General features: G+C 33.0%; 34 protein-coding genes. 21 read left to right on the top strand and 13 right to left on the bottom strand.

Annotated features, from left to right (window positions below; genetic code table 11):
* Nucleotides 1–125: 125 nt before the first annotated feature.
* The gene (locus Z053_RS0124415; RefSeq protein ID WP_025667586.1) at nucleotides 126–641 is read left to right on the top strand and encodes a C40 family peptidase; all 516 of its coding nucleotides are present in this window, start codon (nucleotides 126–128) and stop codon (nucleotides 639–641) included.
* Between the two features lie 192 nt (nucleotides 642–833).
* Nucleotides 834–2,879, top strand: coding sequence for a ComEC/Rec2 family competence protein (locus Z053_RS0124410; RefSeq protein ID WP_035096716.1), 2,046 nt, complete (start codon nucleotides 834–836; stop codon nucleotides 2,877–2,879).
* A gap of 13 nt (nucleotides 2,880–2,892) precedes the next feature.
* Here Z053_RS0124410 and Z053_RS0124405 read toward each other — a convergent pair whose 3' ends face one another.
* The 5 genes from Z053_RS0124405 to Z053_RS0124385 all read right to left on the bottom strand — a co-directional run bounded on the left by Z053_RS0124405 (nucleotide 2,893) and on the right by Z053_RS0124385 (nucleotide 10,434).
* Nucleotides 2,893–4,164: a serine hydrolase domain-containing protein gene (locus tag Z053_RS0124405; protein WP_025667584.1), complete on the bottom strand. Its 1,272-nt coding sequence runs from the start codon at nucleotides 4,162–4,164 to the stop codon at nucleotides 2,893–2,895.
* Nucleotides 4,165–4,653: 489 nt separating this feature from the next.
* The gene (locus Z053_RS0124400) at nucleotides 4,654–5,193 is read right to left on the bottom strand and encodes a thioredoxin family protein (protein WP_025667583.1); all 540 of its coding nucleotides are present in this window, start codon (nucleotides 5,191–5,193) and stop codon (nucleotides 4,654–4,656) included.
* 101 nt (nucleotides 5,194–5,294) lie between these two features.
* Entirely contained in the window at nucleotides 5,295–6,845 is a 1,551-nt protein-coding gene (locus Z053_RS0124395) for a peptide MFS transporter (RefSeq protein WP_025667582.1), read from the bottom strand.
* 8 nt (nucleotides 6,846–6,853) lie between these two features.
* Nucleotides 6,854–8,245 carry a peptide MFS transporter gene (locus Z053_RS0124390; protein ID WP_025667581.1) on the bottom strand — a complete coding sequence of 464 codons (1,392 nt, stop codon included), beginning with the start codon at nucleotides 8,243–8,245 and terminating at the stop codon, nucleotides 6,854–6,856.
* 17 nt (nucleotides 8,246–8,262) lie between these two features.
* A complete protein-coding gene (locus Z053_RS0124385; protein WP_025667580.1) occupies nucleotides 8,263–10,434 on the bottom strand; it encodes a S9 family peptidase in 2,172 nt (723 codons plus the stop codon).
* Between the two features lie 382 nt (nucleotides 10,435–10,816).
* On the opposite strand from Z053_RS0124385, the gene Z053_RS0124380 reads away from it, so the two are divergent.
* The 6 genes from Z053_RS0124380 (at nucleotide 10,817) to Z053_RS0124355 (ending at nucleotide 17,479) form a co-directional block, all read left to right on the top strand.
* Nucleotides 10,817–12,133: a hydroxymethylglutaryl-CoA reductase, degradative gene (locus tag Z053_RS0124380; protein WP_025667579.1), complete on the top strand. Its 1,317-nt coding sequence runs from the start codon at nucleotides 10,817–10,819 to the stop codon at nucleotides 12,131–12,133.
* A 1-nt stretch (nucleotide 12,134) separates the two neighbouring features.
* Nucleotides 12,135–13,058 (top strand): GYDIA family GHMP kinase, encoded by a 924-nt coding sequence (locus Z053_RS0124375; RefSeq protein ID WP_025667578.1) that lies wholly within the window; start codon nucleotides 12,135–12,137, stop codon nucleotides 13,056–13,058.
* 251 nt (nucleotides 13,059–13,309) lie between these two features.
* Nucleotides 13,310–13,969, top strand: coding sequence for an ArsR/SmtB family transcription factor (locus tag Z053_RS0124370; RefSeq protein WP_025667577.1), 660 nt, complete (start codon nucleotides 13,310–13,312; stop codon nucleotides 13,967–13,969).
* 13 nt (nucleotides 13,970–13,982) lie between these two features.
* Nucleotides 13,983–15,098 (top strand): MBL fold metallo-hydrolase, encoded by a 1,116-nt coding sequence (locus Z053_RS0124365; RefSeq protein ID WP_051476138.1) that lies wholly within the window; start codon nucleotides 13,983–13,985, stop codon nucleotides 15,096–15,098.
* Between the two features lie 31 nt (nucleotides 15,099–15,129).
* Entirely contained in the window at nucleotides 15,130–16,332 is a 1,203-nt protein-coding gene (locus tag Z053_RS29260; protein ID WP_035096713.1) for an MFS transporter, read from the top strand.
* Between the two features lies 1 nt (nucleotide 16,333).
* Nucleotides 16,334–17,479 carry a cysteine desulfurase family protein gene (locus Z053_RS0124355; protein ID WP_025667575.1) on the top strand — a complete coding sequence of 382 codons (1,146 nt, stop codon included), beginning with the start codon at nucleotides 16,334–16,336 and terminating at the stop codon, nucleotides 17,477–17,479.
* 136 nt (nucleotides 17,480–17,615) lie between these two features.
* Here the strand turns inward: Z053_RS0124355 and odhB are convergent, their stop codons facing one another.
* Both odhB and Z053_RS0124345 read right to left on the bottom strand, forming a co-directional pair.
* Nucleotides 17,616–18,836, bottom strand: a complete 1,221-nt coding sequence (odhB, locus tag Z053_RS0124350; RefSeq protein ID WP_025667574.1) for a 2-oxoglutarate dehydrogenase complex dihydrolipoyllysine-residue succinyltransferase — start codon at nucleotides 18,834–18,836, stop codon at nucleotides 17,616–17,618.
* A gap of 66 nt (nucleotides 18,837–18,902) precedes the next feature.
* Nucleotides 18,903–21,677, bottom strand: coding sequence for a 2-oxoglutarate dehydrogenase E1 component (locus Z053_RS0124345; protein ID WP_025667573.1), 2,775 nt, complete (start codon nucleotides 21,675–21,677; stop codon nucleotides 18,903–18,905).
* Between the two features lie 114 nt (nucleotides 21,678–21,791).
* Here Z053_RS0124345 and Z053_RS0124340 point away from each other — a divergent pair, with 114 nt between their 5' ends.
* Nucleotides 21,792–22,316 (top strand): hypothetical protein, encoded by a 525-nt coding sequence (locus Z053_RS0124340; RefSeq protein WP_025667572.1) that lies wholly within the window; start codon nucleotides 21,792–21,794, stop codon nucleotides 22,314–22,316.
* A 9-nt stretch (nucleotides 22,317–22,325) separates the two neighbouring features.
* Here Z053_RS0124340 and Z053_RS0124335 read toward each other — a convergent pair whose 3' ends face one another.
* The 3 genes from Z053_RS0124335 to Z053_RS0124325 form a co-directional block, all read right to left on the bottom strand.
* Nucleotides 22,326–22,952: a hypothetical protein gene (locus Z053_RS0124335; RefSeq protein WP_025667571.1), complete on the bottom strand. Its 627-nt coding sequence runs from the start codon at nucleotides 22,950–22,952 to the stop codon at nucleotides 22,326–22,328.
* Between the two features lie 68 nt (nucleotides 22,953–23,020).
* Complete coding sequence (locus Z053_RS0124330; protein ID WP_025667570.1) at nucleotides 23,021–23,374, bottom strand: hypothetical protein; 354 nt, start codon at nucleotides 23,372–23,374, stop codon at nucleotides 23,021–23,023.
* A complete protein-coding gene (locus Z053_RS0124325; protein WP_025667569.1) occupies nucleotides 23,367–24,341 on the bottom strand; it encodes a polyprenyl synthetase family protein in 975 nt (324 codons plus the stop codon). The genes Z053_RS0124330 and Z053_RS0124325 overlap by 8 nt, the downstream gene beginning before the upstream one ends.
* Before the next feature lie 184 nt (nucleotides 24,342–24,525).
* Between Z053_RS0124325 and Z053_RS0124315 the strand changes: the two genes are divergently transcribed.
* The 4 genes from Z053_RS0124315 to Z053_RS0124300 are packed head-to-tail and all read left to right on the top strand — an operon-like array spanning nucleotide 24,526 to nucleotide 31,170.
* Nucleotides 24,526–25,125, top strand: coding sequence for a TetR/AcrR family transcriptional regulator (locus Z053_RS0124315; protein ID WP_025667568.1), 600 nt, complete (start codon nucleotides 24,526–24,528; stop codon nucleotides 25,123–25,125).
* A 5-nt stretch (nucleotides 25,126–25,130) separates the two neighbouring features.
* On the top strand, nucleotides 25,131–26,492 hold the full coding sequence (locus tag Z053_RS0124310; RefSeq protein ID WP_025667567.1) for a TolC family protein: 1,362 nt from the start codon (nucleotides 25,131–25,133) through the stop codon (nucleotides 26,490–26,492).
* 7 nt (nucleotides 26,493–26,499) lie between these two features.
* Entirely contained in the window at nucleotides 26,500–27,666 is a 1,167-nt protein-coding gene (locus Z053_RS0124305) for an efflux RND transporter periplasmic adaptor subunit (protein WP_025667566.1), read from the top strand.
* A 6-nt stretch (nucleotides 27,667–27,672) separates the two neighbouring features.
* Nucleotides 27,673–31,170: an efflux RND transporter permease subunit gene (locus Z053_RS0124300; protein WP_025667565.1), complete on the top strand. Its 3,498-nt coding sequence runs from the start codon at nucleotides 27,673–27,675 to the stop codon at nucleotides 31,168–31,170.
* Between the two features lie 85 nt (nucleotides 31,171–31,255).
* Here the strand turns inward: Z053_RS0124300 and Z053_RS0124295 are convergent, their stop codons facing one another.
* The 3 genes from Z053_RS0124295 to Z053_RS0124285 all read right to left on the bottom strand — a co-directional run bounded on the left by Z053_RS0124295 (nucleotide 31,256) and on the right by Z053_RS0124285 (nucleotide 35,212).
* Nucleotides 31,256–32,413 (bottom strand): hypothetical protein, encoded by a 1,158-nt coding sequence (locus tag Z053_RS0124295; protein WP_035096709.1) that lies wholly within the window; start codon nucleotides 32,411–32,413, stop codon nucleotides 31,256–31,258.
* A gap of 130 nt (nucleotides 32,414–32,543) precedes the next feature.
* Nucleotides 32,544–34,379, bottom strand: a complete 1,836-nt coding sequence (locus tag Z053_RS0124290; protein WP_206539224.1) for a tetratricopeptide repeat-containing sensor histidine kinase — start codon at nucleotides 34,377–34,379, stop codon at nucleotides 32,544–32,546.
* A 104-nt stretch (nucleotides 34,380–34,483) separates the two neighbouring features.
* Nucleotides 34,484–35,212, bottom strand: coding sequence for a LytR/AlgR family response regulator transcription factor (locus Z053_RS0124285; protein WP_025667562.1), 729 nt, complete (start codon nucleotides 35,210–35,212; stop codon nucleotides 34,484–34,486).
* A 908-nt stretch (nucleotides 35,213–36,120) separates the two neighbouring features.
* Between Z053_RS0124285 and Z053_RS0124280 the strand changes: the two genes are divergently transcribed.
* The 8 genes from Z053_RS0124280 to Z053_RS29255 form a co-directional block, all read left to right on the top strand.
* Nucleotides 36,121–38,547, top strand: coding sequence for a TonB-dependent receptor (locus Z053_RS0124280; protein ID WP_025667561.1), 2,427 nt, complete (start codon nucleotides 36,121–36,123; stop codon nucleotides 38,545–38,547).
* 14 nt (nucleotides 38,548–38,561) lie between these two features.
* Entirely contained in the window at nucleotides 38,562–44,012 is a 5,451-nt protein-coding gene (locus tag Z053_RS0124275; RefSeq protein ID WP_035096706.1) for a fibronectin type III domain-containing protein, read from the top strand.
* 14 nt (nucleotides 44,013–44,026) lie between these two features.
* Nucleotides 44,027–45,529, top strand: coding sequence for a hypothetical protein (locus Z053_RS0124270; protein ID WP_025667559.1), 1,503 nt, complete (start codon nucleotides 44,027–44,029; stop codon nucleotides 45,527–45,529).
* An 11-nt stretch (nucleotides 45,530–45,540) separates the two neighbouring features.
* Entirely contained in the window at nucleotides 45,541–46,335 is a 795-nt protein-coding gene (locus Z053_RS0124265; RefSeq protein WP_025667558.1) for a hypothetical protein, read from the top strand.
* A gap of 65 nt (nucleotides 46,336–46,400) precedes the next feature.
* Complete coding sequence (locus Z053_RS0124260) at nucleotides 46,401–51,269, top strand: hypothetical protein (RefSeq protein ID WP_025667557.1); 4,869 nt, start codon at nucleotides 46,401–46,403, stop codon at nucleotides 51,267–51,269.
* A gap of 80 nt (nucleotides 51,270–51,349) precedes the next feature.
* The gene (locus tag Z053_RS0124255; RefSeq protein ID WP_025667556.1) at nucleotides 51,350–53,440 is read left to right on the top strand and encodes a fibronectin type III domain-containing protein; all 2,091 of its coding nucleotides are present in this window, start codon (nucleotides 51,350–51,352) and stop codon (nucleotides 53,438–53,440) included.
* A gap of 11 nt (nucleotides 53,441–53,451) precedes the next feature.
* Entirely contained in the window at nucleotides 53,452–56,292 is a 2,841-nt protein-coding gene (locus Z053_RS0124250) for a T9SS type A sorting domain-containing protein (protein WP_160170144.1), read from the top strand.
* Nucleotides 56,293–56,325: 33 nt separating this feature from the next.
* Nucleotides 56,326–57,671: SprB repeat-containing protein (locus tag Z053_RS29255; RefSeq protein ID WP_174412106.1), on the top strand; the 1,346-nt coding region annotated here is incomplete at its 3' end.

Genomic DNA, 57,671 nt, shown 5'->3' with positions numbered 1-57,671 from the left:
AATAATTTATACTAGGACAAAACGCTTATTTATGACAATAATAAAAATTGCAAGCTTCTTAAACAATTTTAAACTCTTGAAGATTTTGACTAAAAACATGTATTTTTGTTATAAACCCAAGTCTAATGAAAAGAGTAATCTTTTATCTTTTAATTATTATAGCTTTAACTTCTTGTGGGAGTTCTTCTAAAAACAAAGCGGTTATATCTTCAAAAAATAGAACTACTGCTAAAGTCAAAACAACTAGAAGTCCCAACTCCAAAAAAATTAAAAGTATTGTGAGTTATGCTAAAACCTTTGGTGGCACCCGATACAAGTTTGGAGGTACTACAAGGAAAGGAATGGATTGCTCTGGCTTAGTATATACTTCATTTAAGAAAGAGAATATTATTCTTCCCAGAACTTCTAAAACTATGGCCACACAAGGGAAGGCTATATCATTAAAAAAAGTAAACGTTGGTGATTTGCTTTTTTTTAAAACCAATAAAAGAAAAAATGTTATTTCTCATGTAGGACTGGTAGTTGAGACTAAAGGAGTCATTAAGTTTATTCATGCATCTACATCAAGAGGAGTTATCATATCAAGTCTTGATGAGAAATACTGGAACAAATGCTTTGCCGGTGCCAGAAGAGTTTTATAGCTAACAGTATTTGCTTAGTAAATCATAAATCATCCTCTTAACAAATTCTCCCTTCTTTCTGAACAGCATTGTTTCTACTTCTGTTATTAATCCCAGTTCCGAAAAATGAAACTAGGGTCTCTTATCATTGTACTATAAACATTTTTGAGTAATTAATAATTACTCAACATAACCCTTTATTAAGTCTATAATGTGAAACTCATTAATATTCCTTTTATAGTCATCACTATTTCGACCTTACTTGGCATACTCATGGGGTGTCGTTTGACTATTGTTCCCGAAATTGTAGTATTAAGTTTCTCAATCTCTATATGTATACTTGGCGTTTCATGGAAACGATCAAAAAGGATGTTTAGCAAAGGGCATTCTTTTGTTATTATAACGGTGATTGTTTTTATCATTTTCGGAATCGCTTTAGTCAAAATCCACAACCCAAAGAACTATCCCAACCACTACAGCAATCACATAAATCTAAAAGAGCAACCCTATGATATAGGAATTCAATTTTATATTAAAGAACGATTAAAACCTTCATCCTACTATAATAAATACGTTGCCTCTATCAAACTTGTAGATGGTAAAGCTGTACATGGTAAAATATTACTTCAGGTCACAAAAGATAGCACACAAAATGTTTTGGACATAGGCAATACATATACCACATTTACCGCATTAAAACCTATCCCTCGTGCTTTAAACCCATACCAATTTGATTATTCAAAATATTTACATACTCAATACATATCTCATAAGATCGTTGTATTACCTCATCAACTCATTGATAACCATAAAATCGAATATTCTCTGGGTTATCTAGCAAATCAAATCAGAAAAACCAGTAATTTAAAACTATCGAAATACAATTTTAACTCCACACAGTTATCCATTATTAATGCTTTGCTTTTGGGACAAAGACAAGATATAAGTCAAGATGTTTTTGACAATTATAGAGATGCTGGAGCTATTCATATTTTGGCAGTGTCGGGACTTCATGTCGGAATCATTTTACTCCTATTAAATTTAATCTTAAAACCTCTTAATAGGTATCATAAAAACGGAAAAATAATCAAATTAATTCTCACTATTTTATCACTTTGGTGTTTTGCAATTATTGCGGGATTATCCCCTTCGGTACTTAGGGCAGTCACTATGTTTTCTTTTCTTGCTATAGGAATAAAAATTAGATCCAAAACAAGTATTTACAATTCATTGTTTATTTCTCTATTTATACTCATTTGTTTTAATCCTTTACTATTGTTCTCGGTAGGATTTCAATTAAGTTATTTAGCAGTCTTTGCGATAGCCTGGATACAACCACTATTATTCAAAATATATAAGCCTCGGTTTTATCTTTCTAAAAAACTTTGGGAAACATTTACAGTTACTATGGCTGCTCAACTTGGATTATTACCACTCACATTATTATATTTTCATCAGTTTCCTCTTTTGTTTTTTATGTCTAATCTTATTATTCTTCCTTTTTTGGGAGGTATTCTTGGGTTTGGTATTTTGGTCATTCTACTCGCTTATTTAAATATTCTCCCTGGATCTATAGCAACTTTATTTGGTGATTGCATTAACATCATGAACATTATTATTGAATGGATAGCTAATCAAGAAAGCTTTGTTATTAAAAATATTCCTTTCTCGACCAGTATGTGTATCGTCTCATACTTGACTATTATTCTTTTGGTCATGATGTTCAAAAAATATGAAAGGAAAAAATTGTATGGGTTAGGAGTATCAATAATTACACTGTTCTCTGTTTTAATATATGAAAAGTATGTTATTTCGAATCTAGAAGAACTAATTGTATTTCATAACCAACGTAATACTACTCTAGGAATCTTAGAAAACCAGCAATTTAGAATATACAGTAAAGATTCTATTGCAGTAAAAACTCAGCACTTTTTATTTGGCAATTATCTTACTAAGAATCAGGCTACTTTAGATACAGTTATGCAATTAAAAAACATTTATCAATATAAAAAACAAACGATTATGGTTATTGATAGTACTTCAATCTATGCTATCAAAAGTTTTTATCCTGATATTATTATTTTGTCTAATTCACCAAAAATTCATCTGGATAGAGTAATAGATAGTTTGCATCCAAAACAAATCGTTGTAGATGCGAGCAATTATAAAAGTTATATCGATCAGTGGGAAATCAGTTGTAAAAAACAAAAAATCCCTTTTCATCGTACAGATAAAAAGGGAGCATTTATATTAAAATAATCTTCTCAAAATCTTATAATAACACTAAAGATTCTTTTAGTAGTTGATCCTTCTGAGTCGTCATTATCTCTTGTATCATTTTATAGATTGTCGGTATACAATCTTTGGCCAATTTATTTTGACTGTTAAAGAGCACACAGATTCCTAAATCTTCGTTAGGGTAAATTGCAATCTCACTTCTATAGTTATTAACACTTCCTCCATGATGTACGATAGTACTTGGTTCTTTAGTATCAGCATCTACAAAAGAATGTACACGCCATCCTAAACCATAGGAAGATTTTGAATACCCTGGCCACTTTTGATAATACTGCCTTCTTCCTCCTACTTGTATTTTTGGGCTAAACACAGTACGCATTGTATTAGGCATCATTACTTCTGGATTATTCCCGAGCAAAAATTTCATCCACTTCCCCATATCTGTTATACTTGCATTAATTCCTCCTGCAGCAATAGCATTGTTATAATATTTTTTATTAATACGTGTAGGTCGCCACCCACGTCTAATACGCTGATGTGGTTGTGCCACATTATCAGACTTCTTAAGAGCTTCATAACTTGCCGAAGCAGAAGTCATTTGTAGAGGTTCAAAAATTCTATTTTGAATAACCTCTCTTAAAGACTGACCAGTAACTTGCTCTATCACCTTACCACTTAATGCAAAAACAGCATTTTGATAACTGTATATATTACCTGGTTGATCAATAGGAAGTACTTTTTTAAAATAGCTTGCAATTGTTGTTATCGGTAATCCATCTTCTACAAGGTTGGTAAAACTATGGTATGGTAAACCTGCAGTATGCGACAACACATGAGATAAAGTTACTTTTTTAGTTTGTTCTTTATTAGCCATTTGAAATTCTGGAACATAATCTACAATTTTATCTTCCCAATTTATTAAGCCTTCTTCTACATGAATTCCTGTAAGAATACCTGCAAAACCTTTAGAAACCGAACCAATTCTAAAGATGGTTTCTTTATTAATCTTGTCTTTTAAAGCGATATTCCTTTTACCATAACCATCTACATAAATAATAGAATCACATTTTACAATAGCAACAGCCGCTCCTACAATTTGATGTTGATCTATTGCCTTTTTAAAATACGCCTGGATAGAATCTGCCAATCGTTCTTTATCTGAATTCGGAAAATAAATTTCTGCTGGTTGGGATATTTGAATAGCTTGAGATTCTTGAGGTAATTCTGGTTGTTCTGCTGAAACAAAAGAAAAAAGTAGCGCAATAAACAACATAGATGGGACAGCTATGACTAGTATTCTTTTCATAAGTAGGTTTACAATTCAAAAAAGTATGAATAAAATCAAAAAAGCAATTACAATTTATAGAGTAGGTATTAAAATTGAATTAAGCTAGATTAGTTTTATTTTCATTTCTTGAATCAGATTTGGGTATTATTTTAGGTTTATTATTAACTAACGAATGGATCTTCAATTAATTGTACTATCCTTATTTAGAATCAGGACTAATGTATTCTGAATTGACTTAATTCTATAAATACAAAAGCTGGTTACATACAAGCTTAATATCAAAATCATTCTCAATTTTTGAATTTGAAAGAAAAATCTTCCGTAAAAACAAAAAACATTCTATTTGAATGTTATCATGGCCAATTTACGATAAAAAGACAAAAAAACAAGACAAAATACACAAATCTACAGGTAAATATATTTTTTGTAGCTAATTGTATTCATAAAAAAGCCTCCATTTTGATCATATGATCAAAATGGAGGCTTTTAAAAATATAGTAATCTGTATTAATTCTCGAAAGTACTTACAAAAGACCGTTCATATTTCTGCCAAGCATCTGTACTGGTTAACTTTTTATAATCGTTATTATGGATCATCTTAAGATATATCTCTAACTGTTGTGGTGTTTTATAACCTACTACAGGAGCTATAAGGTTTCCTTTTTCATCAAAAAATACCATACTAGGATATCCAGTTATTTTGAGCGCATTTGCAAAAAAATGTTGACTGTTTCTTCCTTTCCTATCCGGATTATAATTTGGATTAGTATAGGTGAAATCATTGTATTTTATTTCTTCTGTTCCTTCTGCATTAAACTTTACTGCATAGTAGTTTTTATTTACATAAGAAACTACATCCTTATTATGAAACGTTTTTTTATCCAGAAGCTTACAAGGCCCACACCAATCTGTATATACATCCATAAAGATCTTTTTAGGTTCTTTTTTCTGAGCCTCTAAAGCATCATTCATAGACATCCATTTGATTTCCTGTGCTTGAGTGTAAAAGCTTAGCAGAAATCCGAAAATAAAAAGTAGGTTTTTCATAAATCTTAAATTTTTATAACTAGTCGGAAACAAAAATTATTCCTTATTAAAAAATTCATTTGCCTTTGGGAAGCAAGTAAAGTTATATATTTTATTACATATTAATGCACTCCATGCATCATTTTCTTCATTTTTGAAGTAATTAAAATTAATATTACTCCAACAGTTACCGGAACTATAGTAAAGATCAAAAAGAAAGCAGACATTGAATATTCATTAACAATCACATCAATATAACTCCCTACAAAACCTGCTAATTTGTTACCAATAGCAATAGCCAGATACCATAGACCAAACATTAATCCTATTTTTTTTGCTGGTACTAATTTTGAAACATAGGATAATCCTACCGGAGATAGACATAATTCTCCCATAGTATGCAATAAATAAGCTAAAACCAACCACACTAAACTAACAGATGCCGTTTTTGCTCCCTGAGGAATCGATGCAGAACCCCATGCTAGCATTCCGAACCCTATACCCAATAATATCATTCCCAATCCAAATTTTACAGTGGCAGAAGGATTATACTTACTTTCCCATACTTTAGAAAACAAAGGTGCAAGAGTAATAATAAATAAAGAGTTCAAAATTAAAAACCAGGATGCCGGAATTTCAGTTGTCTCCTGAGGAAGAATTACAGATAGTTTCCATAATGCAATTGCCCATACACTTAAAAAACTTATTCCCAAAACAATATTAGATAATGAGATTTTTTTAAACGTTTGTGCAAATAATTTTAATAAAACCCAGGTAATAACTCCTAAAGGTATAATTGTTATTAATGTGTCTACTATTTTAAATAGTAATGCAGATCCCCCACTTAATACACGTTGCGTAAAGTTATTTGCAAAAATAGTCATAGATCCACTAGCCTGTTCGAATGAAGCCCAGAAGAATATTACAAAAAATGCTAGAATACCTACAACAATATAACGATCTCTTTGTACATGAGCAGGTACTTTTTCTTCGACCTTATCTATTTTATTTTCAATAGCGTCTGATAAATCTATTTTTTTGGATGGCTCTACTCCTACTCCTTCAAAAATACTTCTACCAAACCAAAATTGAAACATCCCAAGCATCATAAAAATACCGGCTAAACCAAATCCCCATGCCCAGCTTAAATTCTCACCCAAGAAGCCACAAAGTAAAACACCAATAAATCCACCAGAGTTTACACCCATATAAAAAATGGTAAACGCCCCATCTTTCCTTTCAGGAAACTTATCATACAAGCCACTAACCATTGATGTAATATTTGGCTTAAACAAACCACTACCAATGATCAAAAGTCCTACACCTATATATAGTGTTGTCTCTGTTTCTAATGCCATTGCACCATGTCCCAGAGTCATTACCAAAGCACCTAGTGTAACTGCTTTTTGATATCCTGTAAATTTATCGGCAATCCACCCTCCTATAACCGGAGTTACATAGACTAAAGAAGTATATGTTCCTAAAAGCGCTAATGCCCTTTCATTAGACCATTCCCAACCTCCATCTGCAAAAGTAGAAGTTAAAAATAGCACAAAAATTGCGCGCATTCCGTAATACGAAAATCGTTCCCACATTTCTGTGAAGAATAACACATATAATGCGGGTTTATGACCTAATAAACTAAAGTCATTTGAATCGTCTTGAACCGTCATAATATTATTTATGAGTTATCTGCTAATTCAAAACCTTCGGCTTCTTCATGTAAAGTTCCTTCTTTATCTTCAACACCATGCGTTAGAATTTCTAATTTTTTTCTAAAAATCATAACGAGTAATCCAAAGATTACACAAAAAACGGCGATCCCTGTAAAGATGGTAAATTCACCAAGGTCTTCTGCAGATTCTCCTAATAAACCAGCCAGTTTATTTCCGAAGCCTGTCATTGCAAAATATACTCCCATCATTAATGCTCCATATTTAACCGGAGCCAATTTTGTAATAAACGACAATGCCACAGGCGATATACATAGCTCACCAATAGTATGAAACAAATATGCTAATACTAACCAATACATTGCAGAAGATCCATTAGAGTTAAACTCCATAGACGCAGCTGTCATGAAAAAGAATCCGGTTCCCATAATAATAAGTCCGATGATCATCTTAAACAAAGAACTCGAAACTTTTCCTTTTAGTTTTCTATTTGCCCAGTACCAAGCGATTGTGGTTCCTAAGAAAATTATAAACATCGCATTTAGAGATTGAAACCATGAAGCAGGAACTTCCCATCCCATTAGCATTCTATTTGTTTTTTCTTTGGCATAGATATTCATTAATCCTCCTGCCTGCTCAAAAGCTCCCCAAAAAACGATCACTAAAAGAAATGAAATAAATAAGACCACAATTCTATCTTTTTCGATCTTAGTTAATGGTTTTTTCATAGCTTCTTTATCTTCTTCTTTTTCAGAAGCTCCTAAAAAGTTACCAACTCCCGCAAGGTATTTTTGTCCCAATAAGTATTGTAATAATCCCAATGCCATTCCTATTCCTGCAAGACCAAAACCGTAGTGCCATCCATGCACTTCTCCTACATATCCTACGATTAAACTTGACAAAAATGCACCAATATTAATTCCTATATAGAAAATAGTAAATCCTTTATCTCTTCGTATATCTCCTTGTTTATACAAACCACCAACCATGGTTGAAATATTAGGTTTTAGCATTCCTACTCCTGCTATAATTAATCCAAGGCCAGAATACCAGGCCCACATTTCTTCAACAGCCAAAATACTATGTCCTGCAACCAGTAAAATTCCTCCGACTAAGACTGATTTTTTTTGCCCCAAAAATTTATCTGCAATCCATCCACCAGGAATTGATGCTACATAAACCAACATCGTATACCATCCATACAGTGCCAAAGCTTCTCCAGATGACCAGCCTAAACCTGCATTTTCATCCACGGTTTTAGCTGTTAGATATAACACAAAAATTGCTCTCATACCATAGTATGAAAAGCGTTCCCACATTTCTGTAAAAAATAAAATGTATAATCCCACCGGATGCCCAAAAAGCTCTTTCTGATGAGCTGCTTTAACTGTATTTGCCATTACGTTTGTTTAATTAATTATAAGTTGTTTTTAATGAAGTTAGTCATCTTATTGAATAAATGTAATCTAGTATTACCACCGTAAATTCCATGGTTTTTATCGGGATAAATTGCCCAATCAAAATCTTTATTTGCTTGTATCAATGCTTCAACCAATTGCATTGTATTTTGAACATGCACATTATCATCTGCACTACCATGTACTAATAAGAATTTTCCTTTTAATCCATTCACAAAATTAATAGGCGAATTATCGTCATATCCTTTCGCATTCTCCTGAGGAGTCATCAAATATCGTTCCGTATAAATGGTATCATAAAATCTCCAACTTGTAACTGGTGCTACAGCAATTGCCATTTTAAAGGTGTCGGGAGCTTTAAATAAACAATTACTAGACATAAAACCTCCGTAACTCCATCCCCAAATCCCAATTCGGGAAGCATCAACATATTCTAATCCCCCAAAATACTTAGCAGCAGCAATCTGATCCTGAACCTCTAGATTTCCTAAATCATTTTGAGTAGCTTTTTTAAATTTGGCGCCTTTTAGTCCAGTTCCTTTACCATCTACACAAACAACTATATACCCTTGTTGCGCTAACATCATATACCAATAATCATTTGCTCTGTTCCAAGAATTCTTTACCGATTGAGATCCTGGTCCAGAATATTGATACATAAACAATGGATATTTCTTCTTTGGATCAAAATCTTTGGGCTTGATCATCCAGGTGTTTAATTGTTCTCCATTAATTTCTATTGCAGAAAACTCCTTTGGTCGCACATCATATTTTGCTAGTTTTTCTAGTAACCCTTTATTGTTCTTGATTTCACGAACAACTTTTCCTGTCTTGCCATCATTTAGGGTATATTCGTAAGGAGTAGTTGCATTAGAAAAATAATTAATATACAAACTAAAATCTGCACTAAAGTCTGCATCATTGGTTCCTTCTTTTTGACTTAATCGCTTTTTGTCTTTTCCATCCAAGGTCACACTATAAATATCTCTATTGATACTCCCGTTCTCTACACTTTGATAATATATAGTTTTATTCTTTTTATTATAACCATAATAACTTGTTACTTCCCAGGGACCTTTGGTTACCTGATTTACCAACTCACCAGTTGCTGCATGATGATATATATGGTTATATCCATCTTTTTCGCTGGTCCATATAAAACTATTATCTTCTAAGAATGTAAGATTGTCTGTAATATCTATATAAGCAGCATCTTTTTCATTAAGTACAACTTTTGCTGCTTTGGTCTTGGCGTCTACAAAAATTAAATCCAGATTATTTTGATGTCTGTTCATTACCTGTACACTCAAAATATCTGGATTTGCTGTCCATTTTATTCTAGGGATATAAAAATCTTTATAATCGCCTAGTTTAATCTGATCTAATGCCATTGCACTAATATCGGCTACAAACAAGGAGACTTTTGCATTCTTCTCTCCTGCTTTAGGGTATTTAAAAACCTCTTGTTTTTGATATAAATCTTTACCGTAGACATCCATAGAAAACTCAGGCACTTCTCTTTCATCAAATCGTAAAAAAGCAATCTTGTTACTATCGGCACTCCAATCAAAGGCTCTAACAAAAGAGAATTCTTCTTCATACACCCAATCTGTAATCCCATTGATAATTTCATTTTTCTTACCATCATCGGTTAATTGTACCTCCTTACCGGTTACAAAATTTAGCATATAAATATTATTATCCAGAACGTATGCTATCTTATTTCCATCTGGTGATAACATAGGGGATTGTATTTTTTTATCACTAACTTTAAAAATACCTTTAGAAGGAACATCATAAATATGATAAATCCCTTTTGAAGAACGGCGATATATCTGTTCTAGCTCACTCGAAAGTAAAACTCTATTTTCATCTTTACTAAAAGAATACCCTTGAAACGTAGATAGATCATCTATAGAAGCAGTACTTATTAAGGTTCTTACTTTCTCACCAGTTTCATATGAATAGACTTCAATATTAATTGCTCCAGAAGCTGCATCCTTTTCTATGACCGAATATTCAGTTCCATTTTTCATAGAATGTAATGATTGCAAGCCTTGAGTCCTAAAAGTTCCTCCCCAGATTTCTTGTAGAGTAAAAGCTTTGTCTTGTGCTGATGCTACAAGACCTATAAAAATCGTAATTGTAAAAAACAATTTTGTAATTTTCATATGATAATAATTTTTAAAAATTGTTGACGCCAAGAATACTAAAAAATCCGTGAAAAATACAACAATTGCTGTTAAATACAATAAAATCATAAAATCATAGGTGTTTTTTTTAGCATATTATCAATAACACCTAGAGTTTTGTCAGCTTATTTCACTATTCACAAATCATATATTCGCACTTTTATTAATCAACTCAAAACTCATAAAACAATCATTTATACCTGTTTATTGCCTAAAATAGCAATCTTAAAAAATTCTATTTCTCAATTCATACCTCAATCGACATATCAAGAATAATGTTTTTGATATATCTAAAATCATTTAGCTATGTGTATGATAAAACAGAATAGTATATTTGAAGCCACTAATAATAACAAACATAATGGCACCTGTAGTTTCTGGGTTTTCTAAACTCTCTAAAACTGATAAAATCAAATGGTTAGCAAAGCACCATTTTAATGATGATCAAAATGCAGTAGACACTTTAGTAACCTATTGGAATTCTGATGACGGGCTTCAACAGCTTCATGATGAATTCACCGAAAACACTATTTCTAATTATTACCTACCTTTTTCGGTAGCACCAAATTTTCTTATTAATGATAAGCGTTATACGCTGCCTATGACCATCGAAGAAAGTTCTGTGGTTGCTGCAGCAAGTAAAGCTGCTAAATTTTGGCAAACACGTGGTGGTTTTAAAGCCAAAGTACTATCAACTATAAAAGTTGGACAGGTGCATTTTACGTATACTGGAAAATCTGAAAAACTACAACATTTTTTTTCTATAATTAAACCTAAGTTATTAGCATCTGTATCCCATATGACTAAAAATATGGAAAAACGAGGTGGTGGAGTAATTGACATAGAGCTTAGAGATAAAACCACAGAAATTGATAACTACTATCAATTGCATTGCACTTTTGAAACTGTAGATGCTATGGGAGCTAATTTTATTAACTCCTGCCTGGAGCAGTTTGCAAAAACAATGACTACAGAGGCAAAAGAATACCATAGTTTTTCTGCTACAGAAAAAGATATTGAGATTATTATGAGTATTCTCTCTAATTATGTCCCACAGTGTTTGGTAAAAGCTTCTGTATCTTGTGATATCAATGATTTACCCAGCACACCATCACTTTCTTCTTTGCAATATGCCAACAAATTTGTGAGAGCAGTGCGCATTGCCGAGGTTGAACCCTACCGCGCAGTAACACATAACAAAGGGATTATGAATGGTATAGATGCAGTAGTATTAGCTACAGGGAATGATTTTAGAGCAATAGAAGCAGGAGCACATGCTTATGCATCAAGAAATGGTAAATATACAAGCCTTACTCATGCCGAAATACAAAATAACATTTTAACTTTCTCTATTACACTACCTCTTGCGTTAGGTACTGTTGGCGGCTTAACTTCTCTTCATCCTTTAGTAAAATTAGCATTGCAGCTTCTCGAAAAACCTAATGCCAAAAAACTTATGGAAATAACAGCTGTAGCAGGGCTCGCCCAAAATTTTGCAGCCATAAATTCACTGATCACTACAGGAATTCAACAAGGGCATATGAAAATGCATTTGATGAATATTCTAAATCAATTTAAAGCCACAGAAGACGAAAAAAAACAACTTATAAAATATTTTGAAACAAATGCTGTTACCCATAGTGAAGTAGTAACACAGATTGAAAAACTAAGGGCTTAAAATGAAAAAATCCTTTTATAGTCATGGTAAATTATTGCTTACAGCCGAATACTTAGTATTAGATGGTGCATGCGCTCTAGCAATACCTACCAAAAAAGGGCAATGGCTACTAATTGAAGAAAATGATTCTTCTCAAATGCTATGGAAAAGCTTTGATGAAGAAGGAAATTGTTGGTTTGAAACTATTTTAACCATAGAAGACAACGCTTTTAAACAAACTCAGGATACTACTGAAGAAAGTAACATCGCTACTACTCTCATTGATATTCTTAACGTTGCAAAAGAATTAAATCCTAATTTTCTTTCTTCTGGGAAAGGATATCGTATAGAAAGCAGATTAGAGTTTCATAAGGAATGGGGGCTTGGATCCTCTTCTACTTTAATTAATAACATTGCACAATGGGCAAAAGTAAATGCATTTACTTTACTCGAAAAAAGCTTTGGAGGTAGTGGGTATGATATCGCATGTGCACAGCATGATTCTCCTATTTTATACAAACGTAATGAAGGGAATCCCACTGTAAAAGCTGCTAATTTTGACCCTTCTTTTAAAGAGAATATTTTTTTTATTTATTTAAATCAAAAGCAGGATAGTAAAGCTTCTATTAAACATTATCAGGCATTACCATTAAAAGATTTTGATAATGCTGAAGTAGCAATAAACGAAATTACGTCTAAAATATTGGATTGTTCTACTATAGATGAGTTTAATACGCTACTAGATTTACACGAAGAAATTATTTCTAAAATTATTAAAACTCCTACGGTAAAGTCTACCTTATTCTCTAATTACCCAGGTAGTATTAAAAGCCTTGGCGGTTGGGGAGGAGATTTTATTTTGGTTACCGGAAATTCTTCAGAAATGGAGTATTTTAAGAAAAAAGGATACCACACTATACTTCCTTATGCTGAAATGATTTTATAATTGTAGTTAAAATATAGGATCATAGAGTACCTAAAATACATTAATATGTTCTCTTGATGAAATCATTTTATTAAGTCAATTACTCCTTAGTGATTGACTCTAATTATCTCCTTACAGGGTCAGACATCTTCAAAAACTCACATTAACCTCTCTTTTTTAATTAGTTACATTCTTATGGACATCAAAAAAATGTGTTAAAAATTTATTTTAATTCAATTATTCAATATATTTGTTGAATAATTGAATCAATAATGAACAAACAAGAATTTAAAAACAGTATTTACCAGGAGATTGCTAACGTGGCAAAAGCCTTAGCAAATCCTTACAGACTTCGAATCCTTAATCTTATATCTCAAGACAATTATTCTGTAGAGCAAATTGCAAACGAGATAGGAGTATCAATTGCCAATGCTTCACAGCATCTACAAGTACTTAAAAAGGTGAAACTTCTTAAAACAACAAAGAATGGGCATTATGTGATTTATTCCTTATCTAATAAAAATGTATATACACTTTGGAACTCTCTACAAAGTTTTAGCTTACAAAACAGTCTAGAAATACAGGCAACTCTACAAAACTTTAAACAAGAGAAATTTGCATCGGTATCTTCGATCAACATCGATGAAATAATGGCAAACACCAATCTTGATGATTTATATTTTTTAGATGTTCGACCTGAAAAAGAATTTAAAAAAGAAGCAATTGCAAATGCAAAATCCATACCGATAGAATCTCTCAAAGACAATATAACTCAACTTCCAAAAAATAAGCAAATAATAGTGTATTGCAGAGGCCCTTTATGTGTTTTTGCAGATGAAGCAGTTCAATATCTTCAAGAAAAGGGTTATGATGCAATTCGCCTTCAGGAGGAAGTTTTAGAATGGAAACAAAGAGGATTACCAGTTAATTAAAATAAAGAGTACTATGAATTTGAAAAATACAAAAACGATCAAAGTAACAGATCTCAGAACCTTATTAGAAAACAAGGTTCCTATTCAAATTTTAGATGTAAGACCTAAAGAAGAACGCGAAGAATGGAAAATTCCTGAGAGTGATTTTGTAGATGTCTATACTCAACTAAAAGCAGGAGAAAAAAACCTATTTTCAGAAATTAATTTTTCAAAAGACATACCCGTTGTAACCGTTTGTGGTGCAGGAAAAACCAGTTTAATAGCTGCAGAACAACTTCAAGAAAGAGGTATAAAAGCATATTCTTTAGAAGGTGGGATGCGCGAATGGACAACCGCATGGAATACAGCACAAATCAAGGATAACCAAGAAACAACAATCATTCAAATTCGTAGAACAGGAAAAGGCTGTCTATCCTATATCCTAGAAAATAATGGAGAAGCAATTATCATTGATGCCTCTATAAACGATAAGGTTTATACCAATATCGCTCAACAAAATAATTGGAAAATAAAATATGTTATAGATACTCATATCCATGCAGATCATTTCTCGAGAGGAAAACAGCTAGCAAAGAAATCCAATGCCATTTTATTACTTCCCGATCAAAATATAATAACATATGATTTTGAGCCAATTACAGATGGCACTATTCTTAACTTCGGCAATGCTAAGCTTGAAGCAATTCATACACCTGGACATACACATGAAAGTTATTCTTACTTGGTAAATAATGAATCTTTATTCTCTGGAGATACCTTATTTACAACAGGTGTTGGAAGACCCGATTTAAAAGCCACAAAAGAAATCGCAAAGAAGAAGGCCAGTTTACTATATCAATCATTACAAAAATTAGTTACACTTCAAAACTCTCTTATCGTTTACCCTGGTCATATTAGCCACCCTGTTTCATTTGATAATAATATGGTATGTAGTAGTCTCGGAGATATAAATAAGAATGTGAATGTATTACAACTTAATGAAGAAGATTTTATTGATAGTATACTTCAAAAAATTCCTGAAACTCCACCAAATTATGAAGAAATCGTAAAGCTAAATATAAAAGGAAATGCAAAAGGAGCAGATTTAATTGAACTGGAAGCAGGTGCAAATCGTTGTGCCATATCTTAATCTGCTTTTTAAACAAGTTAATTATAACCAAATGGAAGAAAAAAACATACGACTAGGGTTGAAAGAAAACTGGAGGCAATTTACACTTTTGTTGATTGTAAATGCTTTTGTTGGAGGAATGGTAGGATTAGAACGTACTATACTTCCAAAATTAGCAGAAGAAGAATTCTCAATTATTGCCACCTCTACAGTATTATCATTTATAATTGTTTTTGGAGTCGTAAAAGCCATTACCAATTATTTTACAGGAGTATTAGCAAATAGTATAGGACGTAAGAATCTATTGATTATCGGATGGGTAATAGCCGTTCCTATTCCGTTTATCTTAATCCATGCTCAACATTGGAACTGGATTATTTTTGCCAACGTATTGTTAGGAATCAATCAAGGGTTAACCTGGTCAAGTACCGTAGTAATGAAAATCGACTTAGTAGGAGAAAAACACCGTGGATTAGCCATGGGGCTTAATGAATCTTTCGGATATTTTTCTATTGCTCTTGTTGCATTTACTACAGGATGGATCGCTTCTGAATACGGTTTACGCCCGTATCCATTTTATCAAGGTATTGGTTTTGTTGTATTGGGCTTATTGATTAGTATTTTTTTCATAAAAGATACCGCAAAACACGTTGCAGCAGAAACCAAAATAAATGGCATAAAACCTCTTAAAAACATTTTTTGGGACACTACATGGAGAGACAATAATTTGGGATCTATCTCACAAGCAGGATTTATTAACAACCTAAACGATGGAATGATCTGGGGAATACTCCCAATTATCCTGGCCAATAGAGGTTTTGATTTAAAAAATATCGCAATCATTGTTGCTGTATATCCTGCTATATGGGGAATCGGACAATTAGTAACCGGAAAACTATCTGATCACTACAATAAAAAAATGATGCTATTTATAGGAATGGCATTACAAGGCATAGCATTAATTTTAATGTTTTGGGCAACTTCTTTAATCCAATTCCTTACACTCTCATCGATCTTGGGGGCAGGAACAGCCATTGTATATCCAACTTTTTTATCTGCTATTGCAAGTTTTACCCACCCTAGACAAAGAGCTCAAAGTATTGGAGTTTTTAGGTTATGGAGAGATTTAGGGTATGCCTTTGGTGCATTATTAACAATAAGTATGGCTCAATTTTTTGAAGTAGATATTACAATAATTACAATAGGAGTTTTAACCATAATATCATCAATCATTATTAAAATAAGGATGACTTAATATGAACACGCCATTTATTTATTTGGATTACAACGCTTCTACACCAATAGATCCCAGAGTGACAGATGTAATGTTTCCTTTTTTAACTAATTATTATGGAAACCCTTCTAGTATTAATACCCAGGGAATAAAAGCCAAAGAAGCTATCGAAAAAGCTCGTAAACAAGTAGCAAATCTTGTAGGAGCTACTCCCGAAGAAATTATATTCACCAGTGGTGGAACAGAATCAAATAACTATGCAATTATCGGTGCAGCATTGGCCCATAAAACAAAAGGAAATCATATTATCACATCATCAATAGAACATCCTGCTGTACTAGAAGTATGCAAACACCTAGAAAACCAAGGATTCAAAATCACTTATGTAAATGTTGATAAAAACGGAATTGTTGACATTAATCAAATTGAAAAAGCAATATCACCAGAAACTATTTTAATTTCTATTATGCATGCTAATAATGAAATTGGTAGTATACAACCAATACAGGAAATAGGTAAAATCGCAAAGAAACACAATGTTATTTTTCATACAGATGCTGCACAATCTATAGGCAAAGTGATAACTAATGTTGCCGATCTAAGTGTTGATTTATTAACAATTGCTGGGCATAAATTTTATGCTCCAAAAGGTATTGGTGCATTATATATCAAAAACGGAACCTCTTTACATAAATTAATGCATGGCGCAAGTCATGAATTTAACAAACGGCCAGGGACCGAAAATACGATGTATATAGCAGGTTTAGGAAAAGCTTCTGAAATTGCTTATCAAGAATTTGAAATAAACACAACACAAATGCAAATAATGAGAGATTATTTGCTAGAACAATTAAACAACCTAAACCTGGATACCATTATAAATGGAGATTTACAAAAAACTTTGCCTAATACTCTTAATATTAGTTTTAGAAATATTGATGCGAATGCAGTTATATTCAGCTTAAGAAATGAAATAGCTGTATCTGCGGGTTCAGCCTGTCATTCTGGTGCAACTAATGTATCCAACATACTCAAATCAACTTTATCTGATTATGAATACGCCAAAGGGACATTCCGGTTTTCGGTAGGCAAAAACACTACCAAACAAGAAATTGATCGTGCAATATCGATTCTTTCTAAAGCTTTTACAAAGCATCAAACTACATAGAAATAAAAGCAACACTATAAAAATCATATTACAGACGCTACAAATTAAGTTATAGATTCTTATTTTAAATTTTTCAAAACAAAAGCGCTTCAGTTGTACAACTGAAGCGCTTTTGTTTTATACTAAAAAACTTTACTTATAACTCTAAAGCCTTAGTTACATTATTATCCATTAGCAATTCTTCTGGATTCTCTAATGCTTCTTTTACCGCTACAAGGAATCCTACAGATTCTTTACCATCGATAATTCTATGATCATAAGATAATGCCACATACATAATAGGTGCTACTACAATTTGTCCGTCTCTTACAATTGGGCGCTCTACAATATTATGCATCCCTAAGATAGCACTCTGTGGCGGGTTAATAATTGGTGTAGATAACATACTACCAAAAACACCACCATTAGTTATAGTAAAAGTTCCTCCAGTCATTTCATCAACAGTGATTTGACCGTCACGTGCTCGAATTGCCAATCGTTTTACTTCAGATTCTACTCCTCTGAAACTTAAATTTTCTGCATTACGAATCACAGGCACCATTAATCCTTTAGGACCAGAAACTGCAATACTAATATCCTGAAAATCATAAGAAATCATTTCTTTACCATCAATCATCGAATTTACCGCCGGGAATAATTGCAATGCTCGCACACAAGCTAGAGTAAAGAAAGACATAAATCCTAAGCTTACTCCATGTTTACTTTTAAATGTTTCTTTGTATTGACTACGAAGGTTAAAAATAGGTTGCATATCCACTTCATTAAACGTGGTTAGCATTGCCGTTTCATTTTTAACTGAAACCAAACGTTCTGCCACTTTACGACGAAGCATTGATAATTTTTTACGCGACTCTCCTCTGCTTCCTAATCCCGGGGTTCCCATAGCTGGTTTTGCATCTAATGCATCAGCTTTAGTAATGCGTCCATCTCTACCCGTTCCCTTTACCTGGCTAGCATCTATACCTTTTTCGGCAAGTACTTTTTTAGCTGCTGGAGAAGCAGTTCCTGTTGCATAAGTTTCTGTTTTAGCAGGAGTTGCTGGAGTTTTTTCCTTTTCCTCCTCTACTTTTGGAGCTTCTTCAGCAGGAGTTGATTTTGCTGCGCCACCTTCGGGTTTAGCCGCCTCTGTATCAATAAGACACACGACTTGACCAACTGCCACTGCATCACCCTCTTCTGCCTTAAGTGTTATAATTCCACTTGCTTCAGCGGGTAATTCTAAGGTTGCTTTATCACTGTCTACTTCGGCAATTGCCTGATCTTTTTCGACATAATCACCAGTCTCAACAAGCCATTGAGCTATTTCTACTTCTGTAATAGATTCTCCCGGTGATGGGACTTTCATTTCTAAAGCCATAATTCTGAATTTATCCTTTGTACAATTTCCTTTGGAAACTTTTAACTATACTTATTTACTAAATTTTTATCTTCTTTGATTATTTTTTGTTTTATCAAACACGTAATCAATTACTTGTTGATGTCTTCTCTTAGATCTTGTTGCACTACCTGCTGCAGGAGCTCCATATGATCTTCTACTTGCAAATCTAAATGTTTTTGCTTCATCATAATTCATTAACATATGACTTAACGCACCCATATTACGTGGTTCTTCTTGTGCCCAAACCACCTCATCTGCTTTATATTTTTTGATTATAGCATCCATCTCTGCCACTGGCAAAGGAAATAATTGCTCTATCCGTACCAAAGCAACATCCTTTCTTCCTAGTTTTTCTTTTTCTTCTAATAAGTCATAATAGAATTTACCTGTACAAAAAACTAGTGTTTTTACAGCTGTAGCTTTTGCATCCGGGTCATCTAATAGTGTTTGAAACTTACCATTGACAAATTCATCTACAGAAGAATGTACTTTAGGATGACGTAATAAACTCTTTGGCGTAAATACAATTAAAGGTTTACGGTATTTTGCTTTCATTTGTCTACGTAGCAAATGAAACAAATTAGCAGGTGTTGTTACATCGGCAACAAACATATTGTCTTTTGCACAAAGTTGAAGATATCGTTCCATACGAGCCGAAGAGTGTTCTGCCCCCTGCCCTTCGTAACCATGTGGTAACAACATCACCAAACCGTTTTGTAATTTCCACTTATCCTCTGCAGAAGAAATATATTGATCCAGCATAATCTGTGCACCATTACTGAAATCTCCAAATTGCGCTTCCCAGATTGTTAGAGTCTTTGGACTTGCCATGGCATATCCATAATCGAATCCTACAACTCCATATTCTGACAACAATGAATTATAGATATAAAAATCTGATTGATCACCTTTTAGATTATTTAATAGCACTACCTCTTCTTCACTATCCTCTACTTTGATAACTGCGTGTCTATGCGAGAATGTTCCTCTTTCTACATCTTGCCCACTCATTCTTACATCGTACCCTTCTTTTAACAAAGAACCATAAGCTAATAGTTCTCCCATTGCCCAGTCTAATTGGTCTGTTTCAAAGAATCTTTTATGTCTGTCATTTACTATTTTCTCTATTTTACGAAGAAACTTTTTATCCGAAGGAAGCTTAGTAATAACTTCTGCTATTTCAGTAAGTTTATCTTTTGGATACGTAGTATCAACTACTTCCATCATTTTATCTTCTTGTATTCTTTCAAAACCAGCCCATTCATCTTGCATAAATGGAGTTATCACAGTTTTTTCTTGCTTACGAGAATCTTCTAATTCTTCTTCGAGAGATGCTTTATATTCTTTTTCAAGTTTAGCAACATAATCTTTATCAATAATACCTTCAGAAATCAATTTTTCTGCATAAATATCTCTCGGATTTTTGTGCTTAGCAATAGCTTTATATAGCTTAGGCTGAGTAAAGCGTGGTTCATCTCCTTCATTATGACCATATTTACGATATCCTAGTAAATCTATAAATACGTCACGACCAAAATTCATTCTGAAATCTAATGCAAAATTAGTTGCATGAACTACTGCTTCTGCATCATCTGCATTTACATGTAAAACAGGTGATAGAGTAACTTTACCAACATCGGTACAATACGTTGATGAACGTGCATCCAAATAGTTAGTTGTAAACCCAATCTGATTATTCACTATTATATGTATAGTTCCTCCGGTTTTATATCCATCTAGCTGAGCCATTTGAACAATCTCATAGACGAGTCCTTGTCCAGCTACAGCTGCGTCTCCATGAACCACTATTGGTAACACCTGAGAAATATTTTCTTTATAATGTGTATCTTGTTTTGCTCTGGTTATTCCTTCTACTACAGCACCTACTGTTTCTAGATGCGATGGATTAGGAGCAATATTCATATTAATTGCTTTTCCAGAATCTGATTCTCGTTTAGAGGTCCAACCCAAATGATATTTTACATCCCCATCAAATATTGCTTCCTCGTAGTCTTTTCCATCAAATTCACTAAAGATATCTTTTGGACTTTTTCCAAAAATATTTGTAAGTGTACTTAAACGACCACGGTGAGCCATACCCATTACAAATTCTTTTACTCCTAGATTAGCTGCCTTTTCTACCAGTGCATCTAAAGCAGGAATAAGAGATTCTCCTCCTTCGAGAGAGAATCGTTTTTGGCCAACATATTTAGTATGTAAAAAGCTTTCGAATGAAACTGCCTGATTTAATTTTCTAAGAATATGTTTCTTTTGTTCTGCAGAAAACTTAGTTCTATTGGTATTAAAATTAACCCGGGCCTGTATCCACTCTCGTTCTTCCGGATCACGAATATACATATACTCGATACCAACAGAATCACAATATATTTGTTCTAGGTGAACAATAATATTACTTAATGTATTGGGACCAATCCCAATAATTTCTCCTGCATTAAAAACTGTATTAAGATCGGCCTGACTTAATCCAAAATTTTCTAACGCCAATGTTGGGATATATTTTCTTCGCTCTCTTACAGGATTTGTTTTGGTAAACAAATGCCCTCGAGTTCTATATCCGTCTATTAATCGAACTACCTGAAATTCTTTTTGAACATTTTGGGGAATAGCAACAGTTTCTCCTGGTGCTTGATCAACATACATAGTTTCTTCTGAACCATTAGCATTTTCTACTCCAAAATCAAATCCTTGAAAAAATGCTCTCCAACTAGGTTCTACACTATCAGGATTCTGTATATATTGATCATATAAATCTGCAAAAAATGCGGTATTAGCCGCATTTAAAAATGAATATTTATCCATATGTAAGTATTCAACTGTCTTTTAAATAATAAAACGCCACAAAAATACAATAATTACGGTATATTAGGTATCGAATTATTTATATTTATATTATAATTTTTCATAAAATTAACAATGAAAGTAAATGTTCATCAAAATATTAAAATCCTTGTCTTAGTTCTTTCAATTTTATTTTCCTTACAAAAAAGTTATTCTCAAAACGATGATTTTTGGTCCAATGTTAGTTTTGGAGGCAATCTGGGAATTGGTTTTGGCAATGATACTTTTAGTGGAGTAATCGAACCATCAGTACTATATAATTTTAATGAACAATTTGCTGCCGGAATGGGAGTTAGTTTTGGATATATCGAATCTAACAATTTTACAGCGACCAATTATGGAGGAAGTATACTTGCTTTTTATAGCCCAATACGAGAAATCAGACTCTCACTTGAGTTTCAGGAGATGGGAGTTTCGAGAACTCTTGAAATTGAAAACGCACAGGACCTGAAAGAAAATTATTGGTATCCGTCGCTATTTATTGGTGGTGGTTATCGTATAGGTAATGTAAGTGTTGGTATTCGTTATGACCTCCTTTATGATAGCAATAAAAGTATCTACGGAAGCGCCTACACACCCTTTGTTAGTGTGTTTTTCTAAAGAATTGTCTTACCACAAATAAAAAATACAATTATGTGGTTTTCCTCCATATTTCACGAGTTTTTTTTCAGCTTTGCGAAGTGTCCTATATTTATATCGTAGATCTTCAGCATCTGTAGTACAATCTACTTTTTTAAAACTAAGCGTATTAAAAAAATCCTGATCCCATTCTGATTGTTTTTTCATATCCTTCCTTTCATGGCACATTACAATACGATTTTGCCGTAAAAATGTTCGATTCTCGGTAACATCTAACACTTTCTCCATTGAAAAAGACGTTTCTCTTTCGCTCTTGGTATAACGAGTATTAGATCGAATAATCTCGGTAAACGTTGTAAATAACTGTAGCGTATCATTTTCGATATAGTAATATTCTAAACTATTATCCCAGTTTTGCTTATAGATATGCTTTATCAATTTTAATTGATCATTTTTATAATAATAGTAAATGTTCCCTGAGAAATATTCTGAACAATGATATCTTTTGGATAATTGTTTAATCAAAGTGTCTCTTTCTTTTTTACCAACTTCTCTCAAAAACTCTTCATAAGAAATGTTTATTTTATCTTGAGAAAGATCCTGACCATAATTAATGGTTAATACGAAAAATAAGAAAATGCTACTATAGAACTTCATACGTTTAAGATTTCTAGTTATTCTACATTTTATTTTACATCTAAGATAAATTTTTGATCAATAGAATCTCATCCTTTGTTTCTGTACCAAACTTTTTGCCACTCTCTCTTTAGAATCAAATACGCAGCATATTCTGCAATATCAGCACTATCTTCAGAATCCAGGCTTCTTATCTTGGTTTCAGAGACATCTACAGCATACAACAAATTAAGGTACTCATTAAAAGCGTTCTGTAATTTTTCAACAAGCAAGTACGCCACTTCAGAAAACAGATCCTGAGGTGTTTTACTTTTGATATCATAATCAATCCCTGCACGATTCAGATCTTTTTGTAATTGCGCCAGAAACTGAGGATACAAATCAGAATTAGAAACCTCATCAATTAATTGCTTTGCAGTAATAAGACTATATCTGTTAGACACTTCGATTCATTAATTTTTCTCCAAATGATTTCAATATCGCTTTTTTATCTTCTGTAATAGAGAGAGTTTCTAAAACGGAAAATGCTTTATTCGTATATTTTTCAATCTCTAATCGTGTTTTATCTTTTGCCCCGGTGGTCTCAAAAAGATGTTTTATAATATCTATTTTTTGAGATGGGTCATTAGGAGTAAGAGAAAATAATTCTTTTAATTGCTTACGTTCCTCTTCACTTGCAAATTCCAAAGCTTTTAGATATAAAATAGTTTTTTTATTCTCAATTATATCTCCTCCTACTTGTTTACCAAAAGTCTTAGGGTCACCAAAAGCATCCAAATAATCATCCTGAAGTTGAAATGCTAATCCTAATAATCTTCCAAAATCATAAATCGAAGACCTACAATCTTCTGAAGCATTAGCAACGGTAGCTCCCATTCTCATCGCTGCGCCAACTAAAACCGCCGTCTTATATTCTATCATTTGGATATATTCGGGAATAGTTACATCATCTCTGGTTTCAAAATCAATATCATATTGTTGCCCCTCACATACTTCTATTGCTGTCTTGGTAAATAGTTTAGCCAGTTCTCTAAAAGTATTTCCTTCATAATTTTCAAACAATTGATAAGCATTAATCAACATCGCATCTCCTGAAAGAATTCCTGTATTTATATCCCATTTTTCATGAACAGTTTCTTTTCCTCTCCTAAGAGGAGCATCATCCATTATATCATCATGTATTAAGGAAAAATTATGAAAAATCTCTATAGCCAATGCTGCATCTAAAGCTTTTTTGTAATCTCCTCCAAAAATTTCAGAAGACATTAATACCAAAATCGGCCGCAATCGTTTACCACCAAGATTAAGAATATAGGATATTGGTTCATAAAGATTCTTGGGCTCTTTAGTTATTGTTTTTTTAGACAGATATTCTAAAAAATACCTCTGATAATCAGAAATTGTGTGCACAGTATTTTTTTATGCTAAAGTAATTGAAACTTTTTAAAAAACTAATGCTAATCATAATCTCATATCTAAAACATTTTATTGATCAAAATCTGGGCGTAATGTTAAAAATTTGCAAAACTCAGGAAACTTTTATTGTTTTTAAAGTTTCCGTGTGTACATTTGGCAAAAAAAATGAATCCCTTTAATGAAAGACAAAATAATAGAAAAAGCTAATGATATGTTTTTGAATTTGGGTTTTAAGAGTGTCACTATGGACGATCTCGCTACCGAAATGGGAATTTCTAAAAAGACAATTTACACACATTTTCAAAATAAAACAGCACTGGTAAAGGCAACTACAGATCATCTTTTTTGTACTATTTCTGATGGAATAGACGCTATTGTAGATCAAAAAAATGGGCCAATAGAAGAGCTATACGAGATTAAAGCTTTTGTATTAAGACATCTTAAAAATGAAAAGACCGCCCCACAATACCAGCTTCAAAAATATTATCCTAAGATATATAAAGCTCTTAAAGCTCGACAATTTGATATGATGCAAGAATGTGTTATTGAAAATCTTGAACGAGGAATTAATGAAGATGTTTTTAGAAAAAACATAGACATCCAATTTATTTCAAGAATATATTTTATTGGAGCAATTGGAATAAAGGATCAAGAAATGTTTCCGATGCAAAAATTCCCTATAACTCAACTTATGGCAGATTATCTGGAATATCATGTTAGGGGCATTGCCACAAAAAAAGGATTAGAAATTTTAAACAATCTACTAATAAAAGAGTAATATCTATGAGAAACAACCTTTGGTTAATTTGTTTGGGTTGGTTATTTACAACCACAATATTAGCTCAACAACCACCAGCAAATTCTTCATATTCCTTTACACTAGATGAGGCGATAGAATTCGCATTAAAAAACAGTTATCAATCTATTAATGCAAGACGTGATGTAGCAAAAGCACTTAAAAGAAAATGGGAAACCACAGCAGATGGTCTTCCTCAAATTAGCGCATTGGTCGATTATCAAAATCAATTAAAGCAACCTGTTTCGCTATTACCAGGAGAAGTTACCGGCGGAGAGCCTGGAACTTTTGTTCCTGTTGTTTTTGGAACAAAACAACAAGCATCGGCAACAGCAACGCTAAGTCAACTTATTTTTGACGGTTCTTATTTAGTTGGTTTACAAGCAGCAAAGAGTTTTTTACAATATAACAATGATGTTGAAGAAAAAACCCAACTCGAAGTCCGTAAAGGCGTTGTTAACGCATATGGAAGCGTACTTGTCGCTCAGGAAAGCGTAAAGATTCTTAAAAACAATGTCGCTACTCTAGAGAAAAATTATCTGGAAACAAAGAAGATTTTCGAGAATGGTCTGGCCGAAGAAGAAGATGTAGAACAACTACAAATTACTTTATTACAGATTAAGAATCAGTTTAGTAATGCAGAACGGTTAGAAAGAATCGCTATGCAAATGTTTAATTTAACTCTTGGAGTACCTGTTGATTCGAATATTGTGCTTTCTGATAATTTAGATGGTCTTGCTTTAAAAAACATGGATCAATCTGTTATCTCTAAACCATTTAACATAGAAAATAATATAGATTACAGATTAGCATATCTTCTTACCGAACAAACGCGGTTAGAGTTAAAACTAGAAAAAAGTAGGGCACTTCCGTCTTTGTCTGCTTTTGTTAATTATGGTACACAAGCCAATAGTAATTCTTTTACTTTTTTGGATAGTGATCAACGTTGGTTTCAATCTTCTATTTTGGGAGCAAGCCTGAAGATTCCGATTTTCAGTTCTTTAAAGAGAAGTGCCAGAACGCAACAGGCCAGAATAGCTGACGAACAATCGAGAACCGATTTTTTGAGAATTCAACGAGAAATACAACTTAAGTATGATACCGCAATAAGTGATTATAAATTTTCGATGGAAAGTTATAATACTTCAAAGCAAAATCTCACACTAGCAGAGCGAATAGAGAAAAAAAATCAGATTAAATACACAGAAGGACTTGCCTCTAGTTTTGAATTAAGACAAGCACAATTACAGCTATACTCTTCTCAGAATGAAGTATTGAATGCTATGCTTAACATTATCAACAAAAAGGCTGAACTAGAAACGATTTTAAATACACCAAATAATAATTAACCATATTATGAAAAAGATACTTACCATATTATCTATATCACTTCTTATCATTTCATGTGGACAAAACAATACAAAGTCTATCGATAAAATTATAGAAGACGGTAATCTACAAGCAATACGTGCCAAAAGAACCGAAATAGCAGCCAAACAACAAGCCGTTGCTGATCAATTAAAACAATTGGATGAAGCAATAGCCTCTTTGGATTCTGTAAAAAGACTTCCTTTGGTAACTACAATCACAGCAAAAGACACACTATTTAATCATTATCTGGAGTTACAAGGAAATGTAGAAACCAAGAAAAACTTAGTTCTATATCCTGAGATGAGTGGGATCCTGACCAGAGTTTACGTGAAAGAAGGACAAAAAGTATCCAAAGGTCAATTACTTGCCAGAATTGATGATGGTGGATTAGGTCAGCAATTGTCTCAAGTAGAAGTGCAGGCACAATTAGCTAAAACGACTTTTGATCGCCAAAAAAGACTTTGGGAGCAAAAAATAGGTTCAGAAATTCAATATCTCGAAGCTAAAACAAATTTTGAAGCACAGCAAAACGTAGTAAATCAGATCAAACGTCAATTGGCTAAGACAACTGTAACTGCTCCATTTTCTGGAGTTATTGATAATGTAATTACAGAACAAGGAAGTGTAGTTTCTCCAGGGCAAACAGCACTGATACGTATAGTTAATCTGGATGATATGTATATTGAAACCGAGGTACCAGAACGTTATATCCCAAGTGTTACTATGGGTAAAAATGTAGAAGTATATTTCCCGGTTCTAGGAAAAACAATTAGCACAAAAATTCGTCAAGTAGGTAATTATATCAATCCAAACAATCGTTCTTTTATGGTAGAAGTTGGTATTCCTTCAAATGGAGGAACTGTAAAACCAAACCTTACAGCCAAGGTAAAAATCAATGATTATACTAATGAAAAAGCGATCTTAATACCACAAAGTATTATTTCTGAAAATGCAGAAGGAGATCAATATACTTATGTTACCTCTGGTAAAGATGCTCAAAACATAGCTGAAGCTAGAAGAGTAATTGTAAAAACAGGGAAGACACAAGGAGATCTTATTGAGATTACAGAAGGTATTAATAATGGGGATGCTATTATTAGTGAAGGTGCCAGAAGTGTAAAAGATGGTCAGAAAGTTAAAATTTTAAACTAACAATCTATGGAAGTTAACAAGAAAAAGGTAGATAAGGAATTTAAGTTATCGTCCTGGGCGATAAATAATCCAACTACTATTTATGTAATGATTGGCATATTCTTGGTTTTAGGACTTTCTGCATATTTCTCTATGCCTAGAGAAAATTTTCCTGAAATCAATGAAACCAAAATTTACATTAGTGTTCCTTATCCCGGAAATACTGCAGAAGATATTGAACGTTTAATAGTAGATCCATTAGAGGACAAGTTAAAAAGTGTAAGTAATGTAATAGAGATTCTATCGACTTCGCAAGAAGATTACGCTATTATAACTGTAGAATTTGATGAAAAACTCTCTGTGCCTGCTGCAAAGCAAAAAGTAAAAGACGAAGTAGATTCTGAGACAGCAAATGAAGACTGGCCTACTTTTAATGGTGCCAAAGTAGAACCTAATGTTTTTGATTTGAGTATTTCTGAGGAAACTCCGATAATGAATATTAATATTTCGGGAGATTATCCGGTAGGTAAACTAAAAGAATTCGCAGAATATCTTGAAGACGAAATAGGAGATCTTAAAGAAATCAAAAAAGCAGATATTCGTGGTGCTCAGGAAAAAGAAGTAGAAGTTGCTGTAGATATCTACAAAATGATGGCTGCCAAAGTGAGTTTTGACGATGTGATCAATACCATACGTAATGGGAACATGACTATGTCTGCAGGAAACATGATCGCTAGTGGACAAAGACGTACGATACGAATCCTGGGAGAAATTGACCGCCCTTCGCAATTAGATGACTTTGTAGTAAAATCTCAGGACGGAGCTGTTTATCTAAGAGATATTGCCAAAGTAAGTTTTAAAGAAGAAGACAAAACTACTTATGCAAGAGAATTTGGCCATAATGTAGTTATGCTGGATGTAAAGAAACGTTCTGGGGAAAATATGATCGAAGCTGTAGAGAAAATAAATGGAATTCTTGACGAGGCTAAGGAAAATGTGTTCCCAAAGGATTTAGAAATTACAGTAGCAAATGATCAATCTGAAAAAACTGAAAATCAAGTAAGCGACCTGGTTAATAATATCATTTTTGGTATCATCCTGGTAGTTGGAGTTTTGATGTTCTTTTTAGGCTTTAGAAATGCATTGTTCGTAGGGTTTGCGATACCAATGTCTATGTTTATGTCTTTTATGATTCTATCTGCTCTGGGATATACGATGAACACAATGATTCTTTTTGCATTAATCATGGGGTTAGGAATGCTGGTAGATAATGGTATCGTAGTAGTAGAGAACGTATATCGTTTGATGGAAGAAGAAGGGATGTCTCGAATAGAAGCAGCAAAAAAAGGTATAGGAGAGATTGCATTTCCGATAATCATTTCCACTTTAACTACAGTGGCAGCTTTTGTTCCATTAGGAATGTGGCCAGGAGTTATGGGACAGTTTATGATCTATTTCCCTATTACATTATCGGTAGTATTGGGGTCCTCTCTATTCGTTGCAATATTCATTAACTCTATGTTGGTTTCACAATTTATGGAAGTTGGTGAAAAAGTATTGACCGTAAAACAATTGATTCGATTAAGTATCATTTTAGGAGGTATTGGGATTTTTATACTAATATTTGGTGGAGCTGTAAGTGGATTAGGTAGTCTTATGATTTTTACCGCTGCTATGTTTTGGGTATATAAATATGTATTAAAAGGTGCCGCCAATTTTTTCCAAAGAAGAATCCTTGCATGGCTTGAAAATAAATACCAACGTTTTTTAACCTATGCCTTAAAGGGATGGAGAGCTTATGGTTTTACTATTGGTACATTTATTTTACTATTTGTTGTATTTGCAATGTTTGGCGGCTCAATAGGAAGTCAGCGTACCAAAGTAGAATTTTTCCCGGATAACAAGCCAAATCAAATTGTGGTTTATGTAGAATATTCTCAAGGGACGGATATAGAAAAAACTAATGCCATTACTAAAGAAATTGAGCAACGTGTTTATGCTGTTATCAACGAATCAGAATATTTAGAAGGTGAGAATCATAATTTTCTTGTAGAATCTGCAGTCTCTCAAGTGGGAGAAGGTGCAGGAAATCCTCAGACCGATGGAGGAAGTAATGCCGAAATGCCTCATAAAGCAAAGATTACAGCTACAATGAGAGAGTTTAAATATAGAAAAGGAAAAGATTCTGAAATATTACGTCAAAAGGTACAAGAATCTTTAAAAGGAATTTACCCTGGTGTAGCTATCTCTGTAGAGAAAGATCCTGTAGGTCCTCCTGCCGGATATCCTATCAATATTGAAATCGAAGGCCCTGATTATGATGAGTTAATTACTATTGCAGAACAGATGCGTAACTTTATTAACGAAAAAAATATTCCTGGTATCGAGGAATTAAAAATTGACGTTAATAAAGGCAAGCCTGCTATGCAAGTTGTTGTTGATCGTGAAAAAGCAGGAGAATTAGGTGTTTCTGCCGGACAGGTAGGAAATCAACTACGTCGTTCTATTTTTGGTGAAAAAGCAGGTGTATACAAAAAAGAAGGTGAAGATTATGACATCTATGTTCGATTTAATGAAGATAATCGATATAACACCAGCGCACTCTTTAATCAAAATATCACCTTTAGAGATCCGGCTTCAGGAAAACTAAAAGAAATACCTGTTTCTACCGTAGCTTCACAAAAAAACACTTCTTCGTTTAGTGCTGTAAAACATAAAGATACCAAGAGAGTCGTAACAGTATATTCTGGTTTACAACCAGGTTTTACCGATGCAGGAGCTATTGTATCTCAGATTCAAACCGAGATGTCTAGCTTTATAACGTTACCCAGAGGAGTAAAGATTGATTATACGGGTCAGATAGAAGAACAAGGTAAACAGATGGCATTTTTGATGGGAGCATTTTTCTCTGGATTAGGACTTATCATGTTGATTCTAATATTTCAATTTAGTTCTATTTCTAAGCCTACCATTATTATGATTGCTATTTTCTTGAGTTTTATTGGTGTTTTTGGAGGTATATTGGTTACCGGAGCTTCTTTTGTGATTATGATGACAATGATGGGTATTATCTCATTGGCAGGGATTGTTGTAAATAATGGGGTAGTTCTTCTCGATTATACGCAGTTACTGATCGATCGTAAAAAAGTAGAACACAATGTACTGGAAAAAGAATTGCTGCCTAATGATGAGGTAATGAAAATTATTATTAGAGGTGGTAAAGCTCGTTTACGACCGGTACTATTAACAGCAATTACCACTGTATTGGGATTAATACCGCTAGCTATCGGATTCAATTTAGATTTCTTCTCCCTATTTAGTACAGGAGATCCCAAAATATACCTAGGTGGTGATAATGTAATTTTCTGGGGACCATTAGCCTGGACAGTTATATATGGATTGATTATTGCAACATTTTTAACTTTAATTATTGTACCCTGTTTATTCTTTATTGTACATCGTATAAAGGTTAGATTTAGCAAAAAGAAAGTTGCTGCGGTACCTGTAGTTACTGCAACAGCATAACATTTTATAAAATTGATTACAAAAAAAGTCACGGCTTATACCGTGACTTTTTTGTTTAGTTTTTATACTCCTAAAAATTACTCTTTTATTTAACGATTTTTGAAGTAATGCTTAGTTTTACGGGCTCTAATAAATCATCAATTCCTTTATTATATTTTATACTGGGGTAAAATACTGCTGTTGTTTTATACGTCCCTTCTGGGTAATCTCTAGAATTTACTGTTACCAATACATCTCTGCTTTCTCCAGGTATTAATCCTCCTGAAGGTAAAATTCTACGAGCTGTAATCACTTTGGTAGGAGTTATAGGTTCTTGATTTTCATAAGTAGTAGCTTTTTCATATTCGAGTATATGATTTCCTTGATTAATCCACTTTGTAACCGTAAATGTTTCTGAATTACCTTCTGTCGCATCTGGGGTCGTAATAGATACTGTTTCTATTTTAAGAGGGTTTATTACATCAACAATTACCTTAGTGGTTCTAAGTTTATCATTATTCTTATCCTTAACTGCTAATATAAAATTCTTAGGATATTTAAAATCAATACTTGCATTTCCTTCAGGATATTCTGCATCCATGTCTACAGGCGCTACAGAAGAATCCTGAGTATAAAAAAGTTTTGTTCCATCATAGGTAATTGTGGGTATTAAACTTGTAAAATCGGTACCTAACGGGACAAAAAGATATATTATATCTCTTCCTGTATCTTCAATAGTTCTTGAAATCATGATATCATTTGGCAAACTTGGGTTTTTACTTTTTTCAAAGGTGAAGTTTGTTATTTTTAGAGTTTCTGGTACTGGCTCTACTTCTTTTACAATACTAACATTATAATGAAGTAACTCCTCTTTATCACCTGTAGCGTTTGTAATTGTATATACATTTACCTTTTGATCGTCATATGACAATCCGATCTCATTACCAGGAGAAATACTAAACTTACTCAGGTTGAGCTCTGCCGATGTTATAGATGCACTTATATTATCTAAAGAAGTTGTACTAGATACTGTAATTTTAATGTCTCCATATTTCACTTCTTTATTTTCTACAATCTCCGGATCAACAATATTTATTTCTTTGTATTGTATTCCAAATAATGGAAAGTCTTTAAGCTTCCCTTCTTCTATAGTAATCCCAGGTGTTAGAACCGTAGAATCATCATCATTAGAATTACAGCTAATCATAAAAAATACAGAGAAAATAACACTTCCAATGTTTGATAATCTAATAATATGTCTCATTGCTTGTTTTTTAAATTTATCAAGCAAATCTATATTCCCTTTATATGGTTTCTAAATTAATATGGTACATCACACTCTTTACTTGGTGAATGTATTAAAATACAGGGTAAAGCTGATTCGTTTTTCTAGATTACGTGGCAATATTAAATGCAATAGTATAGTAAGCCCCCGGATTAGAAATGATATGTATTGATCCGTTAATTTGTTGAGTTAACCCTTGTATGAGTTGCATTCCAAGAGATCGACTATTTTCAATCTCAAAATCTTCTGGAAAACCAACTCCTGTATCTTTTATGGTAAGAACACATTGGTCTTTATTTCTAGAAGCTTCTATACTAATTTGTCCTCCCTGATTATCCCGAAAAGCATGCTTAATACTATTTGCAATAATCTCATTAACAATTAAACCACAAGGAACCAGATAATCCATATCTAAATTAATATCTTCTATTGTTCTATCTATAGTTATGTTTCGTTCAGAAAGCTGATAGCTGGTCTTGAAATGAGTTAGCAAACCATCTAAATAAGTCTGTAAATTAATCAAGGATAAATCATTAGACTTGTACAGTTTTTCATGAATAATTGCCATCGCCTGTATTTTGTCCTGAATCTCTTGTAAAATCTCTGCAGCACTTTTATGCTCACTAAATTTATCCTGAAGACTTAGTAAACTAGATACAATCTGTAAGTTATTTTTCACTCGATGATGTACTTCTTTTAATAGTATTTCTCGATCTTTAAGGGTTTGAGATATTTTACTGTTTTTTTCTGCAAGAATTCTATTGGTTTTTTGCTTGTTTTTGTATGCATACAATAGTGTTACCAATACTATTATTAATGCTACTAATCCTGTTATCAATACAATTTGTGTAGTTCTCTGACTTTCATTCTCTAAAACTTTTATTTTATTTTCTTTGGTTAGTATTTCGACTTCTTTTTCTTTGTTTTCTAAATCAAACTTTGCTTGTATTTCTCGGAGCTGTTTATGTTTTTCTTCTGAAAATAATGAATCTTTAACTGTATTGTATTTTAATAGATATTCATAACTTTTTTTATATTCCATTTTTTTGTTAGAATATTTATGAAGTGCTTGGTATACTCTTGATAGTTGTGGTAAAGCTTTTGTTTCTGTAGCTGCCAACAACGCTTTATCATAATAGAATGTTGCTGTTTTAATATTTTCGAGTTTATCGTAGATATCTCCCAATGTTAAATATGATAATGTAATATCTTCTGAAGACCCTCTTTCTAATCGAATCTTTAATGCTTTTTTAGTATATTCTATTGCTTCATTTAATTTTTTTTCTTCTACATTTATTTGAGATAGATTATTATATCCTGATATAATAACTTCTGGGTAATTTGTTTTTTCGGCAATACTAATAGATTCTGCTAATACATTTTTTGCCTTTTCAAATTCTTTTTGACGCATATACATTTCACCGACAGCCCCTAAAATATGAGCTCTAAATTTTTCGTTTCCAATCTTTTTAGATAATGTTAATGCCTTATTATAGTATATCAATCCATTCTCATCATCTTTCAGCCGACAAGAATATAAAGAGCCTATGTTACCTGTTATTCCTACAATAAAATTCTCTTCCTCCAGTGTTTCATAGATCTTAAGTGCTTTTAAATAATTATCCAGAGCCTGGTTATAATTCCCCATTTTCACATAGGTCACTCCAATATTTTGATAGCTCTTTGCAACTCCCAACTTATATTGTAATCTTTTTGCAACCTCTAGCATTTTTTTATTATAAAACAATGCCTTTTCATGTTCTGATTTAGCATTATAGAAATTTCCCATTCTTAAATAAAAAAACCCTGTATCCTTAGTATATTCATCCTTCACTAATTCTAATCCTTGCCTAGCATAGTCAAGGGCTTTTTCTATCTCTATCTTGCTATATGTATTAACTAATTGTTTATAGATTTCTATTTTTTCCTGTTTAGATGCTGTCACCAGTTTTTGTTCTAAACTATCAGTTTGTGCATTTACCGAGATATAAAAAAATAAAAAAAAGAGAGAACTATATCTCTCTAAAAAACATACTATTTCCTTCATATTTAAAGAATATCTAATCGTTCTAATAATTGACTTTTATATGCCTTGCTTACCGGAATATTTTTATCCCCAATAAAGACAAACCTATTTTCTATTTTATCAATTTTATCTAATGCTACCATATATGATCTATGAATTCTCAAGAATTTATCCTGGGGTACTTTTTCATAGAATTCTTTCAAAAACATATTTACCACAACTCTTTTATTTCTGGTAATAATTTGAGTATAATTATCCATAGCTTCTACCCATAAAATTTCGTCTATTTTAACACGTATAAGCTGAGATTTATCCTTAACAAATAGAGTATCTGATACTTTATTATTCGGGAGCATAACTCCGGAACTTTTATTCTCAACCTGTTTTTGCAAGGCTATTTGTAGCGTAAAAGACAACTCTTTTATATTAAAGGGTTTTAATAAGAATCCAAAAGGTTTGGATTGTAAAGCTTCTTTAAATGTAGTGTCATCTCCATTAGCAGTAAGAAAAACAATTGGAATTTTATATTTCGCATAAATATCTTCTGCTGCATCGATACCATTTTTATCTCCCAAAATATTAATATCCATGATAACAATATCCGGTATAGTTTCTTCACTATATTTTATTGCTTCTTTATAAGTACTTGCAATCCCCACTATAACATAATCTAATTTCTCTAAGCTAATTTTAATATCTAATGCAATTGAAAACTCATCTTCGACGATTAGTACTTTTTTGTTCTTTATCATAAAAATAACTCTCTTTGCTTTAAGCTACAAAGCTATTTAAATACCAACCTGTCAGTATTAAAAAAGTATTAATATTTTACAAGATTGACAGAACAGATTACAAACAATAAAAACGCACATTTTTTAAAATATACTATTCATCGTCTTTGTTGTTTTTAGATACACAAACTTATTTGACACATCAATAGCAACAAAATCAATATGGCAAGTGGTGTAGTTTTCGGGGTGAATGAATCTAAAAAAGAGGTAGAGAAATTTCTGATATTACAAAACAGTATCCATAATTAAAAAAAACGGCTTCTATACTATTGTATAAAAGCCGTCTGGGGAAAATATAATTTTATTTCTCACTTGCTGACTATCCTTAATATAAGTGAGTTTGTATTATGCGACGAAATTAGGAATTCCTATCCCATAATTGATTTCACTTTTTCGCAGTAATTATGTCACTTTTTGACAGTAATTCTATTTTAGCAAATTCTTAGAAATTCTGACCTCATTTTACTTAAAAACAGATTATAATCAACAACAAAGTTTCATCCCTATTATTTGTTTTATATTCTAACATTAATCGGTATGAATTCATTATAAAATCTACACAATATATAATTTAATTCAACTAATAATTCTAATGATTAAGATCTGTTTTTTTGAAAAAAAAATCCCAGTCTCGAAAAATGAGACTCGTATATAGTATTATTGCCTTGTTAATTTTATTAGGAGATTTTAAACGTTTTCCCATAAGAGTACTATGGCCTTACTGTTTTAAATCCTATATATTTTCATCAATGACATGCTTGTAATGCAGCCATAACAAGTGATGAGCCAAGGTGTTCATTAAAAGAAAATTCTATTGGTGAATTGTTAAAATTATATTAATTTCGTTATCCCAACATAGCTATTACACATTGAAACTAAAACTACTCATCCTTTTTCTGGGCGCTACTTTAATTGCTTCAAGTCAAAATCTTGAGCAAATAGGAAAAGTCCCCTTACTTCGATTTAATGGTGGAATTTCTGGTAATGGTGTATTTTATGATGGTACTGCAAATCGAGATCCTTTTACATATTTTATAAACGGTAATCTTAATTTTAATATTAGTGGGGTATATAATATCCCTTTGTCTTTTTCATATACCAATCAAGACTTTGGCTATAGTACACCTTTCAAAATAAATCGTTTAAGCATTCATCCTTCATATAAATGGGTTGCTACTCATATTGGAGATGTCGCTATGACTTTTTCTCCATATACATTAAGTGGACATCAATTTACGGGAGGAGGAGTCGATCTTACCCCTAATGGTCCTTTTAAGATAAGTGCATTATACGGTAGATTCCTTAAAGAATCTGAATATAATCCTGAAACTCCTGAAGCAATACCTGCTTATAAACGAATGGGATTTGGATTTAAAACCTCTTATGCTTTTGAAAAAGCTTCAATCGGACTTATATTTTTTACTGCAAAAGATGACGAAACTTCAATTCAAAATTCATTTCCTGTAGAATTAGAATTAACCCCAAAGGAAAATGCCGTGGTAAGTGCAGAAACTAATTTTACAATATTTGAAAAAGCTAAAATAAATTTAGAATATGCCATTTCGGGGGTTACCGAAGATACTCAGGCATCAGAATCACGAACAACAACAGGAGTTCTTTCTTTTTTATTAAACGAAAACTTAACCACAAATTATTACAACGCATTAAAAGCTCAACTTGACTATCCTGCTGGTAATGGTTCTGTTGGTGTTGGGTATGAACGTATTGATCCTGATTATAGAACTTTTGGCGCATATTACTTCAATAATGATCTCGAAAATATAACTTTAAATGCCTCTCAAAGTATATTCAATAATAAGGTTAGTCTTAATGTTAATGCGGGGCTTCAGCGAGATAATCTAGACGACACCAAAAGCTCAGAATTACAACGCATCGTAAGTGCAGTTAATGTTACATATACAAGTTCTGAAAAACTTTCTATTAATGCTGGATATTCCAATTTTCAATCTTATACTAATATTCAGAATCAGTTTGATTTTATTAATGAGGTTAATCAATTTGATAACATAGATACACTTAATTATCGTCAAATATCTCAAAATGCAAATCTGGGAATTAATTACACATTAAAAAAAACAGAAAGTCAACAGCAAGCTGTTAATGTAAATCTCACCTATCAAAGTTCTGACAATAAACAAGATGGAAGAACTATAGAAAATGGGTTATCAAAGTTTTATAACATTGCTTCTGCATACACTTTGGGATATCCCAAAAACTCACTTAATTTTTCACTGGCCGCTAATGTTTCTTACAATACTGTTGGCACAACCGATAATCTAACCTTGGGGCCTACGCTTACCGCTACCAAATCTTTTTTTGATAAAAAACTAAGAACTAATTTCTCAAGCTCTTACAATGCGGCATTTAATAATGGTGAAAAACAAAACGATATTTATAATATTCGATTAGGAGGTAATTATTCTTTTTATGAAAGCCATAATCTAAATCTAAACTTACTTTCACTATTTAGAAACACAACTACGGGAAGCAATACAGATTTTACAGCAACTTTAGGATACACATATACATTTGATACTTTCAAAATAAAGTTCAAAAAACGCAATAGAGAGCTTTTAAATGAAGAAGATATAGCCAAGTTAGGTAGATTACAATTTAGATATCGATCTGTGGTCTATAGTGGTACTATTCCAGAAATTACAGAGCAGCTTACTAATGTAAAAAACAGCTCAAGATTTGTAAATATCCCTCAAGAAAAACAAGGAGATCTTAATTTTTTATTCGCTACAGTAAAAAAACAAACAAAATCAGAATTGTATAAAGAAAAAGCTTTAGAATTTTTAGCAGCACTTTATAGCTATGAAGATTTCTTAAAAGCATACGATACTATACTTTACGAAGTTATCAAAAGTTTAAAAGAAGATATGCAGTTTATTGACTTTAAACTTGAAAGAAGTTTTGTAAAAACCAAAATAGAATTAGATGCACTTAAAAAAGAGTCTCCTAATAATGTAAAAGAAATAGAAAAACTTAAAAAAGAACTTGACAACAGACAGAAAAAATTAGTAGGCCATCGATGGATGAAAAAGAAATTCGACAGGTATACTGGTTTTGAATCGGTTACAAAACCGGATGATCTGATTGCTGCATTCAAAAAACGTGAAGCAGAAAACGCTTTCAGGTTATACGAAAAAGAAAAAGATGTTAAAAAAATTAACTTATATTTGGAAGTCCAAATCATTGATTTCTACTACCATAAGTCGCTTGAAGAGGTAAATCCTGATAAGTTCGAACTTAGATATATAGATAAGATTTAAAACCAACTTAACCCATGAAGAAACGGTTACACTTTCTGTTCCTTATTGCACTCTTTGCATTGCAAGGTATACGATCACAGACTTTTCCGGTGACATTGTTACCTCAAACAATACCTCCCGCACCTATTTATTTTTCTTCATATGCAGATGCATCTTCTACGAATAGCCCTTTACGACTTCAGATCATTCTAAATGACCTTTCTGTTGCAAATCGTGAGATCAAATTAAAAGCTTATTTTGAAGGTAATGGGATTGCTTTTCAGAGTAAAGATGTGGTTATAGGAGCGCCTTCTTTATTTATAGAAGGAGGTATCCCACTAACATTGACCAATGTTGAACTTGCTCCTTACTTTACTTTTGAAAATATCACTGGGATATCACCAACAGCTTATGGACAAGTCATACCAGAAGGTTCTTACCAATTCTGCTTTGAGGTTTTTGATTCACTTACCGGCGCACGTATATCTCAAAAAACATGTGCGACAACATATATTTTTCAGAATGAACCACCATTATTAGTTACTCCTTATAACCGGGATGACATTACCGAACAGAACCCATTAAACTTAATGTTTCAATGGACCCCAAGACATATCAATGTGAATAATGTGCAATATGAATTGAGCATTGTAGAAATTTGGGATCAAACTATAAATCCGCAAGCCGCATTTTTAGCATCTCCCCCATTCTTTCAAACTACAACAACAAATACTTCTTATTTATATGGCCCTGCAGATCCTCTTTTTTTACCAAACAAACGATATGCATGGAGGGTACAGGCCAAAGCATTAAATGGCGCAGAAGAAATAGGACTATTTAAAAATAATGGTTTTAGCGAAGTTTACTGGTTTAATTATGTGGCACCATGCGATACTCCTAATAATGCAAGACACGAAGTAAAAGGAGCGCAACAGGTAAATATATTATGGGATGATTTTACTACCGATGTCCCAGAATTTATAGTTCGCTATCGCGAAAAAGGGAATAATAATGAATGGTTTTTTTCTAGAACCAGTGGTAATTGGATAACATTATGGGATTTACGACCAGGTACAACATATGAATACCAGGTAAATAAAAAATGTCTTATCTCTGAAAGTGAGTATTCTATTTTACAAACGTTTACCACACTAGAAGAAAGTGATGAAACCAGTCTCATTAATTGTGGTATTTCTCCAGATATGAATATCGAGAATATGGAACCGTTAGAACAACTTTTACCCGGTAACATGTTTAAAGCAGGAGATTTTCCGGTTAAGGTAATAGAAGCCAATGGAAGTAATGGTCGGTTTTCTGGAAAAGGATATGTCTCTTTCCCTTACTTTAAGAACATTAAAGTAGCTGTAAATTTCACAAATATATTTGTAAATAATGAAAGCCAGCTAGCAGAAGGTACAGTCATAACTGTGTATGATCCCTCCTGGGGAAATATTCTTGACGTTGATGAAGTTATTGATGTTGTAGAAGATATCGCAGACGTCGTAACAGGCGGTGATAATACCGAAATCCCTCAATTAGATTATGATATCGACACCAATGATATTAGTATTACCGATGGGCAGATAATCATTACAAAACCAGACGGTACTCAAGATATTTTTGATTATGATGAAGGAGATACATATACCATCACCGACGCCAGTGGAGATGAATGGACTGTAGATGATAAGGGTAATATTACACAGACTGGCCAGGGAGATCCATCCCCTCCATTGACTTCAAATAATGCAGATGGTATCAGATCAGGTACTCATGATGGCACTGTAGATGACCCGTATGTTGATGCGATTACAAATGATGTGGTTAAAGTTACTTTTAGAACAGATAGTGATACTCGTTTTGCCTTGGATCAGGTTAATAATGATTATGAAACCTCAAAATATCCTAAAATAAATGCTTCTGCCGATCAATCATATTACCCAGCTCATAAAGCAGCTGTACAAGGAGAAGGCGATGTGTTTTATGCAGATATAGAAATTAGCAATGCCAAAATAAATATCGATAGTCTCATTATAAAAACGGTAGAAAATAAAGCGATAAAACATGAAAGAATAGCAGGTACAAATACCTATAAAATAACCGTATCTGGTGCTAATCCTTATCGTACCGAAGAGTGTGTTGTCACATATTTAGATCCTACTGATAATAAATATAAAATAGCTGCAAGTTTCTTTGTTCATCATATTAAGAAACATACAGAAGTACCTGTGCAAGTTGTAACTGTAAATGGAGGAAATGCCATAACCAACTTCGAAGCAGAGTTAAACGATATTTTTGGTCGTGCTGGTGGGAAATTCAAAGTCAAACCTGATGTTATAGATATTACAATAGCTCAAAACTCTTGGGATGAAAACAACAATAATATTATAGATTATGACGGAAGCGGGTTATTATCTGATTACCCGACCGAGCTTAAGAACATTTACCAGGAATTCAAAAAACAATATCCCGACTACGACTCCCGACAGTATTTTATTTTCGTATTAGGTAAAGACCTTAACGTATCGAAACCATTAAGCGGTTTTATGCCAAAAACAAGGCAATGGGGCTTTATATTTGAAAGTCATTTGGGAGAAGGTTTAGAAAAGAAAGATTCTGCTCTTAAAGTTGCTGCTCACGAGTTAGGACATGGGGTATATACTCTGGCACATCCTTTTGGTGAAAATCCAGATAATTCTGGTCAAGCCAACACCTGGCTAATGGATTATGGTAATGGTACTGAACTAGGCTATCCCAATTGGGTAACCATGAGTGACCCTAGTCTAAAATTATACTTATTTCAGGATGATAGTGGTGGGGAATTTGCAGGCAGTTATGCCTTAGCTCCTAATTTTAAATTTGTATTTATAAGAGAGTCATCGACACTCTATGTTAACCCAGCAAAGAAAAAAATAACAGGTACATTACCTGGTTTTATTGTAAAAGGTAAAAATGATGAATCAGACACATATTATAATTGGGATTTCACTCAAAATAAATATGTTGATAAAGATAATCCTGAAAAAAGTTACCCTGTGACTCCAAAAAATACTATATCATATGATTCGAAAATAAACTTATTCTACAATTTAGATGCAGGATGTGGCCAAAAAGGATCAATACAATTGGAATATAAAGATATTAGTAAGCATTTTGAACAACTTACTTCCAATAGTTTAACCTCTGAACAAAAGGCTAATAATGTAAATGCTTTAATAGCAAATCACACAAAAACCAAGTCTCGTCCGGTTCCCTGTAGTAGTGCTAATATCAGTAATAATGGTTGGTTCGAAATACCTATAGATTGTTCATCGAGTGATATCAAAGAGTTAGTACAACCAGAAGTAGACAAGATTAATGCTTTGGTTACTGAAACTGATATTGAAATCATTGTAAAAACTATCAATGATATTAAATACAAATGTGTATTTAATAATGTAACTAATAATATACTCGAAAACTTAATAGAGAAATTAGCAAAAGGCTCGATTAAAGAACAAAAAGAAAGAGCTCTTGTTAAACTTTTAATTTTTGTTAAAAAAGAAGACACACAAAGTTTATTCGACCTTCTTAATAAAGATGGAAATTTAAATAATGTGTTTAAAGAAATCCAAAATGCTACCTTCTCATTATTTGGAGAACAAGATAATCAAGATAGGTTGTTAAAAGTTCTGGTGAACAAATTTAAAAACCTTAAAGAAGACTCCAACAAATGGCTAGTAATAAACACTTTAATAAAAGCAAAGTATAACGATATAAAAGATGCCAATAAAAAAGAGTTTATAGGTTTATTATTGGCATCTATGAAAGAATATGAAAATAACCGAGAGAAAATTGGAGGTATTGTAGAATTTTTCTCAGAAATGCTAATCGATGATTGTAAAAATCTTACAGATTACAAAATAGTCTTTGAACTAGCTTCATTGAGATTTGAAAATAAAGAGGCTTTTTCAAGCTTTACCCAAGGAAATCGTATTAAGTTAAAAGTCCCAGGATTTATTTTTGACATTGATTGTTCTGTTAATGACTCAGGGTTAGGAAGAAAATGGTCATGGGTAAAACCAGGAAGGTTTTATTCCTATTGCAGTAATCAACAAACAAACGATTTCACTCAAGCTCAAGTTGATAATGCTTTTTCATGGGCTGGATATTTAAGAGATAATGAAATGGCAGCTAATTTATATCCAGATAAAACAGAAGAACTTCTTAACATTTTTAAAACACAGTTTTCTTTACATATTCAAAATACTAAAGAAGTAAATCAAAACTTTTGGAGTACCACGGATATAGTTTGTAATAACCTGAATAGCATTCTAAATCATATTAATATAAATGAAAGCTCTACCTCATTAAAAGAGGTTGATAAACAAACTAAATTTTCGGTATTAGAAAAATATTTTGAATGTTCTAATAATTCTATATCAATAAGTTTCGAAAAAATAGACAATTCCATATTAAAGTTATTAGCCAGTTTTGACAAAGAGGACGCATCTGTTTTACATACACTGGAGAAAATTGGAATAGATAAAATTCACCATAAGTTAGAACAAGATGAAAGCTTTAAAACTTTGGCAAAAGTATATGTCTGGATGGGAGGACAAGCCTTTAACTCCAACCATTATAATAAAGTTGACCTTGATCAAATATTAAACAAAGACGGAAAAATCAAAAACTATACCTCAGTTCTGAGTTTAGAATCCAACATGTTACAATTTGATAATTTCAGTGCTTCTATAGAAAGTAAAACAAAAATAAAAATAAATGGTACGGGTAAATCATATGATTACAATCAAATGATGGTTTTATATGCTGCTGATAATTTTAAATTTTTGGATCAGAATTTTAAAAAAGGGGATGTTTTGGTAATGCCATTAATCCAAGCCTATGCAATGAGCAAAAGCAACCGAAGAATTGTTGCAGAAAAAATAGCATGGACAGCTGTAGACGGTGTTCTATTGTTTGTAGGAGTGGGAGAATTTAAAATATTGTTTACGGCAGGAAATTATATAAGAAAAGCCATTGTAGCTTCTGATTTAATTGGGAATGCGGCAGGTATTTTAGGAAATGTACTTAACGAAAGTGCCCTTAGCCCTCAAGATAGATATAAATTACAAATGCTCGCTATTCTAGCTTCATTACCACAATTAAGTACGTCAATAAAAGGAATAGACAATATGGTAAGTTCCCTGGATTCAAAAATTAATAAATTAAATAATGTTTCGCATAGAAAAGCTCTGAATGATTATTTCTCTGAAGTAAAGGCGAAATTACCTGCTGCATCTGGACTTGATGATTTTATTGCAATTCTAAAACAGAAAAAGCTGTTTGCAAAATATGATGGCTTATCTGATAGTTTGAAAAAGGTTTTTAGAGAAGACTTCTTAAACGCTCCCGACAATGTGTTAAATGGTTTAAAGAAAAATGAAGTCTTCGATTCCTGGTTACAATATAGAAAATCTAATCCTAATGCTGTTTTGTGTAAATAAAGAATAAAACTTTTATGAAAAAAATATTAAACCTAGTAATTGCTTTAATTTTTCCTATCATATTGTATGCGCAATGTGGATGGATGGATCAGCATGTATTAGATTTAGCAAATAATACTGCTACTCCCGAATTTAAAGCTTTTTTTAAAAATGCCCCTACTTCACATTATGAATCCTATAAAGTACTTTTTACTAATGCTAAAAATTCTAGAAAAAATATTGATGAGCTAACCATCATCTCAGAAAATTTAGATATTATAAAAGTTGGAGAATATAAAGGGTATTTAAAAATTAAAAAAAATAACCCTGATTTATTTGATGTAATAAAGACAAAATTTAGTGATGCAGATGAAAGAACTGAGTTTATCGCAGATTTATTTAGTAAAGAGAAAATAAAAATCCCTCCCATATCATCTTTGGGGTTAATTTCTGCTACCAAAAACTTATCAAAGATCACTGAAACTCATCTTGATGCCTGGAAAGCATTAAAGAAGTATCCAAACCTAAGAAAAGGTTTTTCTAAATTAGATGGCTTTTCTCATGTCCTAACACGATTTGATAATCTAGATCAAAATTTAAAAAATGAATTTTTAAAAGCTTTAAATACTACTGAGTATAGAAGAGCAAGTCAAACCAACAAATCTGGTCCAAGTGGCGCAGTGAGTAATAGTGATTTATTAATTAACAATATCGAAAACTTTAAAAATATAGATAAAGGTGATGATATTATTGATAATTGGTTAGAGCTAAGAAGATATGCCGATGATGTTAATGCACAATTCAGCTTTAAAGATATCAAAGCGTTAAGTAATGGGACAACTGATGTGGAATCTGTAGTTTTAAGTTATGGATTAAGGGATTATAACCTCGCAGAATTGTTAGGAAAATTTAACTATAGACAATGTGAAATTTCAGCAAGGGCTACAGGAAGGGTCGCTGATAACACTTTTGCAAGATTGAATCAAAAGCTCTCTGACAGGGCTTTCGGAAAAAAGTTTAAACATATTGAAGAGGCCTACGAAACTATGATTAATGGAAAGTTGAAATCTATTGGTGACTATTCTTCTTCCAAGTTGTTTTTTCAGACTTTAAAATCTATTGGTTTTAACGTTTTTGAATCTCATCATGTTTTAGTTGTAGAATTGTTTAAATGTAAAGGTTTTAGAAAATGGTATGAACAGGTTGGTAATGCGATATTAGATATAAATGGAGAAACATCTTTGCTAAATGTAATAATGCTCGAAAAATTCCAATCTGCTAAAGGAGTACATGCTTCTCATGCGAAATATAATGAAGCATTAATCAAAGTAATAAACAGTAGGTGGAGTGTACATATAAAACAAGGAGAAGCATATGCAATTGAGGAGATAGGTAAAGATATTTTAAAAATTCGATCAGGAGTAAAAAAATTATTAGTCGAAAAAAGTGTCATTGGAACAGGAAAAGGAACTCCTAATTGGACCAGAGTGAAAGTTAACGACTTGATAAATGAGAATATTCTAAGAGGAATGCTATAAATAATTGATCTATGAAGTTTTTTCAGTTTTCTGCAAACGCCTTTCAATGGAAAGTAACTTTAAAAGAGAACAAGTTACACGAGATAGTTGTACCCATTGATAATGAAGAGTTTATTAGTAATTCGGAATTTCCAATAAAAATGCAATTAATAGATTCTTACCAAAATATAAATGAATGGAAAGGAGATAATGCTTTTGTTGATGTATTTGACTGGTCGAATGATTATACATTAGGTGGTAATCAACCAGAAAAAGGAGGAGCTTTTTTAATTATAAGCAATAAAGTGAAAATAGTATTAGAAAAATATAATCTGCCTGATCATAGGTTCTATCCATTAGAAATTGAAAGTACTTGTTTTAAAGAAAATAGAGATAATTATTTCCTATTCCATATGATTGGGAATGGAATATTTGGAGATGAATTTATAGATTATGATAAATGTACTTTTGAAGAAATAACAAGAGATGAGGAGGAAAACAAGGTATTGGTGAAAAAATATACAGAAGGAACTTTAAATTCTAACCAAGAATTTAAAGATGTAAAATTGAAAAATAGCGAGAAAATAATTCTTGGTTCATATGAATATCCTGATATACCAGATTATTTCATGACAAATGATTTCAATTTTGTAAATAAAGTTTTTAAGCACGATTATGATATTTTATGGGGTGCTCCAAACTTCATTTTTGTAAGTGAACAAATTAAAAATGAATTAGAATCAATGCCTATTAATAATGCTAATTTCTTCAAAACTAATGAAAATTTGATTCGTGCCTTTGAGTATGAACAATTTAAAAATTCTTAGTAATCAATAAAAATGCCTAAAAAAATAAAAACATTAAACAATAGTAGAAAGTAAACGAAAATCGAATGAAAAACTACCATATACTCTTACTTACCCTGCTCCTATCGGTAGCCTGCTTTGCCAACACTGGTAAAGATTCACTATCGGTTGCTAAAAAGAAAACGGCATCGTCGTTATATAAAAGCCCTATAACCAAAGGACTAGATTCATTGGCATTACAACGTTTAGCTGCTTTTAAAGCAAAACGGGTAAAGGATCAGGCGGGTAGTGCCTATGCTTTACGTAAATACGATACCAAGCAGTTTCGGTCTTTTCCAGAATTAGAAACCCCATCGACAGCTGCTCCGGCCGAGAATTTCTTTCAGGGATTGGCAGAGTTTACCAAAGATTATATTAAAAAAATCTATAAGCCTTCTCCAAAAACAGATTCTTTGGTGAGTAAAGCCAAAGAGCTATTTAAAGAAATAGAAAAGCAGGAAAATTTCATCAATATTATAAGTGGTCAAGAATTACTTCAATTTCCTGTTGGGATCAAAAAACAAGTATCTCCAAATTCATCGATTACTATTGGTATTGTAAAAGCCAAGTTACATGCCAACTATTCTGAAGTAGATTTATTTGCCAAACTTACATTGGGTGAATTAAGTACCGAATTGTTTTTTGGAGCCAATAATGTAAAATTGTCTCATGAAGGAGGAATATATGGTGAAGCACAATTAAACCTGTTAGGTGATTTTCCGATAGGGCAAAGTGGCGGACAATGGATTATCACTTTTAAAGGAGGATTAGAGAGTGATGGTAGTGCAACAAAACAAACGTATATCACCATAGATTGTACAGGTAAAGTAAAAGAAATAGCGTTAGAAGCCGATGTGCGAATTGCTAAAACAGTGGCAATCCCGCTAAATGATGATGGTACCAAAAAATTTCCAGGAGAAACAAAACCGCAAGACGGTAAAAATCCTGCCGGTAACGAAAGTTATGTAGGGGCTAGTTTCAGTTTTGTAGCCACCTCTTTACAAGATCTTTTAATCGAATTGGATTTACCAAAATTCGAACTTAAACCTCTACCAGGGTGGGCGTTCAAAATGCATGATGTAGTATTAGACCTTAGTGATACCAAAAACTCACCACTAGTAGATTTTCCTAAAATCTATGATGAGCAACAATTAATCCCTTCAAATCAAAAAGAATTATGGCGTGGCTTTTATGGTAATGAAGTAAGTGTCACTCTACCTCCAGAATTTCAGATTACAAAGTCTGAAGAACGTATTTCCTTTGGTGCCAAAGGTTTACTAATCGATAACTTTGGGGTCTCTGGAAACTTTTTTGCATCCAATTTGTTTACTATTAATGAAGGAAATGCAAGTAAATGGCAATATTCACTAGATTCTGTAAATGTAGATATACAGGTAAATCATTTTATCAAAGCCGATTTTAGTGGAGAACTGGTACTACCTATTAGCAAATCCGATTCTAGTAGTAATGGAGCTTTGGGTTATAAAGGATTGATTACAGCAGATCAACACTATAGTGTTCGGGTAGAAGTAACAGATGATGTAGACTTCAATATTTTTAAAAGTAAGGCAAAGTTATTTCCCGAGTCCTATATAAAAATGGAAGTAGAGAACGGAAAGTTTTATCCCGAAGCTAACCTCACCGGGCTCATGGCTTTTAATAAAGCTCAAAAAGACTCTTTAAATGCTATATCATCACAAGATAAAGATAGAGATGCAAGTGATATAGAGTCACTTAATTTTGATGGCCTCTCCTTCCAAAATTTTAAAATTCAAACCAAAACACGTCCCTATCTCTCTATAAAATATATGGGATTCAAAGACACTATTGCATTACCCAAAATCGCAGGGTTTCAATTAGGGTTTTATGATATCAAAGCAAAAGTATATGAAGATGATCGTGCAGAAATAGGGCTTAATAGTTATCTCAATCTCGATAAATCAGGGATCAAAGGAGATGTTAGGCTTCGTATCATAGGCAAATTACAGGAGGGAGATTATTTAAAATGGCAATTCGACAAAATTGAAATCGATGAAGTTGAAGTTGATGTAAAACGTAAAAACTTTGAATTTTATGGTAAACTTGCCTTTTTTAGGGATAATCCAATATACGGGAAAGGGTTATCTGGTAAACTTAGACTATATGCCGAAAGCCTGAAAATCGAACTCGAAGCTAAGGGGATTTTTGGAAAACAAGACGATTTTAGATACTGGTATGTTGATGCATTTGGCAGGCCTCTTTCTAATAAGAGTACAAAGAGTTTAAAAATTCATGATATTGGTGGTGGAGTCTACCATCATATGCGAAAGGCAGGGATGGATGAACGCGCAGAAAGTATGTCGGGAATCTATTATCGCCCAGATATAGATACCGAATTTGGTTTTAAAGCTATGGCTGCTTTTGAAGTAAAAAAATCAGCAACCTTTACAGGGCTTTTTGCTATCGAGATGAGTTTTAACAGCCCTTCTGCCGGAGGAGGGATTAGTAGATTAGGATTCTACGGAGGTGCAGCATTGATGACTTCTGGCGGCAGTAGCGGAGGCGGTAGCGGTGGTAATGCTCCTTTTGGTACCGTAGATGGTATGCAGAAGAAGTTAGCAGAAAAAGAACAATCAATCAGCAACTTCCATGAAATGTCTATTGATAAGGAAGGAATTAAATATTTTGCAACCGAAGTATTTCCAAATATCTTAACTGGTAAAGAACAGTTTGCTGCACAGTTAGCTATCGATTTCGATTTTAGAAATGATACGTATTGGGGGATGTTTGATGTATTCCTAAATCTTGGTCAAATTAAAGGTGCGGGAGAGAAAAATAGATTAGGGTATATAGAGTTTTATGATGCCCCAGATGATTGGTACATCTATATTGGTACTCCTACCAAACGTTTTGGTGTCGCTGGTATCCCTATAGGCCCGTTTGATGCTGCATTTGATTTGTACTACATGACCGGAACAATCCTTCCTGACCCTGCTTTACCAAAACCAGAAGTTATAGATATTTTAAACCTAAGTGGAGATGAACTTCTTTTTGGTAGAAACTTTAATAGTCAATTAGCACAAGGTACCGGGTATGCTTTTGGAGCATATGTAGAAATAGGAAAAAGTTTCGATTGGGGAATTATCTATGCATCGGTAAGAGCTGGTGTTGGCTTTGATTTAATGATCAAAGATTTTGGAGATGCTCATTGTAAAGGAAAAGCAGGACCATTAGGTATGGATGGATGGTATGCTACAGGACAACTCTATGCATTTCTACAAGGAGAAATTGGTGCACAAATCAAAATTTTTGGCTTTAGAAAAAGAATTCCTATCCTAAAAGCAGGAGTAGCAGTTCTGGCACAAGGCCAATTACCAAACCCGTGGTTTGTAAAAGGCTATGCTGGTGTAAAAGTAAGAATATTAGGTCTTGTAACCGTACAGGCCCGACTTAAAGTTACTATCGGAGAAGAATGTGAAATTGTGGGTAAAACAGGACTACAGGAAGTGGTCATTATATCCGATATTTCTCCAGAAAATAACAGTGATAAAGTAGATGTATTCGAAGCAGTGCAGGTTGCTTTTAATGTACCTATTGGTCAAGTTGTAGAAATTAGTGATGATCTAGGGACTAAAAAATATCAGGTAGAACTCAAAGAAATTGCAATAAAAGATGGATCTACAACCCTTGCAGGGGAACAAGTATGGAATAGCAATAAAGATATAATGATCTTTGAACCAGACGATATTTTACCTCCCGAGAAAAAAATAACCGCTACGGTAAAAGTACAATTTAACGAATATAAAGGAGGGCAATGGGTAGCCGTTATCGAAAATGGGCAACCAATAGTAGAAGAGAAAACAGTAAACTTTACTACAGGTAAAGCCCCTACAAAAATCCCATATAAAAATATCGAATATATGTATCCGATAGTAGATCAACGTTATGTTCTTCCTAAAGAAAGTAACACAGGATACGTACAGCTAGAGCGTGGGCAAGATTACTTATTTGGTACAGAAGGATTTAAAGACGAGTTATTCTTTATTACCGAAAATGGGCAATCTATAAAAGCCCAGTTTTCTTATGATACTGCAAACAATACATTAATTTTTCCTCTTCCTAAATTACCTAATGAAACAGGAATTGTTTATAAACTAATAACTTCAAAATTAAACTCGGGAGACAATGATGGTGGAGTTTCAGAAGAGACGTATACAAATGTGAGTGATGATGTGTCTATTTCTCAGAATACACTTACAGGAAATGCTTCTACGAATGCTTCTTTAACACGACTAGAATTCAATTTTAGCACAAGTAGATTTAATACCTTCAAAGAGAAAATAAGAGCGATGAATATAACGGACTACTATACTTTTATGGATGGTTCTTCTAATGCTGCACAAATGGAATTACGAATTGCAAAATTCGAACCTTTCGATGTTAATGAAGTGTTGGGGACTCGATATAGTTTAAACAAACCTTTAATGTCTGGTGTAGGAATGAAATCTGATTATTATTATGAAAAAGAAATTTATCCTCTCCTCTATCAAAACTATCCATTAGATACCGATATTCGAGTAAATAGAGATGAAGCTATTTTGGGAACACCTCCAATGAAAAATATTAAGCCTTCTCTAACCTATAGCGAGTACGTTCAAAATAATCCAGAGAATACTTATTTAAGAGAACGTTTTCCTTTTAGATGGAACCTTGCTGCAGCATATAAAGAAGATTTTGTACATCTACAATATGTGGTCGTAAACAGGTATTTAAATACTAATCCAATAGACGCCAATGCTTATCAAAAATATAAGTATATCATAGATGGTATATTCCCATATATTAATGTAGAAAAATACCAGGTAGAGTTTCAGTATACACTGCCAAGCAAAACATCTGGTAACAAAATCAAAGTAGATTATAAAAATTATTTTTAATAAAGTAAGCGTAGACAAGAATTTCTATACCGTTGAAATGATTATGATGTGGTTACATCTAACAAATAGAAAAAAAATAGATGAAATTAAAATATTGCATATTATATATAACATTACTTTTTGGAAGCATAAGTATTAGCATATCTGCACAAGAGAAAAGTGCAGAAGCTCCTAAAAAAATAGTAGTAAAAGCTTTCGCAAAAAAAGATGCAATACTATTGCGCTGGGCAGTGACCGATAAATATGCCTGGAAATATAGCAATCAATACGGTTTTGTGGTAGAACGTACCACGGTTCTGCGTGATGGAAAACCTTTAACTAATCCTGAAAAGAAAATAATTTCTGGAGATACTATTAAACCCAGACCTCCTAAAGATTGGGAAAATTTTATTCGGGAAAATGATATGGCGGCTATTGCAGCACAAGCGATTTATGGAGAAACTTTTCAGGTAGATAATCAAGAGGAGAATCAATTACTTAGAGTTTTTTATGAAAGTGAAGAGTTAGATCGTCGATTTGGATTTTCTTTATTCGCCATTGATCAAGATTTTGAAGTGGCTCAATATGCCGGACTGGGATATGTAGATACCGATGTTAATGAAAATGAAAAATACCTCTATAATATAAAAAGTGCTATCCCAAAAGAAAGAATGGAATTGGAACCTTCTGGAGTATTTATTAGTACAAAAGATGTTGAAGAACTCCCTAAACCGTCTGACTTTTTTGGGTATTTCTATAAAAATGCATTTGTTTTGGTATGGGAATACGATCAACTACTACCCTACTATACGGCCTACAATTTGGAAAGATCTGAAGATGGTCAGCTTTTTAATAAAATCAATGATGTACCCATTACAAAATTAGCAGATACCCCATATTCTGGAGTTTCTTATACCGATTCTATACCTCAATACGGTAAAAAATATTGGTATCGTATTGTAGGCATCAATTATTTTAGTGAAACCAGCCCTCCATCTGACCCGGCAGAATTAATAGGATTTAAAGAAATAAAAACTGAACCTGTATTTTCTGCTACAAATATTATTTCTGAAAATGAAGTAGAATTAGAATGGACTTTTGCCGAAGAAGAACAATGGAAACTTAGAAAATATGAACTTTTACGTGCAGAAAAAGCAGTAGGACCATATAAAACTGTAATTGATAGTATCCCTCCAAATCAGAAAAAGATTACTTATGGCCCATTATCCGATATTAATTATTTTAAGCTCAAAGCTTTTGGGAAACATCAGGATTATAAAGAATCTCCTGCTACCATGGTACAACCTATAGATAGTATTCCTCCAAAAAAACCACAAGGTCTCGAAGGAATTGTAGATACATTAGGCGTAGTCGCACTAAAGTGGGTAAAAAACACTGAATTAGATTTAAAAGGGTATGATATTTTGAGAGCCTATCGTAAAGATCAGGAATTCACAAAACTAAATAAGGCTAATCTTATCAATGAAAGTTTTATTGATAGTATAGATATGACTTCTTTCGACAAAGCTGTTTACTACCGATTACTCGCAGTAGATAACCGTTATAATGAATCTGTACCTTCGGATACTTTAGTACTCAAAAAACCTGATCGTATACCTCCAACATCACCTGTATTTAAAACTTATGAAATAAAAGAAGGTGCTATTAATTTTTCGTGGATTAACAGTTCATCTGATGATTGGGCAACTACTATAGTATATCGAAAAAATGCAACAGATTCTATAATTCAACCCTGGGAGAAAATATATGAGACAAGCGTAGATTCTATCACCAGCTATACAGACACAAAAGCTAATCCCGGCAGAAAATATCGCTACACCTTGATTACTGTAGATCAAAGTGGTTTGGAAAGCGAACCTACTCCCCCAGTAGTTATTAATATGCCTGGAAAATTAATACAACCTGGTGTAAAAGGATTGTATGCGACTGTAGATCGAGAACGCAAATTTGTACAACTCACCTGGCGTTTTAAAGAAGAGAGTGCTGTAGAGATACAAGTATATAGAAAGAGTCTAGAAGATTCATATACCTTGTATAAAAGATTAGCACCAGAAGACAAACGATGGATAGACCAAAACCTAACTCCAAATACTACATATACATATGCATTTAAAGCAGTATTTAATGATGGTAGTGTGAGTGAATGGAAGGAGATTGAAGTAAAATATTAATGATCATAAAGATGAAATCATTTTTTTTTATTGTTACTTTTTTATTAACATTCTTGAGTCTTAATGCTCAAGACAGAAAAGTAATAGTACGAAATACTATTAACGACCCAGCTTTTTTTGACGATGCTTTTGGTGTTTCTTTTAACTTAAGCATCACTGGTGCAAAAACATATAGTTATAGAAATCAACCTAGCGGAACTGCACCAAGGATTGATGCTGAGGTTGTAAATGTACCTAATAACTTTTCGATGTCTAGCTTTCTAAATCTAGATACTTGTTCTTTTGATGGTACTAGATGGTCCACAACAGTTAGTGCTGCTAATTTTCATTCTGAAGCATATTTTTATTCTGGAGCCTGTGGAGTTAATGCCAGTGTTAGACCTTTTTATTTAGAACCACCAGGGCCAGGTGATCAGACCGTCTTTTGCCCAGAACAAAAAATATTTCTCGAATCTGGTGATGAGTGGCAATATAGTATGGATGGTGGATTAAACTGGTATGATTTTGGAAAAAATCCAGATTCTCCTATTACTCCTAATAATTTTAAATCTGCACGGCTAAATGTTACTTTTAATGAAATTAGTGATAACTATAGCTATATAGGTAATATAAAAATAAGAGGAGTACATAGAAACCCACCTCCTTTTAATATTTTATTAGGGTATACAAACATACTATCATTTACTATAGTTAATTGTTCTCCTCAGTTAGATAGTCCGCCAACTGCTATTAATCCAACTTGTAGCAATTATGACAATGGTAGCTTTACCGTAACTTTTGATAGAGAACTTGATGATAGTGTTTCAGAAAAAATGAACCTGCAGGTATACAAGCAAATAGAAGGCGCTACCACTTTTGATGGTTATGAATCAAAAGTATTAACCAAAAGTGATTTTACGGGTTCTTCCTATACCTGGGATCCTAAAAACCTACCTGGTGGGATCTATAAACTATTCTGGCAAACCAAAAGCAACAACGGAGGTTTTGACGATATCGGTACAAACCCCGATGCTTATGATGAAAGTAATCCTTTTACATTAACTTCACCTCCTGCTTTATCGGTAAATGGTTCTCCTTCTCCTGTACAATGTTTAGGAGGAAACGATGGAAGTATTATAGTAACTCCAAATGGGGGAACACCAGGAACACCACCAACATCACCTCGCTACCAATATTCTATCGATAATGGAACTACATGGCAAGAAGAAACTCTTTTTGATACATTATCAAAAGGAGACTATACTATACTTATCAAAGATAATAATGGCTGTGAAGCCTCTAGTACACCAATAACCGTTGGTGAACGATTCCCTACAATACCTAATGTGATTCCTGTACTGGGTACTAGTCCTACTCTTATTAATGGTAATAATGGACGTATCTCAATCTCTGTATCTGGTGGGGCTGGTAATTATACAAACTATGCCTGGACCAAAGACGGAAATCCATTTACGCCTCCTTCGGGGTCTACAAATACAAATATCATCAACCTTTATGAAGGGGTTTATACCATCATAGTAACCGATAGTAATGGATGTAGTTCTGATATCGAAATATTCACTCTTACAGATCCAGAACCCATCGATATCTCTATTAACATGACACCAGATACCGTTGACTGTTCTGATACCAAAGTCAACCTTATTGCCAGTGCAACAGGGGGATTCTTAAACTCTGGTTCTGAATATACTTACGCCTGGGATGATGGCACAACTGGAGCCTCTTTAACTAATGTGGGAATAGGAACCTATCAAGTCTCTGTGACCGATGATGGTGGAAATACACAAAACAAAACATTTAATGTAAACGGTCCCAACCCTATTACAGTTACCCTTGTTAACAAAAAAGAATTATCTTGTAGAGATGGAAATGATGCTGCTATACAATTAACCATACAAGGAGGAACTGGAGATTATGTCATTACATGGGAAAATACAATAGATCCTAATTTTAGTGCGTTGGGTAATGAACTCAAAAATGTAGGGTTCGGATCTTATATATATCGAGTAGTAGATCAAAATGGGTGTTTCGCTACAAACTCAAGTCAACCCATAGAATTTACAAACCCTCCTCTATTCTCTATTGATCTGGGTGAAGATCCTTTCTTTTGCGAAGGACAGACTGTAACTATATCTGCTGCTATACAAGATCCTAATGCTTCTTATAGCTGGACATCGGATACCGGGTTTACCAATACGAACCCAGAAATCAATGTAGATCAGCAAGGAACATATACTGTAACTGTAACCAGTGGAAAAGGGTGTATTGCCCAAGACAGCATTACCGTAATAGAAAATATAAAAGAAATTAATGCAGAATTCTTATATGCAAGTCAGGTATTTACCAATGAAAAATTTGTCGTAATTGATGTGACTTATCCTATACCCGATCAAATTCAGTGGGTAATGCCAGAAGAAGCAACTATAATAACACAAGATCAGGACCTTATTGAATTGTACTTTAACATACCAGGAGAGTACGACATCTCGATGATATCCAAACTGGGAGATTGTCAGGATACATTTACCCAAAAAGTATTGGTACTACAAAAAGAAATAACAGATGATCAAAACCAGGATAGTCAAAATCAACAGTCAGGAAATATCAAAGAGTTTAGCGTATACCCAAATCCTTCTGATGGTAAATTCTTTGTAAAAGTTGCATTGAAAGAACAAAAAGATATCAGTATTAAAGTATTTAGCCTGGCTAACAATACCATATTAGATCAAAAAAAACAATCTGGTAAAAAACAATACGAGATCCCTTTTACTCTGCAAATGCCTTCTGGAGTATATGCCGTAGTACTAGAAACACCATATGGAAATCATATTAGGAAAGTGATTATGAAATAATAAGTAAATAAAAGGATTATGAAAAACATCGTTATGAAAAAACTCTTATTATACATACTTTTCCTATTATTTTCCGTTAATTTTTATGGGCAATTTAAATATCACGTATCTACAGTTAATGTTTTGGACTTAACCGCTTCAAGTTGTTTTATGTCTAATCCAGCGAGTGTAATATCTTCTAGAGGAAGTTTGAAAATTGCAGATGGAAGTGATACAACTCTTAGCACTGCAACAGGGATATTAGATTTAACCACAAGGCCTGCATATTATGGCGTTTCAGCTGGAAGTTGTAGATGGATCGAGGGGCCTAATAGAGGTAAAATATACAGCTTAGGAGGATATAGAATGGACATCGATCCTAACATAGATTCATATTATGAACATAAACCTTCTTTTGGGACATTATATTTTGAAAAAGTTAATACAACACAATCCGATGAACTTAACTGTAATGGAGTTACATTAAATGCTACTTCGGGTATTTCTGATACCGATATTATTGAATGGGAATATTCTTTTGAAGGACAATTAGCTACTATAAGTGGCTCTTCAAACAAAAAATCAATATTTATAGATTTTAATAATTTTCCGGTAGATTTTGAGAATAATGCAAACAAAATAATTTATTTCAGGTATAAACTAATTGGTAATGTTTTTTCTCCCTTAAAACCGTATACAATTCTTAACTGCTCACCTGCATTAGATCCGAATGTTTCTCCTAACCCAAAGCTTACTCATCCTACTTGTAGTTACAATAATGATGGCGGTTTCACAGTAACTTTTGATAGAGAACTTGATGATAGTGTTTCAGAAAAAATGAGTTTAGTTGTATTTGTATCTAATGGAACATTTGATAATGTTGCCGGAGTAGATATTTTAACAAAAAATGATTTTAATGGGCGATCTTTCACATGGGATGCTAACGGTTTAGCTCCAGGCTCTTATATACTAGGTTGGCAAACCAAAAGAGGAGGAAACGATCCTGGCGCTAATCCAGATGCTCTCGATTTTAGTAATGAATTTACACTAATTGCCCCTCCTGCATTATCAGTTAGCGGTACTCCTTCTCCCGTACAATGTTCTGGGGGAAACGATGGAAGCATAAGAGTAACACCAGATGGTGGAACGCCTCCTTATCAATATTCTATAGTAGGTAGCAATATACAACCCGTAGGTACACTGTTTGATGGGTTGATCAAAGGAGATTACACCATACTTATCAAAGATAATAAAGGTTGTGAAGCTACTAGTGCACCTATAACGGTTGGTGAACGATTTCCTACTATTCCTGATGTAACTGGGTTATCTGCACTCATTACCAACCCTACCCTTATTAATGGTAATAATGGACGTATCGCAATCTCTGTATCTAGCGGGTC

Origin of the sequence: Aquimarina megaterium XH134 (assembly GCF_000520975.1) — a bacterium.
Taxonomy (GTDB): Bacteria; Bacteroidota; Bacteroidia; order Flavobacteriales; family Flavobacteriaceae; genus Aquimarina; species Aquimarina megaterium.
Note: the sequence above shows the minus strand (reverse complement) of the source record. Positions and strands in the feature narration are given on the sequence as shown.

Excerpts from the sequence above, each read along its gene's own strand:
- Z053_RS0124415 (WP_025667586.1), top strand. The coding sequence starts at position 126 with ATGAAAAGAGTAATCTTTTATCTTTTAATTATTATAGCTTTAACTTCT.
- Z053_RS0124345 (WP_025667573.1), bottom strand. The coding sequence starts at position 21,677 with ATGGATAAATATTCATTTTTAAATGCGGCTAATACCGCATTTTTTGCA.
- Z053_RS0124375 (WP_025667578.1), top strand. The coding sequence starts at position 12,135 with ATGAAAAAATCCTTTTATAGTCATGGTAAATTATTGCTTACAGCCGAA.
- Z053_RS0124260 (WP_025667557.1), top strand. The coding sequence starts at position 46,401 with ATGAAAAACTACCATATACTCTTACTTACCCTGCTCCTATCGGTAGCC.
- Z053_RS0124385 (WP_025667580.1), bottom strand. The coding sequence starts at position 10,434 with ATGAAAATTACAAAATTGTTTTTTACAATTACGATTTTTATAGGTCTT.
- Z053_RS0124380 (WP_025667579.1), top strand. The coding sequence starts at position 10,817 with ATGGCACCTGTAGTTTCTGGGTTTTCTAAACTCTCTAAAACTGATAAA.
- Z053_RS0124335 (WP_025667571.1), bottom strand. The coding sequence starts at position 22,952 with ATGAAGTTCTATAGTAGCATTTTCTTATTTTTCGTATTAACCATTAAT.
- Z053_RS0124395 (WP_025667582.1), bottom strand. The coding sequence starts at position 6,845 with ATGACGGTTCAAGACGATTCAAATGACTTTAGTTTATTAGGTCATAAA.
- Z053_RS0124370 (WP_025667577.1), top strand. The coding sequence starts at position 13,310 with ATGAACAAACAAGAATTTAAAAACAGTATTTACCAGGAGATTGCTAAC.
- Z053_RS0124400 (WP_025667583.1), bottom strand. The coding sequence starts at position 5,193 with ATGAAAAACCTACTTTTTATTTTCGGATTTCTGCTAAGCTTTTACACT.
- Z053_RS0124355 (WP_025667575.1), top strand. The coding sequence starts at position 16,334 with ATGAACACGCCATTTATTTATTTGGATTACAACGCTTCTACACCAATA.
- Z053_RS0124275 (WP_035096706.1), top strand. The coding sequence starts at position 38,562 with ATGAAGAAACGGTTACACTTTCTGTTCCTTATTGCACTCTTTGCATTG.
- Z053_RS0124270 (WP_025667559.1), top strand. The coding sequence starts at position 44,027 with ATGAAAAAAATATTAAACCTAGTAATTGCTTTAATTTTTCCTATCATA.
- Z053_RS0124365 (WP_051476138.1), top strand. The coding sequence starts at position 13,983 with ATGAATTTGAAAAATACAAAAACGATCAAAGTAACAGATCTCAGAACC.
- Z053_RS0124310 (WP_025667567.1), top strand. The coding sequence starts at position 25,131 with ATGAGAAACAACCTTTGGTTAATTTGTTTGGGTTGGTTATTTACAACC.
- odhB (WP_025667574.1), bottom strand. The coding sequence starts at position 18,836 with ATGGCTTTAGAAATGAAAGTCCCATCACCGGGAGAATCTATTACAGAA.
- Z053_RS0124285 (WP_025667562.1), bottom strand. The coding sequence starts at position 35,212 with ATGATAAAGAACAAAAAAGTACTAATCGTCGAAGATGAGTTTTCAATT.
- Z053_RS0124340 (WP_025667572.1), top strand. The coding sequence starts at position 21,792 with ATGAAAGTAAATGTTCATCAAAATATTAAAATCCTTGTCTTAGTTCTT.
- Z053_RS0124265 (WP_025667558.1), top strand. The coding sequence starts at position 45,541 with ATGAAGTTTTTTCAGTTTTCTGCAAACGCCTTTCAATGGAAAGTAACT.
- Z053_RS0124295 (WP_035096709.1), bottom strand. The coding sequence starts at position 32,413 with ATGAGACATATTATTAGATTATCAAACATTGGAAGTGTTATTTTCTCT.
- Z053_RS0124300 (WP_025667565.1), top strand. The coding sequence starts at position 27,673 with ATGGAAGTTAACAAGAAAAAGGTAGATAAGGAATTTAAGTTATCGTCC.
- Z053_RS0124405 (WP_025667584.1), bottom strand. The coding sequence starts at position 4,164 with ATGAAAAGAATACTAGTCATAGCTGTCCCATCTATGTTGTTTATTGCG.
- Z053_RS0124250 (WP_160170144.1), top strand. The coding sequence starts at position 53,452 with ATGAAATCATTTTTTTTTATTGTTACTTTTTTATTAACATTCTTGAGT.
- Z053_RS0124315 (WP_025667568.1), top strand. The coding sequence starts at position 24,526 with ATGAAAGACAAAATAATAGAAAAAGCTAATGATATGTTTTTGAATTTG.
- Z053_RS0124390 (WP_025667581.1), bottom strand. The coding sequence starts at position 8,245 with ATGGCAAATACAGTTAAAGCAGCTCATCAGAAAGAGCTTTTTGGGCAT.
- Z053_RS0124255 (WP_025667556.1), top strand. The coding sequence starts at position 51,350 with ATGAAATTAAAATATTGCATATTATATATAACATTACTTTTTGGAAGC.
- Z053_RS0124305 (WP_025667566.1), top strand. The coding sequence starts at position 26,500 with ATGAAAAAGATACTTACCATATTATCTATATCACTTCTTATCATTTCA.
- Z053_RS29260 (WP_035096713.1), top strand. The coding sequence starts at position 15,130 with ATGGAAGAAAAAAACATACGACTAGGGTTGAAAGAAAACTGGAGGCAA.